General features: G+C 60.8%; 49 protein-coding genes (1 of these 49 running past the window's edge). 28 read left to right on the forward strand and 21 right to left on the reverse strand.

What is annotated here, in order from left to right; all coding sequences use genetic code 11:
• Positions 1-278: 278 nt before the first annotated feature.
• From fecA to AC07V4_RS14375, 3 genes are all read right to left on the reverse strand, one after another.
• Positions 279-2615 carry a TonB-dependent Fe(3+) dicitrate receptor FecA gene (gene fecA / locus AC07V4_RS14365; protein ID WP_492637185.1) on the reverse strand — a complete coding sequence of 779 codons (2337 nt, stop codon included), beginning with the start codon at positions 2613-2615 and terminating at the stop codon, positions 279-281.
• A 90-nt stretch (positions 2616-2705) separates the two neighbouring features.
• Complete coding sequence (locus AC07V4_RS14370; protein ID WP_492637184.1) at positions 2706-3647, reverse strand: FecR domain-containing protein; 942 nt, start codon at positions 3645-3647, stop codon at positions 2706-2708.
• On the reverse strand, positions 3644-4132 hold the full coding sequence (locus AC07V4_RS14375; RefSeq protein ID WP_492637183.1) for a sigma-70 family RNA polymerase sigma factor: 489 nt from the start codon (positions 4130-4132) through the stop codon (positions 3644-3646). Before AC07V4_RS14375 ends, AC07V4_RS14370 begins: the two co-directional genes overlap by 4 nt.
• Before the next feature lie 183 nt (positions 4133-4315).
• Between AC07V4_RS14375 and AC07V4_RS14380 the strand changes: the two genes are divergently transcribed.
• The 6 genes from AC07V4_RS14380 (at position 4316) to AC07V4_RS14405 (ending at position 10566) form a co-directional block, all read left to right on the forward strand.
• Positions 4316-4618: a DUF3649 domain-containing protein gene (locus tag AC07V4_RS14380; protein ID WP_431750651.1), complete on the forward strand. Its 303-nt coding sequence runs from the start codon at positions 4316-4318 to the stop codon at positions 4616-4618.
• Positions 4615-6189 carry a PepSY-associated TM helix domain-containing protein gene (locus tag AC07V4_RS14385; protein WP_492637182.1) on the forward strand — a complete coding sequence of 525 codons (1575 nt, stop codon included), beginning with the start codon at positions 4615-4617 and terminating at the stop codon, positions 6187-6189. Before AC07V4_RS14380 ends, AC07V4_RS14385 begins: the two co-directional genes overlap by 4 nt.
• Positions 6190-6516 (forward strand): DUF3325 domain-containing protein, encoded by a 327-nt coding sequence (locus AC07V4_RS14390; RefSeq protein WP_492637181.1) that lies wholly within the window; start codon positions 6190-6192, stop codon positions 6514-6516.
• Between the two features lie 7 nt (positions 6517-6523).
• Complete coding sequence (locus AC07V4_RS14395) at positions 6524-7102, forward strand: RNA polymerase sigma factor (RefSeq protein WP_492637180.1); 579 nt, start codon at positions 6524-6526, stop codon at positions 7100-7102.
• Positions 7099-8076: a FecR family protein gene (locus AC07V4_RS14400; RefSeq protein ID WP_492637179.1), complete on the forward strand. Its 978-nt coding sequence runs from the start codon at positions 7099-7101 to the stop codon at positions 8074-8076. Before AC07V4_RS14395 ends, AC07V4_RS14400 begins: the two co-directional genes overlap by 4 nt.
• Positions 8077-8325: 249 nt before the next feature.
• Complete coding sequence (locus AC07V4_RS14405) at positions 8326-10566, forward strand: TonB-dependent receptor (protein WP_492637178.1); 2241 nt, start codon at positions 8326-8328, stop codon at positions 10564-10566.
• A gap of 79 nt (positions 10567-10645) precedes the next feature.
• Here AC07V4_RS14405 and AC07V4_RS14410 read toward each other — a convergent pair whose 3' ends face one another.
• Together AC07V4_RS14410 and yejK are read right to left on the reverse strand one after the other, a co-directional pair.
• Complete coding sequence (locus AC07V4_RS14410) at positions 10646-10996, reverse strand: glutaredoxin family protein (protein WP_492637177.1); 351 nt, start codon at positions 10994-10996, stop codon at positions 10646-10648.
• Positions 10996-12000, reverse strand: coding sequence for a nucleoid-associated protein YejK (gene yejK / locus AC07V4_RS14415; protein WP_431750658.1), 1005 nt, complete (start codon positions 11998-12000; stop codon positions 10996-10998). Before yejK ends, AC07V4_RS14410 begins: the two co-directional genes overlap by 1 nt.
• Positions 12001-12396: 396 nt before the next feature.
• Here yejK and AC07V4_RS14420 point away from each other — a divergent pair, with 396 nt between their 5' ends.
• Positions 12397-12678: an HU family DNA-binding protein gene (locus tag AC07V4_RS14420; RefSeq protein ID WP_005785131.1), complete on the forward strand. Its 282-nt coding sequence runs from the start codon at positions 12397-12399 to the stop codon at positions 12676-12678.
• Between the two features lie 64 nt (positions 12679-12742).
• On the opposite strand, the gene rlmF is transcribed toward AC07V4_RS14420, so the two are convergent.
• The 5 genes from rlmF to AC07V4_RS14445 form a co-directional block, all read right to left on the reverse strand.
• Positions 12743-13762: a 23S rRNA (adenine(1618)-N(6))-methyltransferase RlmF gene (gene rlmF / locus AC07V4_RS14425; RefSeq protein ID WP_492637176.1), complete on the reverse strand. Its 1020-nt coding sequence runs from the start codon at positions 13760-13762 to the stop codon at positions 12743-12745.
• 238 nt (positions 13763-14000) lie between these two features.
• Complete coding sequence (locus AC07V4_RS14430; RefSeq protein WP_492637175.1) at positions 14001-16847, reverse strand: valine--tRNA ligase; 2847 nt, start codon at positions 16845-16847, stop codon at positions 14001-14003.
• A 212-nt stretch (positions 16848-17059) separates the two neighbouring features.
• Complete coding sequence (locus AC07V4_RS14435; protein ID WP_492637174.1) at positions 17060-17443, reverse strand: DNA polymerase III subunit chi; 384 nt, start codon at positions 17441-17443, stop codon at positions 17060-17062.
• Between the two features lie 7 nt (positions 17444-17450).
• Positions 17451-17879: a DNA polymerase III subunit chi gene (locus AC07V4_RS14440; RefSeq protein WP_049709834.1), complete on the reverse strand. Its 429-nt coding sequence runs from the start codon at positions 17877-17879 to the stop codon at positions 17451-17453.
• A gap of 51 nt (positions 17880-17930) precedes the next feature.
• Positions 17931-19421, reverse strand: a complete 1491-nt coding sequence (locus tag AC07V4_RS14445; RefSeq protein ID WP_431751833.1) for a leucyl aminopeptidase — start codon at positions 19419-19421, stop codon at positions 17931-17933.
• Positions 19422-19704: 283 nt separating this feature from the next.
• Between AC07V4_RS14445 and lptF the strand changes: the two genes are divergently transcribed.
• From lptF to tadA, 10 genes are all read left to right on the forward strand, one after another.
• Positions 19705-20823 (forward strand): LPS export ABC transporter permease LptF, encoded by a 1119-nt coding sequence (gene lptF / locus AC07V4_RS14450; protein ID WP_492637173.1) that lies wholly within the window; start codon positions 19705-19707, stop codon positions 20821-20823.
• Complete coding sequence (gene lptG / locus AC07V4_RS14455) at positions 20816-21895, forward strand: LPS export ABC transporter permease LptG (protein WP_431751831.1); 1080 nt, start codon at positions 20816-20818, stop codon at positions 21893-21895. The genes lptF and lptG overlap by 8 nt, the downstream gene beginning before the upstream one ends.
• A gap of 151 nt (positions 21896-22046) precedes the next feature.
• Positions 22047-23846: a translation elongation factor 4 gene (gene lepA, locus AC07V4_RS14460; RefSeq protein WP_034096053.1), complete on the forward strand. Its 1800-nt coding sequence runs from the start codon at positions 22047-22049 to the stop codon at positions 23844-23846.
• 5 nt (positions 23847-23851) lie between these two features.
• On the forward strand, positions 23852-24706 hold the full coding sequence (lepB, locus tag AC07V4_RS14465) for a signal peptidase I (RefSeq protein ID WP_431751829.1): 855 nt from the start codon (positions 23852-23854) through the stop codon (positions 24704-24706).
• A gap of 152 nt (positions 24707-24858) precedes the next feature.
• The gene (gene rnc, locus AC07V4_RS14470) at positions 24859-25548 is read left to right on the forward strand and encodes a ribonuclease III (RefSeq protein ID WP_431751828.1); all 690 of its coding nucleotides are present in this window, start codon (positions 24859-24861) and stop codon (positions 25546-25548) included.
• Entirely contained in the window at positions 25541-26443 is a 903-nt protein-coding gene (gene era, locus AC07V4_RS14475; RefSeq protein WP_016978271.1) for a GTPase Era, read from the forward strand. Before rnc ends, era begins: the two co-directional genes overlap by 8 nt.
• A gap of 149 nt (positions 26444-26592) precedes the next feature.
• Positions 26593-27276, forward strand: coding sequence for a DNA repair protein RecO (recO, locus tag AC07V4_RS14480; protein WP_492637172.1), 684 nt, complete (start codon positions 26593-26595; stop codon positions 27274-27276).
• 51 nt (positions 27277-27327) lie between these two features.
• Positions 27328-28071, forward strand: a complete 744-nt coding sequence (gene pdxJ / locus AC07V4_RS14485) for a pyridoxine 5'-phosphate synthase (protein WP_492637171.1) — start codon at positions 27328-27330, stop codon at positions 28069-28071.
• Positions 28072-28308: 237 nt separating this feature from the next.
• Positions 28309-29685: a multicopper oxidase family protein gene (locus AC07V4_RS14490; protein WP_431751164.1), complete on the forward strand. Its 1377-nt coding sequence runs from the start codon at positions 28309-28311 to the stop codon at positions 29683-29685.
• Complete coding sequence (gene tadA / locus AC07V4_RS14495; protein ID WP_492637170.1) at positions 29685-30182, forward strand: tRNA adenosine(34) deaminase TadA; 498 nt, start codon at positions 29685-29687, stop codon at positions 30180-30182. The genes AC07V4_RS14490 and tadA overlap by 1 nt, the downstream gene beginning before the upstream one ends.
• A gap of 142 nt (positions 30183-30324) precedes the next feature.
• On the opposite strand, the gene cmoB is transcribed toward tadA, so the two are convergent.
• The 6 genes from cmoB to AC07V4_RS14525 all read right to left on the reverse strand — a co-directional run bounded on the left by cmoB (position 30325) and on the right by AC07V4_RS14525 (position 36841).
• Entirely contained in the window at positions 30325-31281 is a 957-nt protein-coding gene (gene cmoB / locus AC07V4_RS14500) for a tRNA 5-methoxyuridine(34)/uridine 5-oxyacetic acid(34) synthase CmoB (RefSeq protein WP_492637169.1), read from the reverse strand.
• A complete protein-coding gene (cmoA, locus tag AC07V4_RS14505; protein ID WP_492637168.1) occupies positions 31278-32021 on the reverse strand; it encodes a carboxy-S-adenosyl-L-methionine synthase CmoA in 744 nt (247 codons plus the stop codon). The genes cmoB and cmoA overlap by 4 nt, the downstream gene beginning before the upstream one ends.
• Before the next feature lie 36 nt (positions 32022-32057).
• Complete coding sequence (locus AC07V4_RS14510; protein WP_492637167.1) at positions 32058-32714, reverse strand: lysoplasmalogenase; 657 nt, start codon at positions 32712-32714, stop codon at positions 32058-32060.
• Position 32715: 1 nt separating this feature from the next.
• Positions 32716-33105, reverse strand: coding sequence for a protease inhibitor I42 family protein (locus AC07V4_RS14515; protein WP_492637166.1), 390 nt, complete (start codon positions 33103-33105; stop codon positions 32716-32718).
• 191 nt (positions 33106-33296) lie between these two features.
• On the reverse strand, positions 33297-35720 hold the full coding sequence (gene lon / locus AC07V4_RS14520; RefSeq protein ID WP_492637165.1) for an endopeptidase La: 2424 nt from the start codon (positions 35718-35720) through the stop codon (positions 33297-33299).
• Between the two features lie 131 nt (positions 35721-35851).
• Positions 35852-36841, reverse strand: coding sequence for a GntR family transcriptional regulator (locus AC07V4_RS14525; protein ID WP_492637164.1), 990 nt, complete (start codon positions 36839-36841; stop codon positions 35852-35854).
• Positions 36842-37175: 334 nt separating this feature from the next.
• On the opposite strand from AC07V4_RS14525, the gene AC07V4_RS14530 reads away from it, so the two are divergent.
• The 9 genes from AC07V4_RS14530 to AC07V4_RS14570 all read left to right on the forward strand — a co-directional run bounded on the left by AC07V4_RS14530 (position 37176) and on the right by AC07V4_RS14570 (position 47422).
• Positions 37176-38507 carry an amidase gene (locus AC07V4_RS14530; protein WP_492637163.1) on the forward strand — a complete coding sequence of 444 codons (1332 nt, stop codon included), beginning with the start codon at positions 37176-37178 and terminating at the stop codon, positions 38505-38507.
• An 11-nt stretch (positions 38508-38518) separates the two neighbouring features.
• A complete protein-coding gene (locus AC07V4_RS14535) occupies positions 38519-39397 on the forward strand; it encodes a polysaccharide deacetylase family protein (protein WP_010212857.1) in 879 nt (292 codons plus the stop codon).
• A 25-nt stretch (positions 39398-39422) separates the two neighbouring features.
• Positions 39423-40763 carry an MFS transporter gene (locus AC07V4_RS14540; RefSeq protein ID WP_492637162.1) on the forward strand — a complete coding sequence of 447 codons (1341 nt, stop codon included), beginning with the start codon at positions 39423-39425 and terminating at the stop codon, positions 40761-40763.
• 10 nt (positions 40764-40773) lie between these two features.
• Positions 40774-41535, forward strand: coding sequence for an SDR family NAD(P)-dependent oxidoreductase (locus AC07V4_RS14545; RefSeq protein ID WP_492637161.1), 762 nt, complete (start codon positions 40774-40776; stop codon positions 41533-41535).
• Positions 41536-41675: 140 nt separating this feature from the next.
• Positions 41676-42425, forward strand: a complete 750-nt coding sequence (locus AC07V4_RS14550; protein WP_492637160.1) for an SDR family NAD(P)-dependent oxidoreductase — start codon at positions 41676-41678, stop codon at positions 42423-42425.
• A gap of 13 nt (positions 42426-42438) precedes the next feature.
• Entirely contained in the window at positions 42439-42735 is a 297-nt protein-coding gene (locus tag AC07V4_RS14555) for a hypothetical protein (RefSeq protein ID WP_492637159.1), read from the forward strand.
• Entirely contained in the window at positions 42732-43706 is a 975-nt protein-coding gene (locus AC07V4_RS14560) for a CobW family GTP-binding protein (protein ID WP_492637158.1), read from the forward strand. Before AC07V4_RS14555 ends, AC07V4_RS14560 begins: the two co-directional genes overlap by 4 nt.
• On the forward strand, positions 43703-44878 hold the full coding sequence (locus tag AC07V4_RS14565; RefSeq protein ID WP_492637157.1) for an ABC transporter substrate-binding protein: 1176 nt from the start codon (positions 43703-43705) through the stop codon (positions 44876-44878). Before AC07V4_RS14560 ends, AC07V4_RS14565 begins: the two co-directional genes overlap by 4 nt.
• 207 nt (positions 44879-45085) lie before the next feature.
• Positions 45086-47422, forward strand: coding sequence for a putative bifunctional diguanylate cyclase/phosphodiesterase (locus AC07V4_RS14570; RefSeq protein WP_492637156.1), 2337 nt, complete (start codon positions 45086-45088; stop codon positions 47420-47422).
• A 183-nt stretch (positions 47423-47605) separates the two neighbouring features.
• Here AC07V4_RS14570 and AC07V4_RS14575 read toward each other — a convergent pair whose 3' ends face one another.
• Both AC07V4_RS14575 and AC07V4_RS14580 read right to left on the reverse strand, forming a co-directional pair.
• Entirely contained in the window at positions 47606-50023 is a 2418-nt protein-coding gene (locus tag AC07V4_RS14575) for a glucose/quinate/shikimate family membrane-bound PQQ-dependent dehydrogenase (RefSeq protein WP_492637155.1), read from the reverse strand.
• Between the two features lie 457 nt (positions 50024-50480).
• Entirely contained in the window at positions 50481-52499 is a 2019-nt protein-coding gene (locus AC07V4_RS14580; protein WP_492637154.1) for a TonB-dependent receptor, read from the reverse strand.
• A gap of 214 nt (positions 52500-52713) precedes the next feature.
• Here AC07V4_RS14580 and AC07V4_RS14585 point away from each other — a divergent pair, with 214 nt between their 5' ends.
• A complete protein-coding gene (locus tag AC07V4_RS14585; RefSeq protein ID WP_024073644.1) occupies positions 52714-52947 on the forward strand; it encodes a VF530 family protein in 234 nt (77 codons plus the stop codon).
• Positions 52948-52951: 4 nt separating this feature from the next.
• Positions 52952-53578, forward strand: a complete 627-nt coding sequence (locus AC07V4_RS14590; protein WP_492637153.1) for a Pr6Pr family membrane protein — start codon at positions 52952-52954, stop codon at positions 53576-53578.
• 110 nt (positions 53579-53688) lie between these two features.
• Here AC07V4_RS14590 and AC07V4_RS14595 read toward each other — a convergent pair whose 3' ends face one another.
• The 3 genes from AC07V4_RS14595 to AC07V4_RS14605 form a co-directional block, all read right to left on the reverse strand.
• Complete coding sequence (locus tag AC07V4_RS14595; RefSeq protein WP_492637152.1) at positions 53689-54456, reverse strand: siderophore-interacting protein; 768 nt, start codon at positions 54454-54456, stop codon at positions 53689-53691.
• Positions 54453-54983 (reverse strand): PadR family transcriptional regulator, encoded by a 531-nt coding sequence (locus AC07V4_RS14600; protein ID WP_431751244.1) that lies wholly within the window; start codon positions 54981-54983, stop codon positions 54453-54455. The genes AC07V4_RS14595 and AC07V4_RS14600 overlap by 4 nt, the downstream gene beginning before the upstream one ends.
• A gap of 236 nt (positions 54984-55219) precedes the next feature.
• Positions 55220-57671, reverse strand: the 3' portion of a protein-coding gene (locus AC07V4_RS14605; RefSeq protein WP_492637151.1) for a biosynthetic peptidoglycan transglycosylase. The gene runs 638 nt beyond the window's last position; 2452 of the gene's 3090 nt are visible here — the last part of the coding sequence; the start codon falls outside the window, past its right edge; the stop codon is at positions 55220-55222.

Below are 57671 nucleotides of genomic sequence, written 5' to 3' on the forward strand. Positions count from 1 at the left end.
TTTAGCGAGGCTGCGAAGGCGGCGGCACAGGCGACCTAATCATCGGCAGTACCACCGCTTTCGCAGGCAAGCCAGCTCCCACCTTTGATCTCTATCGCTGGTGAACACGCGCCAGACGCGATGGCCCTGTCGGCAGTGTTTCCCCAAACACCGCCAATCTCCTGTGGGAGCTGTCGAGCTTTAGCGAGGCTGCGAAGGCGACGGCACAGGCGAACTATTCATCGGCCGTACCGCCGCTTTCGCAGGCAAGCCAGCTCCCACAGGGGTTTGCATCGTTTTTAAAACGCGATGGAGGTTTGCACGTAGACCGTGCGCGGTTCACCGACGTATTTGCCCTTGTTGTTGTCGTCGAACGAGCGGGTGTAGTACTGCTTGTTGAAGATGTTTTTCACACCGACCGCTACGTTCAAATCCGACAGTTGCGGGCCGAAGTCATAGGCCGCGCGGCTGCTGAACAGCATGTAGCCGGGGATACGTCCGTTGCTGCCGTCGGCACTTTCCGCCTGGGTGTTGGCGTTGTCGGCAAATTGGCTGCTCTGGTAGCTGCTGTCCAGATTGAGCTTCCAGCGGCCTTCGGTGTAACCCACGCCCAAGGTGCCTTTGTGCTTGGACGAGAAGGGCACGCGATTGCCTTTGTTCGGGCCGTCTTCGCGGATGGTCGCGTCGACGTAGGCGTAGGTGGCGTACACATCGAAGCCTGCGAGTGCTGGACTCAAACCGTCGAGGGCGTAGTTGATGCTCGACTCGATGCCCTGATGGCGGGTTTCACCGCGGGCGATCACGGTGTCGTTGGTCTGGTTGCTGTCGTACTGGTTATCGAAGTTGATCAGGAACGCACCGATTTCCGCGCGCAGGTTGCCGTTGTCATAACGTGTGCCGAGTTCCCAGGTACGGGCTTTTTCCGGTTTCACTTCGCCGCTGGTGACGCGGTTGGGCATCTGGCTGTACTGCACGCTGCCGAACGAGCCTTCGGTGTTGGCGTAGAGGTTCCAGTCTTCGGTGAGGTGGTAGAGCACGTTCAACGCCGGTAGCGCGGTGTTGTAGTCGCCCTTGTATTTGACGTTGGTCAGGTTGTTGGTCTGCTGGGACTCGATCATTTCGTAGCGTATGCCCGGGGTGATGGTCCACTTACCGATGTCGATGCGGTCGTCGACGAAGAACGCATTGGCCTCGGTGGCGCCACGGGTGTCGCGGTCGTTGCGGCTGTTAGTGGTGGGCATTTGCTGGTTGGCGGTGATCGGCGTGCGATAGCGCATTTCGTGGCCGGCTTCGCTGATGTAGCGGTAGCCGATGCCGACTTCATGGCTGGTGGGGCCGAGGTCGAAGCCTTGGGCGAAGCGGGTTTCGAGGCCGCGTACCCAATATTCGCGAGGCGACAGCGAAAGGAAGCTGCCTTGGTCCAGGTAGCCGCTACGCAAGGTGGTGGTGAAGAAGGTGTTGGCGGTGAACTCGCGGCGGTCTTCCTGGTAACGGTAGCCGGCATTGAACATCGTACGGCGGCCCCAGAATTTGTCGTAGGGGCGGGTGGACTGGTACGGATCAGCCTTGTAGTCCTTCACGTTCAAGCCGCCGGGCATATCGGCCTGGCCTTCGTAGTACTGCGCCATCGCGTTGAAGCTGTTGGCGTCGTCGAACTGGTATTTACCCTTGAGGATCAGGTCGTCGATGCGTGTGTTGCTGTTTTCGCGCCAGTCGCCGCCACGGGTGCCGGAGTACAGGATCGCGCCGCCCAGGCCGTTATCGGCGGTGCCGCCAGCCAGCAGGTTGCCGGTGGTCTTGAAGCCGTCGTGGCTGGAAGACGGGCTGGTTTCAGTCTGCAAGCCGCCTTTGACCGTCGGCGCATCCGGGATGGCGCGGGTCACGAAGTTGACGATGCCGCCGACGTTCTGCGGGCCGTAGCGCACGGCGCCGCCACCGCGCACCACGTCCACCGCGTCCATGTTGCCCATGCTGATGGGCGCAAACGAAAGTTGCGGCTGGCCGTAGGGCGCAAAGGGCACCGGAATACCGTCCATCAATACGGTGGAGCGCGAGGCCAGGCGTGGGTTGAGGCCGCGAATGCCGAAGTTCAGCGCCATGTCGTGGCTGCCGGTGCCGTTGTTTTCCGGCGCGTTGACGCCGGGGATGCGGTTGAGCACATCGCGGGCCTGGGTCGCGCCCTGGCGCTCGAATTCTTCGCGGCGGATTACGTCACGGGCGCCGGGGTGTTCGAACACGTTGGTTTGTTCGGCATCGCCGAGCCAGTCGCCGACGACGTTGGAGGTTTGCAGTTCGACGGTGACGGGCGCGTTGGCCGGTTGCAGGCTATAGGCGTTGTTACCCTCGGCGCGGGCTTGCAGGCCGGTGCCTTCCAGCAGTTTCTGCAACCCTTCTGCTGCGCTGTAGCTGCCGGACAAACCCCGGCTCTGCATCCCGGCCGTCACTTCGGAACCAAAGGAAATCAGCACGCCCGCTTCACGACCAAACTGGTTCAGGGCCGCTTCCAGCGACGCCGGGGCGATGTGATAGGGCTTGGCGTCGGCTGCCATCACTTGGGGCAGCGCGGTGAAACTCAGGCTGGCGCCGAGCAGGAGCTGGCGCAGGGTGCGGGCGAGAAGGGTCGGTTGCTGGGGCATGAAGGGCGGTCCTGAGAAGGAAGGATCAAGGTGGCTTTCCTTCTCTGTCACGCGAGGGCTGGAAAACGGCTCACAGTTGTCGAAAATATTTCAGGCGCGTGCCTGCACGGTCACCCAGTAACGCGTGAAGCGTCGAACCTTGACCGGCAAACTCACCTCCAGCAGGTCGAGAATACGTTCGCTGTCATCCAGCGGATAACTGCCGGACAACAGCAGGTTGGCCACCTGTGGGTCGCAATTGAGCTGACCTCGGCGGTAGCGGCCCAGCTCGCTGAGGAAATCTTCCAGGCGCATGTGCGCGGCCATCAGCATGCCGTCGGCCCAGGCGCCACTATTGGCGTCGGTAGGGCGCGGGGTATCCCAGCCTTTGCGGGTGAAATTCACCTGGCGCGCAGCTTCGACGGTCAGCGGCAGGCCGTTGTAGTGGTTGGGCATGACCTCGACGTGACCGTCGAGCACCGCCAGTTGGGTGTGGTCGTTGAACTGGCGCACATTCAAGCGCGCTGCCTGGCTGCTGAGCAGACCCTGGCCGGTCAGCACGCGCAGGGGCGATTGACCTGCTTGGGTCGTCAGCAGGATTTCGCCTTCGAGCAGGCGGATCAAACGCTGTTGCCCATCAAAGTGCACATCCACCGCACTGCCGGTGTTTAGTTGCAGTTGGCTCCCATCGGCCAATTGCAGCTTGCGGCGCTGGCCCACGGGGCTGCGGTAGTCTGCGCTCAGCGGCGGCAGAATATGTTGCTGGCGCAGGCCCCAGGTTGCGGCCGAGCCGGCGCCGAGGATCAGCAGCAACTTCAGCGCCTGACGACGGCTGCGGGATGTCGGTGCATTCAACGCCGCGTGGGCCAGGGGCGAGGGCACGCCACGCAGACGCTGGTTGACGCGTTGGATCTGGTCCCAGGCGCGCTGATGTTCACTGTGGGCCGCCAGCCATTGCTGCCAGGCCGCTTGCTGGCGCGGGTTGAGCGCGCCTTGCTGCATTTCCATCAGCCAACGCACGGCTTGCTCGGCGACTTGGGTCGAGACGTTCATAGGGCGAAGTAGCAGCGCATCGCCGCTTTATTCAGGTGGCGTTTGACGGTGGCGATGGAGATCCCCAGTTCAGTGCCGATTTGTGCATAAGTCAGACCGTCGAGTTGGGCCAACAGAAACGCTCGTTTGACTTGGATGGGCAAGCCGTCCAGCAGTTGATCCAGCTCGACCAGGGTTTGCAGGATGATCGCGCGTTCTTCTTCCGAGGGCACCACGTGTTCGGGCAGTTGCGCCAAGGCATCGAGGTAGGCGCGCTCCAGGTCCTGGCGGCGGTAGTAGTTGAACAGCACACGCTTGGCCACAGTGGTGAGGAAGGCGCGGGGTTCGATCAGCGTCGGGGTTTCCCGTGCGGTGAGCACGCGGATGAAGGTGTCTTGTGCCAGATCCGCCGCGCTTTCCGGGCAGCCGAGCTTGCGTCGCAACCAGCCGGTGAGCCAGTGGTGATGGTCGTGGTACAGGACTTCGACGGTGTTGGACGGCTGCAACGCGATCACTCCACGAACATTGGTGTGCGTCAGAGAACAAGAATTGTTCGCATTGTAGGTTGCGTCACACACTTGGGCAATCCTGCATCTCGATAAAGGGTGGCAGGTGATTCATCCGTTCTCTTTTGCTTATGAGAATATTTATCATTAATATTGCGCGCTGATGAACCTGGCGCTTCCCGCATGAAAAGCAAACCCTCATTGCCTGTTTCCTACCGCCTAGCCGTGACCTCGCGCGTATTGGCAGCCGTGGTGGGCGGCTACTTGATGGCTTCCCTGGCCAGCATCTGCCTGGCGTTGTGGCTACCCACCTCCCGCGCCGATGCGGTCGTCACCGGGATGATGAGTTCGTTTGTGTTCTACCTGCTGGCGGTGCTCTGGTGCTTTGCCTGCCGCACAGCGTGGCGTGCCTGGGCGGGTGTGATGGTGCCGAGTGCGCTGTTTGCCACCCTGGCCGGTGTGGGTTTCTGGATGGCGCGCCCATGAAGGAGGGCTTCCGCCAGGCCATGGCCTGGTTGCACACCTGGGCCGGGTTGATTTTTGGCTGGTTGCTGTTTGCGATTTTCCTGACCGGCACCTTGTCCTATTTCAAGGACGAGATAACCCATTGGATGCAGCCCGAAGTACAGGCCCATCCGCTAGACGACGCCCGCAGCCTGGCCGCCGCCCAGTCCTATCTGCAGCAACAGGCGCCGAATGCTTCCCGCTGGTTCATCTCCCTGCCGGACAAGCGTGACCCCGGCCTGTCAGTGATGTGGCAGGACAAGGTCGAGCCGGGCAAACGCGGCAACTTCATCCAGAAAGTCCTCGACCCCGTCACCGCTCAGCCGGTCCTGGCTCGGGAAAGTCGGGGCGGCGAGTTCTTCTATCGGTTCCACTTCCAATTGCAAATGCCTCATCCCTGGGGCCGCTGGCTGTCGACCACTGCCGCGATGGTGATGTTCGTCGCGCTGATCACCGGCATCATCACCCACAAGAAAGTCTTCAAGGATTTCTTCACCTTCCGCCCGCGCAAAGGCCAGCGTTCCTGGCTCGACGGGCATAACGCAGTGGGCGTGCTGGTGTTGCCGTTTCACTTGATGATCACCTATAGCAGCCTGGTGATCTTCATGAGCATGGTGATGCCGGCCCCCATCGTGGCCTCCTATGGCAACGACTCCCGTGCGTTCTTCAATGAAGTGTTCCCCAATACCGAGATTGCCCCGGCACTCGGCCAGCCCGGGCACTTGCTGCCGTTGCTGCCGATGTACCAGCAGGCACGCGAGCAATGGCCGGGCGGCCACGTGGGGCGATTGGTGGTGAACAACCCGAGTGATGTGAATGCCTCGGTCAATGTGTTTCGCGCAGGCTCCGACCGTGTGGTACACGATTTTGGCAGCAGTGTGTCGTTCAACGGCACCACGGGCCAAATGTTGCGGGTGAGCGGCGAGCCGTCTTTGCCATCGGTGATCGGCGGCAGTTTCTATGGCCTGCACATGGGGCACTTCGCGGGGCCGGTGCTGCGCTGGTTGTACTTTATCTGCGGGTTGGCGGGCACGGCGATGATCGGCACCGGGCTGGTGATCTGGCTCGGCAAGCGCCAGCTCAAGCATGCCAAAACCGGCGTGATGCCGTTTGAACTGCACTTGGTGGAAGTGCTGAATATCGCCAGCATGTCCGGACTGGTGATCGCCATTGCGGCATTCTTCTGGGCCAATCGCCTGCTGCCGGTGGGCCTGGCTGAGCGTTCCGACTGGGAAGTGCAGAGCTTCTTCATCGCCTGGGGGCTGAGCCTGTTGCACGCGGTGTTGCGCCGGGGGCGCCAGGGTTGGGTCGAGCAATTGAGTTTCGGCGCGCTGCTGTTTGTGGCGATTCCACTGCTCAATGCACTGACCACCTCGCAGCCTCTCGGCGTGACACTGGCCAAGGGCGACTGGGCCATGGCCGGTTTCGACCTGACCTGCCTGGCCAGCGGCCTTTTCCTCACTTGGGCCGCGTGGAAGATGCAGCACCGCACGGCGCCGCAAGCCAATATCGAGCGCATGCGGCCATTGCCCCTGAAGCAGGAGGCGCACTGAATGCTGCTGGCCTTGATGATGTGTTATGCCGGTTTCACCGCACTGTGCCTGTCCACCGATCGTCATCACGGCGAGTTGCTGCACAGCAAGCCATCGTCCGCTCGGCGCCTGAGCCTGCGCGTGGCCGGTTGGCTGTTGCTCGTACTGTCGATCTGGCCCGCCGTGACGGTCACTGGTTGGAGTCAGGGCTTGGTGGAGTGGTGCGCCGTGTTGATGCTCAGCGCGCTGTTGCTGGTGTTGCTGTTGCCGTATCGGCCAAGGCTGGCCTTGATCCTGGCAGGCGTCGGACTGCTGACCAGCCCTGTTGCGGCCTTCGCCTTATTCTGAGCCAGCCATGATGATCACCACCCCACCGGAATCCCAAGACAGCCCGCACACCGATGCGGCCGGTGGGCGTGCGCATTTCCTGCAGGTGTTCTTGTCCCAACGTTCGCAGATGGAAGCCTTGGTCAGCCGCCGCGTAGGTTGCCGCGCCACAGCGGCCGACCTGGTGCAGGACCTGTTCCTGCGCTTCTGGCGCCGGCCCCTGGTGCAGGTCGAAGAACTCAGTACTTACCTGTTGCGTTGCGCCGGCAACATCGCCATCGACCATCTGCGCAGCGAAGGTGCACGGGTGCGTTGTAGTGAAGGTTGGCTGCCCGATCAGCAAGACAACCAAGGCTCCGAGCCCCAGGCGGCACTCGAAGCCGGCAACGATTTGCGCCATGTCGAAGCCGCCTTGCGCAGCTTGCCCGAGCGCACGCGGCAGATTTTCCTGCTCAATCGCATTCATGGACGCAAGTACGCGCAAATCGCCCAGGCCATGGGCCTGTCCCAAAGTGCCGTGGAAAAACATATGATGCGTGCCCTCGAAGCCTGCAAGGCCAGCCTTCGCGAACCACCGCCTCTACGCACGCCAGGGAAAGCACCGTGAACGTCACCCCCACTCCCGCCCAGGAGCAGGCCGCGCTTGACTGGCTGAGCCTGTTGCATGACCAGCCCAGCAGCGGCGACCAAGCCACCTTCAGCCGCTGGTTGCGCGCCGACCCGGCGCACGTCGAGGCCTATTCCCAAGCGCAGGTGCTGTGGGAGTTGAGTGAAGTACCGGCACGCAAACTGGCGGACGAGGAGGCACTGGCTTTACAGGGCTACCTAAATGCGATGAATACCCCCAAACGTTCTCGGGTGGTGCGTTGGTCCGGCGCGCTGGCCGTGGCCGCATGCCTGTTGTTGATGGTGTCCGTGGGCGCCGGTTGGGAGCCGTCGCGCTGGGTCGATGATTTCGGCGCCGACTACGTGACGGCGCCCGGGGAGGTGAGGACTGTCACCCTGGCCGATCAATCCCAAGTCACCCTGGACGCCGACAGCGCCATCGCCGTGGATTTCAGTCATGGCGAGCGCCACATTCAATTGCGTCGCGGTGCAGGGTTTTTCAGCGTGACTCACACCGGCCAATCCTTTGTGGTGGGGGCGGGCAGCGGTGAGGCGCGGGTGCTGGGCACACAGTTCGAGGTTCGCCTGCAACCGGCCGGCGCCCAGGTCACGGTGCTTTCCGGGCGGGTTGGCGTGACGCCTTCCAAGCAGGGCCAGCAACAGATTCTGACGGCAGGCCAGCAAGTGGCCTACGCCGACGGTGTCGCCGAACCCATGCACCCGGTCGACAGCGAATCCCGCCTGGCCTGGCGCGACGGTTGGCTCAACTACTACAAGGCGCCGTTGGCCGATGTGGTTAAGGACCTGGGGCGTTACTACCCCGGGCGCATTCTGTTGCTCAACGACGAGATGGCTGGCAAACGTGTGAGCGGCAGCTTCCCGAGCAAGGATCCGCAGGCCGTGTTGAATGCCTTGCAAGCGGTGCTTGGGTTTGAGCAGCACCATGTTCTTGGCCGGATGATTGTGTTGCGTTAGGTACACCACGCAGCGCATTTACCGCATTCCCTTTCCTGCTCGGTCCCTGCAGGCCACGTGTTGCGCTGCCTGTAGACCCTTCACCGAACCTTCATCGCAATCACCCAAACCTGTCACCAAACCGTTACACGCGGCGTGGATCATCCCCGGGTTCCTGAGCGAGTGGTCAGGAAGACAAGCGTCGTCTGCCAGTCCAGCCTCGGCGCAACTGCCCCATACAACAGATCAATGTAAGTAAGGGATCTACACGTGAACTACAACAAACTTTATGCCCTGCTTCTGGCAACGGGCCTGGGTGGCTTTGCGCCGCTGGTTTTGGCGGACGACGCGCAGGACGTAGGTTCGGTGAATATCGCCGGCAAACAAACCCTGGGCAACGGCCACATGATTCGCGAAGAAAGTGCCAAGGCGCGGTCCACGGTGACCAAGGAAGCCATGGACGAAATGTCGGCGACCGCCAACGCCATCGACAAGCTCAAATACACGCCGGGCATCAACGTTTCCAGCGATGACGCCAGCGGCACCAGTGGCACCAACTTCACCATGCGCGGCATGAACTCCGACCAGATCGGGGTATCCGTGGACGGTGTGCCGATCAACGACTCGGGCAACTACAGCGTTTACTCCAATCAGTTGGGCGACCCGGAAAACCTCGCGGAAGTCTTCGCCACCCAGGGCTCGTCCGAAGCGGACGGCCCGCACATCGGTTCCAGCGGTGGCAACATCGGCATGATCACCATTCGGCCGACTAAAGAGTCCGGCGTGTTCGCCAAGCAGATCGTCGGTGCCAATGCCCTGCGCAAGACCTTCGTACGAGTGAACACAGGTGACTTCGGCGGCCTCAAGACCTGGGTATCGGCGTCTCACCTGGAAGGTGACAAGTGGCGCGGCAAAGGCACACTGCGCAGTGACAAGGTCGAGTGGAGCAGTCTGTTTGAAGACGGCAACGGCAACTCCACACTGGCCACGGTGAAGTACAACAACCAGGAAAACTACAACTACAACAGCCTGAGCAAAACGCAGTTCGAGCAGGAAGGGCGACGCAAGGATTACTCTGAAACGCCAATTTATAAGAGCGGGCTGCTGTCCTCGTCTTATAAGCTCAACCGCAATCCCTTTGAAAGCGTCAACGCCACGCTCACCCAGCGCTGGCAGTTGCGAGACAACTTGGCATTGACCGTCACTCCGTATTACTACTGGGCCAACGGTGGCAGTTTCAGTGGCCAGACCGCTTCGAACCTGGGGCCGAAGTCCGACAAGGCCGGCAACTACGACCTGAGCAACCTGAAATCGGCCAACTACTACCGTCCATCCTGGACCGAGACCTGGCGCCCTGGTGTCACCGCCAAAATGAAATGGGACATCAACGAAGAACACAGCCTGGACTACGGCTACTGGTATGAACGTGCTCGCCAGCGCCAGACCCAGCCGTTTATCGGGATCAACGGCGAAGGCGCGCCTGACGATGTGTGGGGCGATTACAACAGTGGTGGCCAGGTAGTCGACAAGAATGGCGCGACGGTACAAGGCCGTCATTACTACACCGTCACCCCGGCCCAGAAACTCTGGGTTCAGGACAGCTGGCAAGCCACGCCGGACCTGAGCTTTGTCGGCGGCGTGGCGTACCAATATGTCGAGCGTGACGGCAACAACCTGGGCAGCCTGTACGACAAACCGGAAAAACGTAACACCCGTTACCACCAGTTCCTGCCGAACTTCAGCGCCAAGTACCAGGTCGACGAAAGCAACCAGGCGTTCTACAACGTCACCCGCAACATGCGTACGCCACCGAACTACGTGCTGTACAACAAGGGCGACTCGGTGAGCCTCAAGCCGGAGTTGAGCTGGAACCAGGAACTGGGCTGGCGCTACACCGAAGATGCCATGGCGTTGAGCGCGACCCTGTTCTACATCAGCTTCAAGGACCGCCAACTGTCGACCACCGACCTGAACGGCGACTACGCGGTGATCAACGTCGGACAGGTCGACAACAAGGGCCTGGAACTGGAGTGGAGCGGCCTGTTGCCGCATAACTTCAACTACTACGCGTCCTACACCTACACCCAGTCCGAGCAGAAAGACAATTTGCTCAGCAAGAATGTGCTGCTGCCGACGGCGGGCAAGCAACTGGCCAACGTGCCGGAAAACATGTTCAACCTGGTGTTCGGTTATGACGACTCGCGCTTCTACGGCAACATCGCGGGCAAGTACGTCGGTAGCTTCTACGGCGACTTGACCAACGACGAGAAAATCTCCGGGCGTACCGTGGTCGACCTGAACGCCGGTATCTACTTGCCGGTGGACAAGAAAGTCATCAAATCCGCGACCCTGCGCTTGTCGATGCTTAACGTGTTCGACAAGGAGTACCTGAGCTCAGCGCGTACCGTGTCGTTCAACTCGGCCCCGGTGAATGGGCTGGCGCCGAGCACGGCGTATTACAACGTGGGGGAAGAGCGTACGGCGATGGTGTCGCTCGAGGCCAACTTCTAAGATAAGAGCACCGCAGAAACCAATGTGGGAGGAGGCAAGCCCCCTCCCACATTTGAATTGCTGTGAACGATAGATTGGTTTATTTCAAGGCGGCCATGATTGCTTCAGGGTTGTAGTCGCGGATCAATGTTCCATTCACGTCCACAAATGGAATTCCGCCACCGCCCAACGCTTCATACGCCTTGCGCGCCTGGGCGTCCTTCTCGATGTCGAACGCCTGGTACGGAATGCCTTTCTGATCCAGGAACCGGCGGATCTGCTTGCAGTAACCACACCATTCGGTGGCGTAGAGCACCACGTGCGCGGAAGCGCGTACCTGCTCCGATACCACCTGCGACGGGTTGAACACCCGCTCGATCTTGCCCCAGTTCTGGATCACCACCACGACCAGCAAGACCAGCAGGACTTTCTTGAAAACCCCACCGAGCATCAGTTGCGACGCTTGAGCTGGTCAGTCAGTTGGGTCGGCAGGCCCTTGATGATCAAGGTGCCGGCGGCTTCGTCGTATTCGATCTTGTCGCCCAGCAGGTGTGCTTCGAAGCTGATGGACAAGCCTTCAGCGCGGCCGGTGAAGCGGCGGAACTGGTTGAGCGTGCGCTTATCCGCCGGGATCTCCGGCGAGAGGCCGTAGTCCTTGTTGCGGATATGGTCGTAGAACGCCTTTGGCCGGTCTTCATCGATCAGTCCCGAGAGTTCTTCCAGGCCCATGGGCTCGCCAAGCTTGGCCTGGCTGCTGGCGTAATCCACCAAAGTCTTGGTTTTCTCGCGGGCGGATTCGTCCGGCAAGTCTTCGCTTTCCACGAAGTCACTGAAGGCCTTGAGCAGGGTGCGGGTCTCACCCGGGCCGTCGACGCCTTCCTGGCAGCCGATGAAGTCGCGGAAGTACTCCGAGACCTTCTTGCCGTTCTTGCCCTTGATAAAGGAGATGTACTGCTTGGACTGCTTGTTGTTCTGCCACTCGGACACATTGATCCGTGCTGCCAGGTGCAGTTGGCCCAGGTCGAGGTGGCGCGACGGGGTCACGTCCAGCTCGTCGGTCACCGCCACGCCTTCGCTGTGGTGCAGCAGGGCGATGGCCAGGTAATCGGTCATGCCTTGCTGGTAGTGCGCAAACAGCACGTGGCCGCCGGTGGAGAGGTTGGACTCCTCCATCAGCTTTTGCAGGTGCTCGACCGCCGTACGACTGAAGGTGGTGAAATCCTGGCCTCCGTCGAAATATTCCTTCAACCAGCCACTGAACGGGTGCGCGCCGGACTCGGCATGGAAGAAACCCCAGGCCTTGCCCTGTTTGGCGTTGTAGCTCTCGTTTAGGTCGGCAAGCATGTTCTCGATGGCGGCCGATTCGGACAGCTCCGTATCGCGGGCGTGGAGAACTGCGGGTGTGCCGTCGGGTTTTTTGTCGATCAGGTGGACGATGCAATGACGGATCGGCATAGGCTTCTCGGCTGGTTGAAGGGGAGCCGGTGGCCTCCCCGAAAAGTTGCCAAGTGTACCGCACCCATTGGCCAAGACACTCGTCGGCGGCTGTTTTGGGTGACCTCCGACAGCCTATATGCCTTTTTTTCACGGTTTAGAGCGATAAAGCTGACCAAATGGCTAGGTAGAAGCGGATATTTCCCCGTCTCTGTGCTAGTTTTGCCCCGTCTTACGCCAAGTCTCGGCGTTAAGCGTGCATTCAGCATCTGTCAGGTCGAACCAATCCCCGTTTCAAGTATCTATAACCCCGATCTCTGTGGTTATAGCCGGGGGTGCCAGGCCATGACGGTCGGGCTCGACGGCTGACACTGCACTCTGCAATCCATATGAATTTGATAGGGAAGGAACACCACAATGGCTTTGACTAAAGACCAACTGATCGCTGATATCGCTGAAGCTATCGACGCGCCAAAAACCACCGCGCGCGCAGCTCTGGACCAACTGGGCCAGATCGTTGCTGATCAGCTGGAAAACGGCGGCGAAATCACTCTGCCAGGTATCGGCAAGCTGAAAGTGACCGAGCGTCCTGCCCGTACTGGCCGTAACCCTTCGACTGGCGCTGCCATCGAAATCGCTGCCAAGAAAGTTATCAAGCTGGTTGTGGCCAAAGGCCTGACCGACGCTGTTAACAAGTAAGACGCAGTAAAAAAAACCGTGCTCCGGAGTGATCCGGGCACGGTTTTTTGTTGCCTGCGATTTGTCAGTCGCGAACCCAGCGCTGGCGCCAGATCTGCTGCTCGTTCTTGGTCTGGAAGGTCCAGGCCACAAATCGGCTTTGCTTCTGGCCCTGGGACATTTCCACGACCTGGCTTTCCAGGACACCGGCCTTTTTCAGGGCGGTCTCGATTGCGGGCAAGTTCGATGCTTTTGACACAAGGGTGCTGAACCACAACACCTTGTGGGCAAAGTGCGCGCTCTCGGCGATCAGTTGCGTTACAAAACGCGCTTCACCGCCTTCACACCACAGCTCGGCCGATTGGCCACCGAAGTTCAGTACCGGCAACTTACGTTTGGGATCGGCCTTGCCCAGGGCGCGCCACTTGCGTTCGCTACCTTTGGTCGCCTCTGCCATGGACGCGTGGAATGGCGGGTTGCACATCGTCAGGTCAAAGCGCTCGCCCGGCTCCATCAAGCCCAGCAGGATCTGCTTGGGATTGGTTTGCTGGCGCAGTTGAATGACCTTGCTCAGGTCGTTGGACTGCACGATGGCCTTGGCGGCGGCCACGGCGATAGGGTCGACTTCCGAGCCCAGGAAGTTCCAGCGGTATTCCATGTAGCCAATCAGTGGGTAGACGCAGTTGGCGCCCATGCCGATGTCCAGCACCTTGACGATCGAGCCACGAGGAATCTTGCCGTCGTTGGCGCTGGCCAGCAGGTCGGCGAGGAAGTGCACGTAGTCGGCACGCCCCGGCACCGGTGGGCACAGGTAGTCGGCGGGGATATCCCAGTGCTGGATGCCGTAGAAGGCTTTCAGCAACGCCCGGTTGAACACCCGCACCGCATCCGGGCTGGCGAAGTCGATGCTCTCTTTGCCATAAGGATTGATGATCACGAATTTCGCCAGTTCCGGCGTGGTCTTGATCAGCGCCGGGAAGTCGTAACGGCCTGTGTGGCGGTTGCGCGGGTGCAGGGAGGCCTCTTTACGCGGCGTGACGGGTTTGGCCGTGGCTGCGGTTTTAGGCTTCTTGCGCGGAGGTTTTGGCGTGCTGGGGGTGGTCATGATGATTCTGGTGTTGGCTCAATGTGGCGGGCATTGTCACACATCCTGAGGTGATCTCGGTCAAATGTGGGAGGGGGCTTGCCCCCGATGGCGGTGTATCAGCTAAATATGAAGTGGCTGAACCAGCACTATCGGGGGCAAGCCCCCTCCCACATTGATTGTATTGCCAGCCTGGAATTGGGGAATTCCAGGCAAAAAAAAGAGGCCCGAAGGCCTCTTTATCTACATAGGTTCCACCTTACAGGCTGGAAATCCGCGCATGCTGCTCCGCCAGCTTGCCCAGGGCCTGTTCAGCCTCGGCCAGTTTGGCGCGTTCTTTGTCGATCACTTCAGCCGGTGCCTTGTCGACGAATGCCGCGTTGGACAGCTTACCGCCCACCCGCTGCACTTCGCCTTGCAGGCGTGCGATTTCCTTATCGAGGCGGGCCAGTTCGGCGCCCTTGTCGATCAAGCCGGCCATCGGCACCAACACTTCCATGTCGCCAACCAGTGCGGTGGCGGACAGCGGAGCTTCGGCGCCGTCAGCCAATACGGTGATCGACTCCAGCTTCGCCAGCTTCTTGAGCAGTGCGTCGTTCTCGGCGAGACGACGCTGGTCTTCGGCACTGGCGTTCTTCACGAACACTGCCAATGGCTTGCCCGGGCCGATGTTCATCTCGGCGCGGATGTTGCGCGTGCCGAGCATCAGGGTCTTGAGCCATTCGATATCGCTTTCGGCCGCCTCATCGATGCGTGCTTCGTTGGCTACTGGCCAAGGTTGCAGCATGATGGTCTTGCCTTCGATACCGGCCAGCGGCGCGAGGCGCTGCCAGATTTCTTCGGTGATGAACGGCATGAACGGATGCGCCAGGCGCAGGGCCACTTCCAGCACGCGTACCAGGGTGCGACGGGTGCCACGCTGACGTTCGATCGGCGCGTTCTCGTCCCACAGCACTGGCTTGGACAGTTCCAGGTACCAGTCGCAGTATTGGTTCCAGATGAACTCGTACAAGGCTTGTGCCGCCAGGTCGAAACGGAACTGGTCGAGCTGGCGGGTCACTTCGGTTTCGGTGCGTTGCAGCTGCGAGATGATCCAGCGATCCGCCAGCGACAGCTCATAGGCTTCGCCGTTCTGGCCGCAGTCTTCGCCTTTATCCAGCACGTAGCGCGCCGCGTTCCAGATTTTGTTGCAGAAGTTGCGATAGCCTTCGACGCGGCCCATGTCGAACTTGATGTCGCGACCGGTGGACGCCAGCGAACAGAAGGTGAAGCGCAGGGCGTCGGTGCCGTAGCTGGCGATGCCGTCGGCGAACTCGTCGCGGGTCTGCTTCTCGATCTTCTTCGCCAGTTTCGGCTGCATCAGGCCCGAGGTGCGCTTTTGCACCAGGGTTTCCAGGTCGATGCCGTCGATGATGTCCAGCGGGTCCAGGACGTTGCCCTTGGACTTGGACATCTTCTGGCCCTGGCCATCTCGCACCAGGCCGTGCACGTACACGGTCTTGAACGGTACCTGCGGCGTGCCGTCCTCGTTCTTCACCAAGTGCATGGTCAGCATGATCATCCGGGCAACCCAGAAGAAAATGATGTCGAAACCGGTGACCAGCACGTCGGTGGAGTGGAACTTCTTCAGGAATTCGGTCTGCTGCGGCCAGCCCAGTGTGGAGAAAGTCCACAGGCCCGAGCTGAACCAGGTGTCCAGTACGTCGTTGTCCTGCTGCAGCGCAACGTCGGCACCGAGGTTGTGCTTGGCACGCACTTCGGCTTCGTCGCGGCCTACATAGACCTTGCCCGATTCGTCGTACCAGGCCGGAATGCGGTGGCCCCACCACAGCTGACGGCTGATGCACCAATCCTGGATGTCGCGCATCCACGAGAAGTACATGTTTTCGTACTGCTTGGGCACGAACTGGATGCGGCCATCTTCAACGGCCGCGATGGCAGGTTCTGCCAACGGTTTGGTGGACACGTACCACTGGTCGGTCAGCCACGGCTCGATCACGGTGCCGGAACGGTCGCCTTTCGGCACTTTCAGGCCGTGGTCGTCAACGCTCACCAGCAGGCCGGCAGCGTCGAAGGCGGCCACGATCTGCTTGCGTGCTTCGAAACGATCCAGGCCAACGTATTCGGCCGGGATCTTGCCGTCGATGCTTTCGTTCAGCGTGCCGTCCAGGTTGAACACCTGGCAGGCCGGCAGTACGGCGGCGTTTTTGTCGAAGATGTTCAGCAGCGGCAGGTTGTGGCGCTTGCCGACTTCGTAGTCGTTGAAATCGTGGGCCGGGGTGATTTTCACGCAGCCGGTGCCGAATTCAGGGTCGCAGTAGTCGTCCGCGATGATCGGGATACGACGGCCAACCAGCGGCAGTTCGACGAATTTGCCGATCAGCGCCTGGTAGCGCTCGTCGTTCGGGTTAACCGCGACGGCGGCGTCGCCAAGCATGGTTTCCGGACGGGTGGTGGCGACGATCAGGTAATCGTTGCCTTCAGCGGTCTTGGCGCCATCGGCCAGTGGGTACTTGAGGTTCCACAGGAAGCCTTTTTCGTCGTGGTTTTCCACTTCGAGGTCGGAAATTGCCGTGTGCAACTTGGTGTCCCAATTGACCAGGCGCTTGCCGCGGTAGATCAGGCCGTCTTCGTGCAAGCGTACAAAAGCTTCTTTCACCGATTCCGACAGGCCGTCGTCCATGGTGAAGCGTTCGCGGCTCCAGTCTACGGACGAGCCCAGACGACGGATCTGACGGCTGATGTTGCCGCCGGACTGGTCTTTCCATTCCCAGATTTTTTCCAGGAATTTCTCGCGGCCCAGGTCATGGCGGTTCTGGCCAGTGGCTTCGAGTTGGCGTTCCACCAGCATCTGGGTGGCGATACCGGCGTGGTCGGTGCCCGGCTGCCACAGGGTGTTGCGGCCCTGCATGCGGCGGAAACGGATCAACGCATCCATGATCGCATTGTTGAAGCCATGGCCCATGTGCAGGCTGCCAGTGACATTCGGTGGCGGAATCATGATGGTGTAGGAATCGCCCGCGCCTTGCGGGGCGAAATAATTCTCGGATTCCCAGGTGTTGTACCAGGAAGTTTCGATGGCGTGCGGCTGGTAGGTCTTATCCATGCGCGGCGGGACCCTAGTTGGCATTAATTCAGGAAAGCCGGCAAGTATAACGGGGGATAAGGCGCAGGGCGAGGCGAAGACAGGCTTAAGACAGATGCAAAATCAAGGTGGGAGCCGGCTTGCCTGCGATAGCGGTTTCTCAGTCGATATCTTCAGTGACTGTTACACCGCTATCGCAGGCAAGCCAGCTCCCACAGAAATGTGTGAAAGCGTCAGGACTGGTACTGGCTCAGCAACCGCTCCATCCGCGCATCCAGCCGACGCTTGATCTCGGTTTCGATGTGCGGGGCAAAGTCGTCGATCACGTCTTGCATGATCAGTTGCGCAGCGGCGCGTAGTTCATTGTCCAGGTGCAGCAGCAGGGCATCTGGCCCTTTTTCAGCGGGGGCAGGTTCGACGGCAGGCACCTCGGCAACCGGCTCCGGCGCGGCGGGCTTGCCGCCGACCATGTCGAACAACAGCGGAATCTGTACCTCGCCATCGACCGACTCGGTCAACAGCGGCGGTTGCAAGTCATCATCACCCAGCAACTGGCGGATAGACTCAAGGTCATCCAGCAGGTGGTCGTCTTTTTTCAGCGGGTTGGGAGTGTCCATCGTGTACTCAAAGTCGTTGTAGCCGGTGATCTTGCAGAGGATAGCCCTGTTCACGGTAGAAACGGAAACTCTCCCGCGCGGCCTGACGAATAGCCGGGTCTTCCACCACCACTTCCGCCACGCGGGCAAATGCCTTGGCAAAGGGCGGTACTTTCAGGTCCAGGTTGACCAGTAGGTCATGGTGATCGCCGCAGCTGTCGCCCAAACCCAGGACAACCAGGCCTTCGGGTTCCGACTCGGCGGGGCCGTGGGGCACGAAGCTTTCGCCCTTGAAGCGCCACAGGCGGGCGTCCAGTTCGTCGCGCTGGGTGGCATCGCTGCAATGCAGGTAGATGCGGTGGCCCATGCGCCAGGCTTTTTCGGTGAGTTTGCAGGCAAAGTCCAGGCGCGCGAGCGGGTCGGCGCTGGGCAATATATAGAAGTCGACTTGGGTCATTGCGGTTCCTGAGACCGAGGCGACGCAAAGGTCGCCCCGGAATCTTCAGTTTCAGGCCTTGGCGCGATCCAGCAGGTACTGGGTCAGCAATGGAACCGGACGGCCAGTGGCGCCCTTGTCCTTGCCGCCGCTGGTCCAGGCCGTGCCGGCGATGTCCAGGTGCGCCCAGTTGAAGTTCTTGGCGAAGCGCGACAGGAAGCAGGCCGCCGTGATGGTGCCGGCTTTCGGGCCGCCGATGTTGGCGATGTCGGCGAACGGGCTGTCCAACTGTTCCTGGTACTCATCGAACAGCGGCAGTTGCCAGGCGCGGTCGTCGGCGGCCTTGCCGGCGCTGAGCAGTTGCTCGATCAGTTCGTCGTTGTTGCCCAGCAGGCCCGAGGTGTGGGAACCCAGGGCGACGATGCAGGCACCGGTCAGGGTGGCGATGTCGATCACGGCTTGCGGTTTGAAGCGCTCGGCGTAGGTGAGGGCATCGCACAGCACCAGGCGGCCTTCGGCGTCGGTGTTGAGGATTTCGACGGTCTGGCCGCTCATGGTGGTGACGATGTCGCCCGGACGGGACGCGCCGCCGCTTGGCATGTTCTCGGCGCAGGCCAGGATGCACACCAGGTTGATCGGCAGCTTGAGTTCCAGCACGGCACGCAGGGTGCCGAATACGCTGGCGGCACCGCCCATGTCGTACTTCATCTCATCCATGCCGGCGCCCGGCTTGAGGCTGATGCCACCGGTGTCGAAGGTGATGCCTTTACCCACCAGGGCGTAAGGTTTCTCGGACTTCTTGCCGCCGTTGTATTGCATCACGATCAGGCGTGGTGGCTGGTCGCTGCCTTGGCCCACGGCATAGAACGAGCCCATGCCCAGTTCCTTGATCTTCTTCTCGTCGAGCACTTCGACTTTCAGGCTCTTGAACTCTTTGCCCAGTGCCTTGGCCTGCTCGCCGAGGAAAGTCGGGTGGCAGATGTTTGGCGGCAGGTTGCCCAGGTCGCGGGTGAACGACATGCCATTGGCGATGGCCTGGGCGTGGGACACGGCGCGCTCGACTTCAGCCTGGGCGGCCTTGATGGTCAGCAGGGTGATTTTCTTCAGGGCGCGGGGTTCGGCTTTCTGGCTCTTGAACTGGTCGAAAATGTAGCCGCCGTCGACCAGGGTTTCGGCCAGCAGGCGGGTCTTGCCGTAACTGTCACGACCTTTGACGACGATTTCATCGAGGGCCAGTGCCGCGTCGCTGCCGCCCAGGCCCTTGAGGGTGGTGAGGATGCCACTCACGATCTTGCGGAATGGGCGGTCGCCCAGCTCGGCATCCTTACCTACGCCGACCAGCAAGACGCGCTCGGCCTTGAGGTTGGGCAGGCTTTGCAGCAACAGGCTCTGGCCGACCTTGCCGGCCAGGTCGCCGCGCTTGAGCACGGCGCTGATGGCGCCACCGCTCAATTCGTCCAGTTGCTTGGCGGCGACGCCGAGTTTGCGGCCTTCGCCGACAGCGACCACGAGGGTGGCGGTTTTCAACGTTTCGGGGCTAACGCTTTTTACAACCAATTCCATTTTCGGGTCCCTTATCAAGGTCTGTGAGCCTGAGGTTTGTACACAGGCTTTAAAGCCTGGCGGCTTTGTAAACCGCCAGCGGCAAAGGCCGCAGTTTGAACCTCGCCGACGGAACCTGACAACCCTTGCCACGCGCTTTGTGCACGCGCATGAGTAAGCTCCGTGACAGGCGCGGTCAATCACAGGATAATGCGCCATCTTTTTAGCCGGCCCGTGCAAACGGATCGACTCGTTATGCTTGCTTGTTTGGCCGCCTTAGCCTGACAACCCTGGAGTGTCTGGTTTGATTGTCTTCCGTTATCTGTCCCGCGAAGTCCTGTTGACCCTGAGTGCCGTGAGTGCGGTATTGCTGGTCATCACCATGAGTGGTCGTTTCGTCAAATTCCTGGCCCAGGCCGCTTCGGGGGCTTTGGACCCTGGCTCGTTGTTCCTGATCATGGGCTTCCGCCTGCCGGGCTTCCTGCAGCTGATCCTGCCGCTTGGCCTGTTTCTGGGCATTCTGCTGGCCTATGGCCGGTTGTACCTCGAAAGTGAAATGACCGTGCTCTCGGCCACCGGCATGAGCCAGCAGCGCCTGTTGGCGATGACCATGGTGCCCGCCGCAGGCGTTGCCCTGGTGGTGGCGTGGTTGAGCATGAGCCTGGCGCCCCAGGGGGCCATGCAGTTCCAGCTGTTGCTGAACAAACAGGATGCAATGACCGAGTTTGACACCCTGGAGCCCGGGCGATTCCAGGCGCTCAACGACGGCACGCGGGTGACCTACACCGAAACCATGACCGATGACCGCTCCAATCTCGGTGGTGTGTTCATTTCCCAGAAAAACCTCGGTGAAAACCAGAAAGACCGTGGTATTTCGATTTTGGTGGCCGACAGCGGACGCCAGGAAGTCCGCCCCGATGGCAGCCGCTACCTGATCCTGGAGAATGGCTATCGTTATGACGGCAGCCCTGGCCTCGCGGAATATCGGGCGATCAAGTACGACACTTATGGTGTGATGCTGGCCAAGCCTGAAATCAGTGAGGAAGTGACCGACCGCGATGCCTTGCCAACGTCGGCGCTGTGGGGCAGCCAGGAACTGCGTTCCATCGCCGAGTTGCAATGGCGGATTTCCCTGCCGTTGCTGGTGTTCATCGTGACGTTGATGGCCGTGCCGCTGTCCCGGGTCAACCCGCGCCAGGGCCGCTTCCTCAAGCTATTGCCGGCGATCCTGCTGTACATGGCCTACTTGACCATCCTGATTTCCGCCCGCGGTTCCCTGGAGAAGGGCAAGTTGTCGCCGGTCCTCGGCCTGTGGTGGGTGCACGGGATCTTCCTGGCGATCGGCCTGGGGCTGCTCTACTGGGAACCTATCCGTTTGAAAATGAAGAGCCGTCGTGGCCTGAAGGAGTTGGCCCGTGGCTAAGCTTGATCGCTACATCGGTAGCAGCGTACTGATCGCCATCCTGGCGGTATTGGGCATCATCCTTGGCCTGGCCTCGTTGTTTGCCTTTATTGATGAAGTAGGCAACGTCACCGAAACCTATACGGTCACGGATGTGTTGAGCTATGTGGCTCTGACAGCACCTCGCCGTCTCTACGACATGATGCCGATGGCCGCGCTGATCGGTTGCCTGATCGGCCTGGGCAGCCTGGCCAGCAGCAGCGAGCTGACCATCATGCGCGCCGCCGGTGTGTCCATCGGTCGTATTGTCTGGGCGGTGATGAAGCCCATGCTCCTGCTGATGGCCTGCAGCGTGTTGATCGGCGAATACGTGGCGCCACCGGCCGAAGCCACGGCCCAGGCCAATCGCGCCCTGGCCCAGGGGTCGGGCGACGCGCAAAGCGCCAAGCATGGCCTGTGGCACCGCCAGGGTGATGAGTTCATCCACATCAACGCCGTGCAGCCGGACGGCCTGTTGATCGGTGTGACGCGCTATACCTTCGATAAAGAGCGGCACATGCTGACCTCCAGCTTTGCCAAGCGCGCCCAGTACAGCGCCGAGAAGTGGGAATTGAGTGATGTGACCACCACTTATTTCCGCAATGTTGGGCAGGGCACCAAGGCCTATACCGAAGTGATCAATAAGCCGACCGAGGCCTGGGACATCGCCCTGAAGCCTGAACTGCTCAACACCGTAGTGATGATCCCGGAAGCCCTGCCAATCTCCGGTCTGTGGAGCTATATCCACTACCTCAAGGACCAGGGCCTGAATAACGGCCGCTACTGGCTGGCGTTCTGGGTCAAGGTGCTGCAACCGGTGGTGACCGCCGCGCTGGTGCTGATGGCTATCTCGTTCATCTTCGGTCCGCTGCGTTCCGTGACCCTTGGTCAGCGCGTATTTACCGGCGTGCTGGTGGGCTTCACCTTCCGGATTGCCCAGGATCTGCTGGGCCCATCGAGCCTGGTGTTCGGCTTCTCACCGCTGTTTGCGGTGCTGGTGCCGACGACGATCTGCGCCGTGGCCGGGTTCTGGCTGCTGCGTCGAGCCGGTTGATACCGCGCTTATGAACAAAAAATGCCCCGTTCGAGAGATCGGGGCATTTTTGTTCTGGTCAGCAAAGATGACGTCCGGCCCGGGCATCAGGTACAATTCCCGGCTATTTTTCAGCGGGCAATCTGCCTGCAGCCTTTTTGAGTGTTGATCCGTGAGTGATTTGAGTCATATCCGCAATTTCTCCATCATCGCCCACATTGACCATGGCAAGTCGACGCTGGCCGATCGATTCATCCAGATGTGCGGTGGCCTTGCCGAGCGTGAAATGGAAGCCCAGGTCCTGGACTCCATGGACCTCGAACGCGAGCGCGGGATCACCATCAAGGCCCACAGCGTTACTCTGTACTACAAGGCCAAAGACGGTATCACCTACCAGTTGAACTTCATTGACACCCCGGGCCACGTCGACTTCACCTACGAAGTCAGCCGTTCCCTGGCGGCCTGTGAAGGTGCCTTGCTGGTGGTTGACGCAGGACAAGGCGTTGAAGCGCAGTCGGTTGCCAACTGCTACACCGCGATCGAGCAGGGCCTGGAAGTCATGCCCGTGCTGAACAAGATCGACTTGCCCCAGGCCGAGCCTGAGCGCGTCAAGGAAGAGATCGAGAAGATCATCGGCATCGATGCCACCGACGCCGTCACCTGCAGCGCCAAGACCGGCCTGGGTGTCGACGAGGTGCTCGAGCGCCTGGTACACACCATTCCCGCCCCGACCGGTAACATCGAAGATCCGCTGCAAGCGTTGATCATCGACTCCTGGTTCGACAACTACCTGGGCGTTGTCTCCCTGGTCCGCGTGCGCCACGGCCGCGTGAAGAAGGGCGACAAGATCCTGGTCAAATCCACCGGCAAGATCCACCTGGTGGACAGCGTCGGTGTATTCAACCCCAAGCACACCGCGACCGTTGATCTGAAAGCCGGTGAAGTAGGCTTCATCATCGCCGGTATCAAGGACATCCATGGTGCGCCGGTCGGTGACACCCTGACCTTGAGCAGCACGCCGGATGTCGACGTACTGCCGGGCTTCAAGCGCATTCAGCCGCAGGTGTATGCCGGCCTGTTCCCGGTCAGCTCCGATGACTTCGAAGATTTCCGCGAGGCCCTGCAAAAGCTGACCCTCAACGACTCTTCGTTGCAGTACACCCCGGAAAGCTCCGACGCCCTGGGCTTCGGCTTCCGTTGCGGCTTCCTGGGCATGCTGCACATGGAAATCATCCAGGAGCGCCTCGAGCGCGAGTACGACCTGGACCTGATCACCACCGCACCCACGGTTATTTTTGAGCTGTTGCTGAAAACCGGTGAAACGATTTACGTCGACAACCCGTCCAAGCTCCCGGATCTGTCGGCGATCGAAGACATGCGCGAGCCAATCGTGCGGGCCAATATCCTGGTTCCGCAGGAGCACTTGGGCAACGTCATCACCCTGTGCATCGAGAAACGTGGCGTCCAGCGCGACATGCTGTTCCTCGGTACCCAGGTGCAAGTGACCTACGACATGCCGATGAACGAAGTGGTACTGGACTTCTTCGACCGTCTCAAATCCACCAGTCGCGGCTATGCTTCGCTGGATTACCATTTCGATCGTTACCAATCGGCTAATCTGGTGAAACTGGATGTGCTGATCAACGGCGACAAGGTAGATGCACTGGCGTTGATCGTGCACAAGGACAACGCGCACTACAAAGGTCGCCAGTTGACCGAGAAGATGAAAGAACTGATTCCGCGCCAGATGTTCGACGTCGCGATCCAGGCCGCCATCGGCGGTCAGATCATTGCACGGACCTCCGTCAAGGCTCTCAGAAAGAACGTACTGGCCAAATGCTACGGCGGTGACGTAAGCCGTAAGCGCAAGCTGCTTGAGAAGCAAAAGGCCGGTAAAAAACGCATGAAGCAAGTAGGTAATGTGGAAGTTCCACAAGAAGCCTTCCTTGCGGTGCTCAGGTTGGATAGTTAGGTCCTATGTCACTAAATTTCCCGCTGTTGCTGGTCATCGCCGTTGCCGTTTGCGGTCTCCTGGCGTTGCTCGATCTGGTGTTCTTCGCCCCGCGTCGGCGGGCGGCTATTGCCTCCTATCAGGGCAGCGTCAGCCAGCCCGATGCGGTGGTGGTCGAGAAGCTGAACAAAGAACCTTTGCTGGTTGAATACGGCAAATCGTTCTTCCCGGTGTTGTTCATCGTGCTGGTGTTGCGTTCGTTCCTGGTGGAGCCGTTTCAGATCCCATCGGGGTCGATGAAGCCTACCTTGGACGTGGGCGACTTCATCCTGGTGAACAAGTTTTCCTACGGAATTCGCCTGCCGGTGATCGACAAGAAAGTCATCCAGGTGGGTGACCCGCAGCGCGGCGATGTGATGGTGTTCCGCTACCCAAGCGACCCGAACGTCAACTACATCAAGCGTGTAGTGGGCCTGCCGGGCGACGTGATTCGCTACACCAGCGACAAGCGTCTGTTCGTCAACGGTGAGTCGGTGGCCGAGAAGTTGATCGGTACCGAGCCGAACACCTTGGGCAGCGCCGAGCTGTACCAGGAAAAACTCGGTACGGTAGAGCACGAAATCCGCAAGGAAATGAGCCGCTACCGTGCAATGCCTGATGGCGAGTGGAAAGTGCCTGCCGGGCACTATTTCATGATGGGCGACAACCGGGACAACTCCAACGACAGCCGCTACTGGGATGACCCCAACATTCCCAAGGACCTGTTGGGCATGGTTCCCGACGAGAACATTGTCGGCAAGGCCTTCGCGGTCTGGATGAGTTGGCCGGAACCCAAGCTCAGCCACCTGCCGAACTTCTCGCGGGTCGGGCTGATCAAGTAATACAGGCGGCGCTGTTCACACAGCGCCGAATGCTTTTCTGGGGTGGGGACAATCTTTGGCCCGACCTCATGCAGCACCAATCAGGATTTGAATTTGAACACTGCGTCAATCGTCGATGGCCGCCGGTGCCACCAACTAGATATGGATAAACCGTGACCGTTTCTCTAAGTCGTCTCGAGCGCCAGCTCGGCTACACCTTCAAGGACCAGGAATTGATGGTCCTTGCCCTCACACACCGCAGCTTTGCAGGGCGTAATAACGAGCGCCTGGAATTCCTCGGTGATGCCATCCTCAATTTCGTTGCCGGTGAGGCGCTGTTCGAGCGTTTCCCGCAAGCCCGTGAAGGCCAGCTGTCGCGCCTGCGTGCACGCCTGGTGAAGGGCGAGACCCTGGCCGTGCTGGCCCGTGGTTTCGGCCTGGGCGAGTACCTGCGCCTGGGTTCCGGTGAATTGAAAAGTGGCGGTTTCCGCCGCGAGTCGATCCTGGCCGATGCCCTTGAGGCGTTGATCGGTGCGATCTACCTCGATGCCGGGATGGAAGCGGCCAAGGAACGGGTCACGGCCTGGCTGACCTCCGAGATCGAAAGCCTCACGCTGGTCGACACCAACAAAGATCCCAAGACCCGTCTGCAGGAATACCTGCAATCCCGAGGTTGCGAACTGCCACGTTACGAAGTGGTGGATATCCAGGGTGAGCCCCATTGCCGCGTATTCTTCGTGGAATGTGAAATCACCTTACTGAATGAAAAAAGCCGAGGTCAGGGTGTGAGCCGTCGTATTGCCGAACAGGTAGCGGCCGCAGCAGCACTGATTGCCCTGGGCGTGGAGAATGGCCATGACTGATTCAACTGCAACACGCTGTGGCTATGTTGCCATCGTCGGCCGCCCGAACGTGGGCAAGTCCACGTTGCTGAACCACATCCTGGGCCAAAAGCTCGCGATCACTTCGCGCAAGCCGCAGACCACCCGTCACAACATGCTGGGCATCAAGACTGAAGGCAACGTGCAAGCGGTCTATGTCGACACCCCGGGCATGCACAAAGGCGGTGAAAAAGCCCTCAACCGCTACATGAACAAGACCGCTTCGGCAGCGTTGAAAGACGTCGACGTGGTGATCTTCGTGGTCGACCGCACCAAGTGGACCGACGAAGACCAGATGGTTCTTGAACGTGTGCAGTACGTCACCGGCCCGTTGATCGTCGCGCTGAACAAGACTGATCGCATCGAAGATAAAGCCGAGCTGATGCCACACCTGAGCTGGTTGCAGGAACAACTGCCGAACGCCCAGATCATTCCGATTTCGGCCCAGCATGGCCACAACCTCGATGCCCTGGAGCGTGTGATCGCCGAGCACCTGCCGGAGAACGAGCACTTCTTCCCGGAAGACCAGATCACCGACCGCAGCAGCCGCTTCCTGGCCGCTGAACTGGTGCGCGAGAAAATCATGCGCCAGATGGGCGCCGAGCTGCCGTACCAGATCACCGTGGAAATCGAAGAGTTCAAGCAGCAGGGCAAGACCCTGCATATTCATGCGCTGATCCTCGTCGAACGTGACGGCCAGAAGAAAATCATCATTGGCGACAAGGGCGAGCGCATCAAGCGCATCGGCACCGAAGCGCGCAAGGACATGGAGTTGCTGTTCGACTCCAAGATCATGCTCAACCTGTGGGTGAAGGTGAAGGGCGGCTGGTCCGATGATGAGCGTGCACTGCGCTCCCTGGGCTACGGCGACCTGTAACAAGCCCTGAGCACACCGCAGGACAAATGTGGGAGGGGGCCTGCCCCCGATAGCGGTGGGTCAGTTGACAAATAAGTGACTGACACACTGCAATCGGGGGCAAGCCCCCTCCCACATTAGGTTTATGTTGTTTTCAATATCGAGAACCCATGTCCAACCCCCCTAGCCAACCCGCCTACGTCCTGCACAGCCGCGCCTACCGCGAGACCAGCGCCCTGGTGGATTTCCTCACGCCCCAAGGTCGCCTGCGTGCAGTATTGCGCAGCGCACGGGGCAAGGCGGGGACGTTGGCGCGGCCGTTCGTGGCGTTGGACGTGGAGTTCCGTGGCAAGGGCGAGCTGAAAAACGTCGGTCGCATGGAAAGCGTCGGCACCTCTGCCTGGCTCAATGGCGAAGCGCTGTTCAGCGGCCTTTACCTCAATGAACTGCTGATCCGCCTGCTGCCCGCCGAAGACCCGCACCCGGCGGTCTTCGATCACTACGCCGCGACCTTGCTCGCCCTGGCCGAAGGCCGTCCATTGGAGCCTTTGCTGCGCGCCTTCGAGTGGCGCCTGCTCGACGACCTCGGCTACGGCTTCGAACTGACCAATGACCTGCACGGCGAGCCGATCGCCGCCGACGGCATGTACCGCCTGCAAGTGGATGCTGGCCTTGAGCGTGTGTACCTGCTGCAACCCGGCCTGTTTCAGGGCACCGAGTTGTTGGCCATGAGCGAAGCCGACTGGAGCGCCCCCGGTGCTTTGTCCGCCGCCAAGCGCCTGATGCGCCAGGCCCTGGCCGTGCATCTGGGCGGACGACCACTGGTCAGTCGCGAGTTGTTTCGAAAGCCCTGACAACCCCGTGTATGCTGTGCGGCGTTTCTTTCCCTTTTCAGGAGCGCTTCCGTGACCACCAGCAATCGCATTCTTCTTGGCGTCAACATCGACCACGTCGCCACCCTGCGCCAGGCCCGGGGCACCCGTTACCCTGATCCGGTCAAGGCTGCACTGGACGCCGAAGAAGCGGGCGCCGACGGCATCACCGTGCACTTGCGCGAAGACCGCCGCCACATCCAGGAGCGCGACGTGCTGGTGCTCAAGGATGTGCTGCAAACCCGCATGAACTTCGAAATGGGTGTCACCGAGGAAATGATGCAGTTCGCCGAGCGCATTCGTCCGGCGCACATCTGCCTGGTACCGGAAACCCGCCAGGAACTGACCACCGAAGGCGGCCTCGATGTGGCCGGCCAGGAAGCGCGGATCAAGGCTGCGGTGGAGCGGCTGTCGAAGATTGGTAGCGAAGTGTCGCTGTTTATCGATGCCGATGAGCGTCAGATCGAAGCTTCGCGCCGTGTTGGCGCACCGGCTATCGAGTTGCACACCGGCCGTTACGCCGATGCCACCACGCCCACCGAAGTGGCTGACGAACTGCAACGCATTATTGAGGGTGTGAGCTGCGGTCTAAAGGAAGGTCTGATCGTCAACGCCGGCCATGGCCTGCATTACCACAACGTTGAAGCCGTGGCCGCGATCAAGGGCATCAACGAGCTGAACATCGGCCATGCGCTGGTGGCCCATGCGCTGTTCGTCGGTTTCAAAGGTGCGGTTGCCGAGATGAAGGCCCTGATCCTGGCTGCCGCCAAGGCCTGAGATAACACAGCAGTACCCTTGTGGGAGCTGGCTTGCCCGCGATGGTGGGGGGCAGTCAGCGCAGTATCAACTGACCCACCGCTATCGCAGGCAAGCCAGCTCCCACATTTGGATCTCCAGTGCTTTCATCAGTGTTTCTGTCATGCGGCAATGCGAAGCCTTACTGTTTAGCCAGGTCAGGTGTATCGTATCTGCCCTTTGCGGGCCCCTGGCCTGCGGCAGATACGTGAGGTTGTTGTGTCCCGATCCTTTTCCCGTCGACAAATCCTGGGTGGCCTTGCAGGCCTGGCCGTAGTGGGCGTCGGTGCCGGTGGCGCCTATCGCTACTGGCTGGGGAAAGTCGCCGACGCCGAGGCGGGGCACGATTACGAGTTGATCGCCGCGCCGTTGGACGTGGAACTGGTGCCGGGGTACAAGACTCAAGCCTGGGCGTTCGGCCCCTCGGCGCCGGGCACCGAGTTGCGGGTGCGCCAGGGTGAATGGCTGCGGGTGCGCTTTATCAACCACCTGCCGGTCGCCACTACCATTCATTGGCATGGCATCCGCTTACCATTGGAAATGGACGGCGTGCCCTACGTCTCCCAACTGCCGGTATTGCCCGGTGAATACTTCGACTACAAATTCCGCGTGCCCGATGCCGGCAGCTACTGGTACCACCCCCACGTGAACAGCAGCGAGGAGCTTGGCCGCGGCCTGGTCGGTCCGCTGATCATCGAAGAGCGCGAGCCGACCGGTTTCAAGCACGAACGCACCCTCAGCCTGAAAAGCTGGCATGTGGATGAAGAGGGCGCTTTTGTTGCCTTCAGCGTGCCCCGGGAAGCAGCTCGTGGTGGTACTGCCGGGCGCTTGTCGACCATCAATGGTGTGTCACAGGCCGTGATCGATTTACCGGCCGGGCAGATCACCCGTGTGCGCCTGCTCAACCTCGACAACACCCTGACCTATCGCCTCAATATTCCTGACGTCGAAGCGCAGATCTACGCATTGGACGGCAACCCCATCGAGCCGCGCCCACTGGGCAAGGAATACTGGCTGGGCCCGGGCATGCGCATCTGCCTGGCGATCAAGGCGCCGCCTGCCGGTGAAGAACTGTCGATCCGCAACGGCCCTGTGCGCCTGGGCACCTTCCGTTCGGTGGCTAACACAGACGCACCGACTGAATGGCCACCGGCATTGCCCGCCAACCCGATTGCCGAGCCCGACCTGGCCAATGCCGAGAAACTCAACTTCAATTTCGAGTGGGTCGGCACGGTGTCCGTGGATGACGGGAAACCACCGAGCCTGTGGCAGATCAACGGCAAGGCCTGGGACATCACCGACAAGACCTGCGCCGACCGCCCGATTGCCAAGCTTGAGAAGGGCAAAAGCTACATTTTCGAATTGAAGAACATGACCCAGTACCAACACCCGATTCACCTGCATGGCATGAGCTTCAAGGTGATTGCCTCGAACCGTCACAAGGTGATTCCGTACTTCACCGACACCTACCTGCTGGGCAAGAACGAGCGCGCCCGCGTGGCATTGGTGGCAGATAACCCTGGGGTGTGGATGTTCCACTGCCACGTCATCGACCACATGGAAACCGGCCTGATGGCCGCCATCGAGGTGGCGTGATGCGCCAGATTCGCCCCACCGCGATCATCGATCGCAGTCGCGACCAGGATTTCATGCGCGAAGCCCTGGCCCTCGCCGCACAAGGCGCTGCATTGGGTGAAGTGCCTGTCGGTGCGGTGCTGGTGCAAGACGGCGAAATTATCGGCCGTGGCTTCAACTGCCCCATCAGCGGCAACGACCCCAGTGCCCATGCCGAAATGGTCGCCATCCGTGCGGCCGCGCAAGCCATCAGCAATTACCGCCTGGTGGGCAGCACGTTGTATGTGACGTTGGAGCCATGCAGCATGTGCGCCGGGCTGATCGTGCATTCGCGTATTGCGCGGGTGGTATACGGTGCGCTGGAGCCCAAGGCCGGGATTGTGCAAAGCCAGGGGCAGTTTTTTACCCAGGGTTTTCTCAACCACAAGGTGCTATTTGAAGGGGGCGTGCTGGCCGAGGAGTGCGGGACAGTGCTGAGCGAGTTCTTCAAGGCCAGACGAGCCAAGCCGCCGCTCTAAATAACACTGGATATCAAATGTGGGAGCTGGCTTGCCTGCGATAGCGGTGTGCCAGTCAACTGATCGGTCACTGACCCACCGCTATCGCAGGCAAGCCAGCTCCCACAGTTTTGATCTCTATTTATTCAGTGAACCCGCACGGTTATTTGCGAGCGATGATCACTGCCCGCATCGGCGCCGGCAGGCCTTCGATGGTCTTGCTGTGATCATCGGGGTCGAGAAAGTCACTCAACGACTGATACTTCATCCACTCGGTCCCACGCTGTTCCTCGACCGTGGTCACGCTCACATCCACGCAGCGCACATCACTGAAGCCGGCGCGGCGTAGCCACAGCATCAACGCCGGCACCGATGGCAGGAACCATACGTTGCGCATCTGCGCATAGCGGTCTTCCGGCACCAGCACTTGCTGCTGGTCGCCTTCCACCACCAATGTTTCCAAGACCAGTTCGCCGCCCTTGACCAAGGTGTCCTTCAGCGTCAGCAAATGCTCGATGGGCGAACGACGGTGGTAGAACACGCCCATGGAAAACACCGTGTCGAAGCCTTCCAGGTTGGCCGGCAGGTCTTCAAACGGGAAGGGCAGGTGCCACGCCTTGGGTTCTGACAGGTAGCGCTGCACCGCCTGGAACTGGCAGAAGAACAGCCAGTTGGGGTCCACGCCAATCACACTGTCGGCTCCGGCGCCGAGCATGCGCCACATGTAGTAACCGTTGCCGCAGCCGACATCGAGGATGCGCTTGCCCTTCAGATTCAAATGCGGTGCGACGCGGGACCATTTCCAGTCCGAGCGCCATTCGGTGTCCACATGCACGCCGAACAGATGGAATGGCCCTTTGCGCCATGGGCTCAGGCCCATCAATGCGGTGCGCATTTGTGCACGGGTTTCATCGTCACATTCGGTGTCGAGCGTCAGTCCATTCAGCAAATCGACTTCGCTGGGCTGGATCTGCGGCAGCGCGTCCAACGCACTCTGCCAGCGCTCCAGGTCGCCATGACCCTTCTCCATCTTGTTATCGAGTTGCGCTTGCAGGCCCTGGGCCCACACAGCCAAAGGAGTGCCGACCAGATGGCGGGCGAGGGGAGACAGATCAATCATGGCAAGGCAATCAACGAGGCAAAGTTAAGACACTGGAACCACGGCACGACTTTCGAGAACCCGGCGGCCAGCAGGCGTTCGCGGTGTTCTTCGAGGCTGTCGGGCTTCATGACGTTTTCGATGGCGCTGCGCTTCTGGGCAATTTCCAGTTCGCTGTAGCCGTTGGAGCGTTTGAACGCGATGTGCAGGTCGGTGAGCAATGCATGTTCTTCAGGGTCATTGAAGCGCAGCTTTTCCGAGAGGATCAGCGCACCGCCCGGCAGCAGCGATTGGTGGATGCGCGAGAGCAGGGCCAGGCGTTCGGCGGGGGCGATAAATTGCAGGGTGAAGTTCAGTGCCACCACCGAGGCCGGTTGAAACTGCAGAGCGAGGATATCGCCCTCGATCACTTCAACCGGCAGCAACTCCTGGAACATCGAGTCCTGGCCGTTGAGGTATTCGCGGCAACGCTCAACCATCGCGGCCGAGTTATCCACTGCGATTACCCGGCAGCCGTCGGTGCGCACATGCCGGCGCAGGGCTTGGGTCACGGCGCCAAGGGACGCGCCCAGGTCATACAGCACGCTATTGGGTTGGGCAAACTGTGCCGCGAGCACACCGAGGTTTTCGACGATGGTCGGGTAGCCCGGCACCGAGCGCTTGATCATGTCCGGGAACACCCGCACCACGTCCTCGTTAAAGGCGAAGTCCGGCACCTGGGGCAGGGGCTGGGCGAATAGGCGATCGGGTTCTTTGCTCACGGTTGTTCCGGCGACGATAGGGGAAAGGCCGGCATTTTAGCCAACTTGGCCCTCGTGTGCGCGGGTTGTCTGATGGAAAGCCGAGGCGGTGATGCCCCACTGGCCTAGCCAGTACGTGACGATCAATAGATACGGCGCCGCCTCAAACGACACGACGAACCGGTTGATACCAATCAACGTGTCGGAAAACACAAATGACACCGCACCCGCAGCCGCCAGCAGTGCCGAGCGTTTCGGCACGTCGCTGCCCAGGCGCGCCAGCGCACGCCAGAGCATGGCGGTGATCACGGTTGCGTAAACCACCACCGGTATCAGCAAATCCCCCAGGCCGTGGGAAATCAGCACGCTCAACAGCACAGCCCCCACGCCGAGCGCCAATACCAGCGGCAACAGCGCCAAGCGGCGACAGTCGCTGAAATAGGCTTTCAGATACGCCAGGTGCGCGAACAGAAATGCGCCGAGCCCAAAGATAAACAGGTCACCCGGCCAAGCGAGCAACACATCGCCCACCAGGGAAAAAATCAGCCCCAGGCTGATCCAGCGTCGATAGTAGGTGGGCGGCGCATCATGCAGCCAGCCCAGCAACGCGAGTACCGGCAGGGGTTTGACCAGCAGGCACAGCAAGGTGGCATGGGTGGTCAGACCGTAGATAAAGGTACCGGCGCCCATCAACGCAAGAATCAACCATGGCATATCAGTTCACCGTAATGGCGCAGTCGAAGGTTTCAGTGGGGTCGGCTTCCGGTTCCCAAGGTCGCTGGGAGGTCAGGCGCAAACGGCCCTGGCCTGCAGCAAAGGCCTGGAAGCGCCAGGTGGACTGGCCACCGCCGCCGATCACGCCGGACTCAGTGCTGCTATAGACCTCAGGGCTCAACGCACGCAATACACCGCCAGCGGAATCCTGGATGGCCCAGCGGTAGCCGGTGGTGGGGTTGCTGGGCAGGGTAAGAATCAGGTTTTGCCCGGATTTAAGCTGGAGCGGGCAGGCGCCCTGATTGTCCACGGTGACGTTTTGCTTCGGCGCACTGGCACACGCGGCCAGCAGGGCAAGGCTCAAGGGGAGAAGCAGGCGGGCAGCGGTCATGGAGGCTCCGTTCATATACGACGAACGGCGAGCATAACCGAAGATGAGACAAGGTGTGACAGGAGGGGGCTGCGTTATGGCGGCTGACGCCATCGCGGGCAAGCCCGCTCCCACATTTTGATAGGTGAACACATTCAAATGTGGGAGCCGGGCTTGCCCGCGATGAGGCCAGGCCAGGCACTACATGACTATCAGAAGAGCACTTTGGCCACATCCGCAAAGCGCTTGGCAAAGTGCACGGTCATGCCTTCCTTGAGGTACTCCGGCAGTTCTTCAAAGCTGCCACGGTTGGGTTCCGGCAAGATCAGCTCATGGATCTTCTGGCGCCGCGCCGCAATCACCTTCTCGCGAACCCCGCCAATCGGCAGCACATGCCCGGTCAACGTCAACTCGCCCGTCATCGCCACGCCTTTTTTCGGCGGCTGGTTACGCGCCAGGGACAGCAATGCACTGGCCATGGTCACCCCGGCACTTGGGCCGTCTTTCGGTGTGGCACCTTCCGGTACGTGCAAGTGCACGAAGGCTTCGTCGAAGAACTTCGGATCACCGCCAAACGACTTCAGGTTCGAACTGATGTAGCTGTACGCAATCTCGGCAGACTCCTTCATCACTTCACCCAACTGCCCGGTGAGCTTGAAGCCGCGGTTGAGCGTGTGAATGCGCGTCGCCTCGATTGGCAAGGTCGCGCCGCCCATGCTGGTCCAGGCCAGCCCGGTGATCACGCCGGTGCCGGACAGCACTTGCTCGTTACGGAACACCGGCATGCCCAGGGAGCTTTCCAGGTCCTTGTTGCCGATCTTGATCACCGAGTCCGGCTCATCCAGCAGTTTGACTACCGCTTTGCGCACCAGTTTGCCCAGCTGTTTCTCCAGCTGGCGCACCCCGGCCTCCCGCGCATAACCGTCGATCAAGGCGCGCAGCGCGCCGTCGCTGATGGTCAGGCTGGTTTTCGCCACGCCGGCTTTTTCCAACTGCTTGGGCCACAGGTGGCGCTTGGCGATGGCGACTTTTTCTTCGGTGATATAGCCCGACAGGCGAATCACTTCCATCCGGTCCAGCAACGGGCCGGGGATCGAGTCCAAGGTGTTGGCGGTGCAGACGAACAGCACTTTGGACAGGTCCAGGCGCAGGTCCAGGTAATGATCGAGGAATTCGACATTCTGCTCAGGGTCGAGGGTTTCCAGGAGGGCCGAAGCCGGATCGCCCTGGAAGCTTTGGCCCATCTTGTCGATCTCGTCGAGCATGATCACTGGGTTCATCACTTCCACATCCTTGAGCGCCTGCACCAGCTTGCCGGGCAGGGCGCCGATGTAGGTGCGGCGGTGGCCCTTGATCTCGGCCTCGTCGCGCATACCGCCAACGCTGAAGCGATAGAACGGCCGACCGAGGGACTCGGCGATGGATTTACCCACGCTGGTCTTGCCCACGCCCGGCGGGCCGACCAGCAACACGATGGAGCCGGCGACTTCACCTTTATAGGCGCCCACCGCGAGGAACTCGAGGATGCGGCTCTTGATGTCATCCAAGCCGGCATGGTGCTTATCCAGCACCTTGCGGGCGTGTTTCAGGTCGAGTTTGTCCTCGCCGTACACACCCCACGGCACGGCCGTCGCCCAGTCCAGGTAGTTGCGCGTGACGGCGTACTCCGGCGAGCCGGTTTCCAGGATCGACAGCTTGTTCATTTCTTCGCTGATGCGTTTCTGGGCCTGGGCCGGCAACACCTTGCCGACCAGACGCTGCTCGAACTGCTCGACGTCCGCGCTGCGATCATCCTTGGTCAGCCCCAGCTCCTGCTGGATGACCTTGAGCTGCTCTTTCAGGAAGAACTCACGCTGATGTTCGCCGATCTTGCGGTTCACTTCGGCAGAGAGTTCTTTTTGCAGGCGCGCGACTTCCACTTCTTTACGCAACATCGGCAGCACTTTTTCCATGCGCTTGAGCATGGGCACGCAGTCCAGCACCTCCTGCAACTCATTTCCGGTGGCCGAGGTCAGCGCGGCGGCGAAGTCGGTCAGCGGCGATGGATCGTTGGGGCTGAAGCGGTTGAGGTAGTTCTTCAGTTCTTCGCTGTACAGCGGGTTGAGCGGTAGCAGCTCCTTGATCGCATTGATCAACGCCATGCCATACGCCTTGACCTCGTCGGTCGGATCGCTGGGCTGATGCGGGTATTCAACTTCCACCAGGTACGGTGGGCGGTGGTGCTTGAGCCAGGTCTTGATGCGCACGCGGGTCAGGCCCTGGGCGACGAACTGCAGCTTGCCGTTCTCGCGGCTGGCGTGGTGCACCTTCACCAGGGTGCCGTACAGCGGCAGGCTGGAAGTATCGAAATGGCGTGGGTCTTCGGGCGGCGTGTCCATGAAAAACAGGGCAAGGGAGTGGTGGTCGGATTTGCTCACCAGCTCCAGGGTCTCGGCCCACGGCTCTTCATTGACGATCACCGGCAACACTTGCGCCGGAAAGAACGGGCGGTTGTGGATCGGGATGATGTAGACCTTGTCCGGCAGGTTTTGCCCAGGCAGGGCCAGGCCGGTGTTGGATGACGCTTCGTGTTCAGCGTTTTCGGGGTCGGCGTAGTCGTTGATGTCGTAATCAGGGAATGCTTGCTGGTCGCTCATGGGGCACCTGCATCAGGAAGTATGCAGGTTAGATGGGGCGGGGTTGGGGTGGTTTCAATGGGCAGGGGCAGTTCGCAACAAATTGCATGATTTTTTCAGCGCGCCGCTCCCACAGGTTGAATGGTGTTTAGTCAGCTGATTTTGTGCAGGTAGCTGGGCAGGGGTTGTTCAGGTAGCACCGACAGCACTTTGAGGCGCTGCAACATCCTCTGCCTGGCCCGCTGCAAATGCTCGCGCAGATTCAACGCCGCCGCATCAAACGCCCCATGCAGCAACAATTCTAGAATCAGTCGATGTTCGGCCAGCATCGCCGGATCGGCACCGATCCCCAGCAATCGGTAAAAAATTCGGCTGATGATCATGGGGCTCTGGCCTTGGCGGATCAGCGCGGCGATCTTGCGGTTTTGCAAGCCGGCCAGGCAGTGCTGATGCAAGTCCTCTTCGATCTGCTCGATGGCTTCCAGGCTGCACTGGGGGCTGTCCTGGGCGTCCAGCACGCGCTGTAGCATCGCTTCAAGCTGCTCGCGGTCGAGGTTCGGCGCGCTCTGGCGCAGGGCCTCGGGCTCCAGGCAGGCGCGCAGTTCGTAGTCTTCGGTGACTTCACGTGCGGTCAGAGGCCCTGCGAGCCATTGAGAGTAGGGCTCCTTTTCCACCAAGCCGCGGTCGCGCAGGCGCATCAATGCTTCCCGCACCACGGCACGGCTGACGCCGTAATGGTCAGCGGCGGCTTGTTCATCCAGGCGGTAATGGCCGAAGGCGATGCACGTGGACAGCGCCGCACCGATCTCTTCGACAATGCGCTCTCCCAACGGCCGTGTATCCACTAGCTCAACCTCACCATTGAGCCCCAGGTGCGCATGGCTCAAGGGCAGGCGCAGCGGCTCCATCGCCACACCATCGGGATTGATCAGGTAACCACGGCCATTGAAGCGGCAGATCAAGCCTTCGGCATGTAGCAGGTCCAGCGCCCTGCGCACCGGCACGCGACTGGTGCCGAACAATTCGGCCAGTGGCGCTTCCAGCAGAACCAGCCCATGGCGGGCGGTGCCGCTGGTGATCGCGTCACGCAACACTTGGTGAATCATCGCGTAGCGGGAGGCCGAGGCGGACACTGCTTTCATCGCGTTCTCTGGTCAGGTAGGGCGGTGGCCGAGGATTCTCTCATAAGTTGCGCCTGTCACTCTGTGCTACGACGGTGGCACTTTTCTGGGGCCGTGATGGCAGGCCTGTTACTTTTTTGCACTAAAATGTACTTATTAGTAAAAGATACATTATTTCAATCCGGCATTGCCCAAGAAGCTTTATCGGATTTTTTGTCGCCTCCCAGCCTCTCTATTCCGTGGTTATGGGAATTAAGCTGAGTCTGGCACAAAAGGTCTCGACTGAGACTGGCATGAAATCTGCCTTTGTAAAACGTACATTTTATTAATAAGTACGTTTTTAGAGGTCGTCACCATGTCAGACGCCACTTCAATGGCCGATGCTTTCGCCAGCGGTTGCAGCGATCCGGTACAGGTGCTCGAACAGGCACTGGTCCACGCGAACATGGCCCCTAGTGTGTTTATCTCCCTGACCTCCGAACGTGCCCGTCGTGAGGCCGAAGCTTCCGCCGCTCGTTGGCGCGCCGGCCAGCCGTTGAGTGTGTTCGATGGTGTGCCCCTGGCCTGGAAGGATTTGTTCGACGTGGCCGGCAGCATCACTACCGCTGGCGCCGCCTACCGTCGCAGTGCACCGGCCGCTGTGCTCGATGCGCCGAGTGTGGGCCTGTTGAGTCGCGCCGGGATGGTCAGCGTCGGCAAGACCAACCTCAGCGAACTGGCGTACTCCGGCCTGGGCCTGAACCCGCATTTCGGCACGCCGTGCAATCCCCATGGCACCGATCAGCCACGTATTCCTGGCGGTTCGTCTTCCGGTTCGGCGGTGGCCGTCGCCGCCGGGATTGTGCCGATTGCCATGGGCACCGACACCGCCGGCTCGATCCGTATCCCCGCCGCCCTCAATGGTCTGGTGGGCTACCGCAGCAGCAGCCGACGCTACAGCCGCGACGGTGTATTTCCCCTGGCCCACACCCTTGACAGCCTCGGCCCGTTGACCCGTAGCGTGCGCGATGCGCTGGCCATTGACGATCTGCTCAACGGCCGCACCCAGCAGCACATCCCCGGCAGCCTCAAAGGCCAGTGCTTTGTGCTGGAGCAAGGCGCACTGGAAGGCATCGAGCCGGCCGTACGCAGCAACCTGCTGCATGCGGTGGATCAATTGAACGCTGCCGGGGCGTTGATCACCGTGCGTCGGTCCGCCACGTTTGAGGCCACGCTGGAGCTAATCAAACACCACGGCTGGCTCGGCTCATTCGAAGCGTTCGCCCTGCATGAAACGTTGCTCGACAGCGCCGATGCCGAACAACTCGACCCCCGCGTGCGCAGCCGACTTGAAGCCGCACGCACCTTGCCCGCCAGCCAACTGGTTCACTTGCTCGATGCGCGTCGGCGCCTGCAACAGCAACTGATCGACGACCTCGATGGCGCGATCCTGATCACGCCCACCGTTGCCCATGTCGCCCCCGCCCTGGCACCACTGGAGGCCGACGACGAGCTGTTTGTCCAAACCAACCTCGCCACCCTGCGCCTGACCATGCCCGGCAGTTTGCTGGATATGCCGGGCGTGACCCTGCCCAGCGGGCGCGACGCCCTGGGGCTGCCCACCGGGCTGCTGCTCAGCGCCCCGACGGGGGAGGACGCTCGCGTGTTGCGCGCGGCGTTGTCCGTCGAATCCGTACTTAACGTTTAAGGAGACACACCATGGCTAAAGACATCCTTTGTGCATTTGGCGTCGACGTTGACGCCGTCGCCGGCTGGCTCGGTTCCTACGGCGGAGAAGACTCGCCGGACGATATTTCTCGCGGCCTGTTTGCGGGTGAAGTCGGTGCGCCACGCCTGCTCAAGTTGTTCGAGCGCTACGGCTTGCGTACCACCTGGTTTATCCCCGGCCACTCGATGGAAACCTTCCCCGAGCAGATGAAGGCGGTGGCCGACGCCGGCCATGAAATCGGCGTGCACGGCTACAGCCATGAAAATCCCATCGCGATGACCGCCGAGCAGGAAGAAATCGTGCTCGACAAGTCCATCGAACTGATCACCCAGGTCACCGGCAAACGCCCCACTGGCTACGTCGCACCCTGGTGGGAGTTCAGCAAGGTCACCAACGAACTGCTGCTGAAAAAAGGCATCAAGTACGACCACAGCCTGATGCACAACGACTTTCACCCCTACTACGTACGCAAGGGCGACAGCTGGACCAAGATCGACTACAGCCAGCACCCCGACACCTGGATGAAACCCCTGGTGCGCGGTGAAGAAACCGACCTGGTGGAGATCCCGGCCAACTGGTACCTCGATGACCTGCCGCCGATGATGTTCATCAAGAAAGCCCCTAACAGCCACGGCTTCGTCAACCCGCGTCACCTGGAGGAGATGTGGCGCGATCAGTTCGATTGGGTCTATCGCGAGCACGAGCATGCGGTGTTCACCATGACCATCCACCCCGACGTGTCCGGTCGCCCGCAAGTGTTGCTGATGCTTGAACGTCTGATCGAACACATCCAGAGCCATGCCGGCGTGCGCTTCGTCACGTTCGATGAAATCGCCGATGACTTCATTCGCCGCCAACCCCGTACCTGACTCCTTAATCCCCGAGGCGCGCCCCATGTCCATTTACAACAAGCTTGACCTGACTGGCTGGAAACCCCGGCAACTGACGTCCCAGGAAGTGCGCTTCGCCACCTGGATCGCGTTTTTCGCCTGGGTGTTTGCGGTGTATGACTTCATTCTGTTCGGCACGTTGCTGCCGGAGATCGGCCGGCATTTTGGCTGGGGTGAAGTGGAGCAAGCCGAGATCGCGACATGGGTGGCGGTGGGCACGGCGGTGGTCGCCTTTGCCATTGGGCCCGTGGTCGATAAGTTGGGGAGGCGCAAAGGCATTATCTTTACCGTCGCAGGTTCCGCGTTGTGTTCGGCGCTGACGGCGATTGGTGGGGCGTGGGGTAAGTCGCCACTGATCCTGATCCGTTCGTTGGGTGGTCTGGGTTATGCCGAGGAAACCGTCAACGCCACGTATTTGAGCGAGCTGTATGGCGCTTCGCAAGATCCGCGTCTGACCAAGCGTCGTGGCTTCATCTACAGCCTGGTGCAGGGCGGTTGGCCGGTCGGTGCGTTGATCGCCGCCGGGCTGACCGCGTTGTTGCTGCCGATCATCGGCTGGCAGGGCTGCTTCATTTTCGCCGCGATCCCGGCCATCGTGATCGCGATCATGGCGCGCAAGCTCAAGGAAAGCCCGCAGTTCCAAATCCACCAACGCATCAGCGAACTGCGAAAAAACGGCGCGGTGAAAGAAGCACAAAACGTCGCCGTGACCTACGGCGTGGACTACGACGAACACAGCAAGGCCGGTCTCAAAGCCGCGTTCCGTGGCCCGGCCCGTCGCGCCACCTTGGTGATCGGTGCGGCGCTGTTGCTCAACTGGGCGGCAATCCAGGTGTTCAGCGTGCTCGGTACTTCGGTGATCGTCAGCGTGCACCACATCTCGTTCGAAAACTCGCTGATCATCCTGGTGCTGTCCAACCTGGTGGGTTACTGCGGTTACCTCAGTCACGGCTGGATGGGCGACAAGATCGGCCGCCGCAACGTGATCGGCCTGGGCTGGATGCTCGGTGGGTTGTCGTTTGCCGGGATGCTATTTGGCCCGAGCAGCATGCCGATGGTGGTCGGGCTGTACAGCCTGGGCCTGTTCTTCCTGATCGGGCCGTACTCGGCGGCGCTGTTTTTCATCAGTGAAAGTTTCCCCACCAGCATCCGCGCGACAGGTGGCGCGATCATCCATGCCATGGGGCCGATTGGTGCCGTGGTCGCAGGCTTTGGCGCGACCCAGGTGTTGTCCGCCGGCAGTGACTGGCAAACCGCCGCGCTGTGGTTCGGTGCATTGCCATGTTTCTTGTCCGGAGCCCTGATGTTTGCCGCGCGTCATGTGCGCCCGGAAACTGTCCAGTAAGGAGTGTTCGATGAGTCATAAAGTTGCCTTGATTACCGGTGCCGCCAGCGGTATCGGCCAAGCCCTTGCCGTGGCCTATGCACGCAGCGGCGTGGCGATGGTTGGCGGGTACTACCCGGCCGACCCCCATGATCCGCAGACCACGATTTCTCTGGTGGAAGAGGCGGGCGGTAAGTGCCTGATGTTGCCGCTCGACGTGGGTGACACGGCTTCGGTGGACGCGCTGGCGGCCCAGGCCGTGGAGCATTTCGGGCGCCTGGATTACGCCGTGGCCAATGCCGGCCTGCTACGCCGCGCACCGCTGCTGGAGATGACCGATGAGCTGTGGGACGAGATGCTCAATGTCGACCTCACGGGGGTGATGCGCACCTTCCGCGCGGCGGCTCGATACATGGGCGAGGGCGGTGCGCTGGTGGCGATTTCATCGATTGCCGGTGGTGTGTATGGCTGGCAGGAGCACAGTCACTATGCCGCAGCGAAGGCTGGCGTGCCGGGGTTGTGTCGGTCGCTGGCGGTGGAATTGGCGCCTAAGGGCATCCGTTGCAACGCGGTGATTCCGGGGTTGATCGAGACGCCGCAGTCTCTCGATGCGAAGAACTCGCTGGGGCCGGAAGGCTTGGCCAAAGCGGCGCGCGCGATTCCATTGGGTCGGGTAGGGCGGGCGGATGAAGTGGCGTCGTTGGTGCAGTTTTTGACCAGTGATGCCTCCAGCTACCTGACCGGCCAGAGCATCATCATTGACGGTGGCCTGACCGTACGCTGGCCTGACTAAGGGGTGTACTGAATCCAAATGTGGGAGGGGGCTTGCCCCCGATGGCAGTGGTTCAGACAAAGCAACTGTGACTGATACACCGCTATCGGGGGCAAGCCCCCTCCCACAGTGGAACTGTGTTTGTTTCGGGAGAATTTTGTATGAACCAACTGACCAACCGCCGCGCGGTGATCACCGGCGCCGGCAGCGGCATCGGTGCCGCCATCGCCCGTGCCTACGCCGCTGAAGGCGCGCGCCTGGTGCTGGCCGACCGCAACGCCGCCAGCCTCGCGGAAACGGCGATCACCTGCCGTAACCTCGGCTCCGAGGTGTTCGAATGCCTGGCCGATGTCGGCAGCGTCGAAGGCGCCCAGGCCAGTGTCGACCGTTGCGTGGAGCACTTCGGCGGCATCGATATCCTGGTCAACAACGCAGGCATGCTCACCCAGGCACGCTGCGTCGACCTGTCCATCGAGATGTGGAACGACATGCTGCGCATCGACCTCACCAGTGTATTCGTCGCCAGCCAGCGCGCCTTGCCCCATATGCTCGCGCAGCGCTGGGGACGGATCATCAATGTGGCCTCGCAACTGGGCATCAAGGGCGGTGCCGAACTGACCCATTACGCGGCGGCCAAGGCTGGGGTCATCGGCTTTACCAAGTCCCTGGCGCTGGAAGTGGCCAAGGATAATGTGCTGGTCAATGCCATTGCCCCAGGGCCGATCGAGACGCCATTGGTGGGTGGTATCAGCGAGGAATGGAAACGCGCCAAGGCGGCGGAATTGCCTCTGGGGCGCTTCGGCCTGGCCGATGAAGTGGCGCCTACCGCCGTGCTGCTCGCCAGCGAGCCAGGTGGCAACCTGTTCGTCGGCCAGACCCTGGGCCCTAACTCCGGCGATGTCATGCCATGAGCGGGGTGTAGTCATGTGCGGACTTTGTGGCTTGCTCGGCGAAGACCTGCACTGGAGCGACCCCTTGGGCGATGAGCTGCCCAGGCGCCGCGAGCGTCTGCGTCGGATCGCGGCGATCAATCAGGTGCTCGCGGTGTTCCGACTCAAGGTCGAGGATTTTCAGGGTGCTTCTTATCTGCTGCTTGGCGCCACCGGCAAACAGGCGTTGGCGAGTGGCCTGGATCAGCTGTGGCAGGCGGCCGAAAGCATGCTTGGGCGACCGCTGGACCCGCTTGATCCACGTTTGCTTGATCACTTGGAGTCAGCATGAGCATCGCCCTCAACGTCATAACCGGCTTCCTCGGCAGCGGCAAAACCACTTTGCTCAAGCGCTTGCTGCGGGACGAAAGCCTCGGCGACACGGCGTTGCTGATCAACGAGTTCGGCGATGTCGGCATCGATCATCTGCTGGTGGAAGAAGTTGCACCGGACACCGTGCTGCTGCCCAGCGGCTGCGTGTGCTGCTCGATTCGTGGCGAGTTGAAAGAGGCGCTGCTTGGCCTGCTGCAGCGTCGCGAGCGCGGTGAAATCCCGGCCTTCAAACGGGTGATCCTGGAAACCACCGGTCTGGCCGACCCGGCGCCGATCCTCGCCACCTTGAACAACGATGTGCAACTGCGCGGGCGTTTTCATATCGGTCTGGTGATTACCTTGGTTGACGCCAGCCACGCCGAACTGCAAGAGCGCTTGCACCCGGAGTGGCTGGCCCAGGTTGCCGCGGCTGATCGGCTGCTGTTGAGCAAGACGGATCTGGCGGGCGACTGCGAGCCATTGCGTGCGCACCTGCGGGCGCTCAACGCCGGTACGCCGATCCTTGATACTCATGAGGTTCACAGCGGTGATCAATTATTGCTCGGCGAAGGTTTGCGCAGCACCGAACCTGCTGCTGAAGTGAGCCGCTGGCAACTGCATCACGCCACAACGGCTTCCCACGGTACGGCGCAGGTGTGTTGCCTGACCTTCGACCAGCCGTTGGACTGGATCGGCTTCGGGGTGTGGTTATCGATGCTGTTAAGATGCCATGGCGAACGAATCCTTCGTGTCAAAGGACTGCTCAACGTGAATGCAAGCTCGGCCCCCATCGTCATTCATGGCGTGCAGCATTGCCTGCATGCCCCGGTTCACTTGCCCGCATGGCCTGGCAGTGACCGGCAATCACGCCTGGTATTTATCCTGCGTGGCCTTGAGCCGGCGCTGTTGCGTCGCTCCTTTGAGGTGTTTTCACGGCGGTTCGCGGCATGATCACCTTACGTGTTCTGGGCACTTCGGTGACCCTGCTCGAATGCTTGCGCGTGCGTGCCGAACAGGAACTGGGCATTCGCCTGGTGTACCAGGTGCATGATGTCGAGCAAGCCCAACGTATCGCCGTCATGCAGCCTGACAGCTACGACCTGTACGACCAGTGGTTCCACAACGTCGACTTCGTGTGGCCGGCGCGGGCGATCCAGCCCATCGACACCCGGCGTATTGCGCTGTGGCATGAGATCAACGACTTGCCCAAGCGCGGTCGTCTGTCGGCCCATGATCGCCTGGGCAGCGGCAGTGTGCCCAGCGAGCGCTTGTTCGTGCAGCACGACGGCAGCCTAGGCAGCACAGTGACTGAACGCATCAGCATGCTGCCGCTGACCCATAACGCCGACAGCTTCGCCTACCGTCCCGAGCGCTTGCCTGAGGGGTTCAGCCATGGCAATGAAAGCTGGGGCTGGCTGCTGGACCCGGCCTGGCGCGCGCGCACCGCACTGCAAAGCGACGCCGCCATCGGTGCCCTCGATGCTGCTTTGGCGGTGCAGGGCGCGGGCCTGGCGCAGTTCAAGGATATCGGCAACATGAGCATCGAAGAAATCGATGTACTCGCCGATATCTTGGTGCGCAAGCAGAAGGAAGGGCACTTCGCTGCATTTTGGTCAGATGATGAAGAGGCCGCGCAATTGATGCTCAGCCCGAGTATCGATATCCAGAGCCTATGGTCGCCGACCTTGATGCGCTTGCATCGCGCCGGGGTGAAATACCGCCTGGCAGTGCCTCGCGAAGGCTATCGCGCCTGGTTTGGCGGCTTGTCGTTGTCGCGTCATGCTCAAGGCCCGGTGTTGGATGCGGCCTATGCCTACCTCAATTGGTGGCTGTCAGGCTGGCCCGGAGCGGTGATGGCCCGCCAGGGTTACTACATCGGCAACCCGGCGCGCAGCCGCGATCACTTGAGCAGCGCTGAATGGGATTACTGGTACGCCGGCAAGCCTGCGCGGGAGGAACTGCCAGGCAGTGATGGCTTGCCCCTGATCGATGTGGGCGAAGTGCGTGATGGCGGTTCTTATGAACAACGCATGGGGCATGTCGCGGTATGGAATTCGGTAATGGATGAGCATAACTACCTCGTACGGCGCTGGGGGGACTTTATGCGCGCGCGCAGCGCTTGATCCGGCTACGCCCTTGTCGCCAGAAAAATGACGCTAAAGTTCCAGGTTTTATTGGGTGTACTTATCCAATGTCCGAGCTAATCTGCTAAAACAGAATATTCAATCCAAATGAATGTTTTTTTGACGCCAGGTTAGCAGTCGTCAGGGATAGGTATGGCAAAGGGACGGATTGGCAGAGAGCGGCGAACACTGCCCGAGGGCACTGCGATGAGGTGGCGCCATACATTCCAAACCCGCATTGCAGGGGTGCTGGCGCTGTTGCTGCTGGTGGTGGTGGCGGCCACCTATTTTGCCGTCAAGGCTGCTACCACTCGCGCCGTGGAGAACCAGGCCGAGGTGCAGTTGGAAACCGGTCGCCAAGTGTTCGAACGCCTGCTGGACTTGCGCGGGCGTCGACTGCAATACGGGTTGGACTGGCTCACCGTCGATGGCCCTTTCAAGCAAGCCGTGGTCGATGGCGGCACCGAACCGATCCTGACCGTGCTGCGTCGCCACGGCACCGGTATCAGCTCCAGCGAGGTCTTTGTGCTGGGCCTGGATGGCCAGGTCATGGTCAGTACCCTGCCGTTACTCAGCCGTGGCCAGTTGTTTCCCTATGACGATGTATTGCGCCAGGCGCGGCGCAGTGGCCAACAAATGTTGATCGTGGCCATGGACGGGCAGCCTTATCTGCTGGTGCAGGATGAGGTCCTCTACCCGCAGCCCATTGCCCGAGTGGTCATGGGCTTTCCCATGGACACGAAGTTCGCCAATGAACTGCGTTCCATGAGCAACCTGGAGGTATCGTTTCTCAGTGTGCAGAACGGTCAAGTCGGCGATCTGTTCACCACTCAGCCCTACGAATATCAGGCCAGCATCATCGATAGCCTGCGTGACGTGCAGTTGAACCCCGAAGCGCAGTTCAGCGTGTTTTATGGGCAGCGTGTACTCAGCCAGGTGTTGTCGCTGGCCAATACCGGCGACGGCGACCAGGTGCGTGTGTTGCTGCAAAGCCCGCTGGACCACGCGTTGGAATCCTTTGCACCGCTGGACCGGCAATTTCTCGGGATTGCCTTGGCCGTGCTGTTGGTTTCGCTGGCGGCAGCGCTGCTGATGGCGCGTCGTGTATCGCGACCACTCAATGCGTTGGTGGTGGCGGCCGAGCGGATCGGTGCCGGTGACTACCGCACGGTGGTGCAGGTGCGCAGCCACGACGAATTTGGTTTGCTGGCCCGGGCTTTCAATGCGATGCAAAGTGGCATTGCCGTGCGTGAACGGCAGCTGGCCCATAACGCCTTGCATGATTCGCTCACCGGCCTGCCCAATCGTGCCCTGGCGATGGAGCGCCTGGGCAGTGCGATCAGCGCGCAACGCCCGGTGGTGTTGCTGTACATCGGCATCGAAAACTATCGGCTGATCAATGAAGGCTTTGGCCCTGAAGGTGTCGAAGACATGTTGCGCGAAGCCAGCCGCTGTCTGTCCATGAGCCTGCTCGCGAGCGACACCGCTGCACGTCTCGCGGGTAGCGAATTTCTGCTGTTGCTGGAAAACACCGAGATCGACCGCGCCGTGGCCCGTGCCGACCGGCTATATGGGCTGCTCACTGAGCCCCAACGCATCGGCCATGATGAAGTGCGTCATGAGGTCAGCATTGGTATTGCCGCGTATCCTGCCGACGGCCAGCAGGTGGAAGAGCTGATCAGCCGCGCCGCCATCGCCCGGCATGATGCGGCGACCTTGCCGGGCCATTTGCAAATCTACCAACAGGACCGCGATTTGGCCCACCAGCGCCAGATCACCCTGATCCGCGACTTGCGCCGCGCGGTGATCGAGGGCGAATTGTTCCTGTGTTACCAGCCCAAGCTCGACCTCAACCACGGCCACGTGCGCCAGGCCGAAGCACTGTTGCGCTGGCAGCATCCGACCCTGGGCCAGGTGTCGCCCACCGAATTCATCCCCCTGGCCGAGCGCACCGGCAGCATGAGGGCCCTGACCTTATGGGTCATCGAAGAAGCGATCCGGCAAATTGCCGAATGGGAGCAACGGGGCTTGCATATCCAGCTGTCGGTGAATATCTCAGTGGACGACTTGGCCGATGACGACCTGGCCATTCGCGTCACCGCTTTGCTGATGCAATACGAAGTGGCCGCCGAGCAACTGATCTTTGAGATCACCGAAAGCGCGATCATGCACAACCCGCAGCAGGCCCTCAGCGTGCTCGAACAACTGCGTGGCTGTGGCATCAGCCTGTCGGTGGACGATTTCGGCACAGGTTATTCGTCGCTGGCGCAATTGCAGCGCCTGCCGGTGCAGGAGTTGAAGATCGACCAGTCGTTTGTGCGCAATCTCGACAGCACCACGGGTGATGGCGTGATCGTGCGTTCGACTATCGAAATGAGCCACAACCTGGGGCTCAAGGTGGTGGCCGAGGGCGTGGAGTTCGAGCCCAGCCTGAAATTGCTCAAGCAGTGGAAGTGCGACACCGCCCAGGGCTACCTGATCAGCCGGCCCTTGAATGCCATGGCCTTCGAGATGTGGATGCGGCGTGAGCGGGTGTTGGTCTAGAGGCAGATGCCGTCCAATGTGGGAGGGGGCTTGCCCCCGATGACGGAGTGTCAGTCACAGCAGAGGTTGACTGAACCACTGCAATCGGGGGCAAGCCCCCCTCCCACATTTAGTCCAGAGCAGGGCATGAAAAAAGGCGGCTACCTGTAGAGGTAGCCGCCTTTGTTTTGCCGCCGGTATTGCTTAGTCCGGCAGTTTGAACGCCATCACGTAGTCACCCTGCTTGGTGCCCAGGGAGCCGTGACCGCCGGCCATGACCAGCACATATTGCTTGCCGTCCTTGCCGGTGTAGGTCATCGGGGTGGTTTGCGCGCCTGCTGGCAGGCGGCCTTCCCACAGTTGCTTGCCGTTTTTCACGTCATAGGCGCGCAGGTACTGGTCCAGGGTACCGCTGAGGAACGCTACGCCACCGGCAGTGGTGAACGTGCCGCCCAGGCTAGGTACGCCCATGGTCAGCGGGACCGGAACTGGTGAGCTGTCGCGCACGGTGCCGTTCTTGTGCATCCAGATGGTTTTGTGGGTGGTCAGGTCGACCGCCGCCACATAACCCCAGGCCGGCGCCTGGCACGGCAGGCCCATCGGCGACAGCAGCGCTTCGAGGATCACGCCGTAGGGCGCGCCTTTGTTCGGCTGTACGCCTTCGGTTTCGCTCACGCGAGGGCCTTGCTTGGCGATGTCGGCAGCCGGGATCAGTTTCGATTTGAACGCCATGTAGCTCGGGTTCACGAAGGCGATCTGGCGGACCGGGTCGACGGAGATACCACCCCAGTCGAACACGCCGAAGTTACCTGGGTACACGATCGAGCCTTGCAGCGATGGCGGCGTGAAGGGGCCGTCATAACGCATCGACTTGAAGTCGATCCGGCAGATCAGTTGGTCGAACGGTGTCACGCCCCACATGTCGCGCTCTTTGAGCGGCGGTGGCATGAAGTTCAGGTCGGACTTCGGTTGGGTCGGGGAGGTGTGATCGCCGGCCACTGCGCCTTGCGGTACAGGGATTTCGTTGATCGGCACGACCGGTTGACCATTGCTGCGGTCCAGTACGTAGATGCTGCCTTGCTTGGTCGATGCCATCACCGCTTGCTTGACGCCGTCAGCGGTCTTGATGTCGATCAGCGAAGGCTGGCCGCCCACGTCCATGTCCCACAGGTCATGGTGAGTGAACTGGAAGGTCCACTTCACGTGGCCGGTGTCGATGTCCAGCGCGGTCAGGCCAGCGCTGTACTTCTCGGAGGCCGGGGTACGGTCGCCGCCATACTGGTCGGGCATCTGGTTGCCCATCGGCAGGTACAGCATGCCGAGTTTTTCATCGACGCTGAACATGGACCACATGTTCGGCGAGTTGCGGGTGTAGGTCTTGCCTTCGGCCAACGGAGTAGTGTCGTCCGGATTGCCGCTGTCCCAGTTCCACACCAGCTTGCCGGTGTGCACGTCGAACGCGCGGATCACGCCGCTTGGCTCGTCGGTGGAGACGTTGTCGGTCACGTGACCGCCGATCACGACCAGGTTTTTGGTCACGGCCGGTGGCGAAGTGGAATAGTAACCGCCTGGGGCGAAGCTGCCGATGTTGGCACGCAGGTCGACCTGGCCTTTGTCACCGAAGTCTTCGCACATCTTGCCGGTGTCGGCGTTCAGGGCGATCAGACGGGTGTCGGCAGTCGGTACGAAAATGCGTTTCGGGCACACGGCGCTGACGGGCGCGGTGCTGGCGCTGCCGGTAGGGCTTTGCTCGGAGGCGTACACAGCGTCATCGTGATACGACACGCCACGGCAGGTCATGTGTGCCCAGCCCTTGAAGCTCGCCGCACCTTGGGTGCTGAGTTTCGGGTCGAAGCGCCAGATTTCCTTGCCGGTGTCCGGGTCCAGGGCAATTACCTGGCTGTGCGGCGTGCACACGTAGAGCATGCCGTTGACTTTCAGCGGGGTGTTTTCCGCGGTGGTTTCACCAGGATCGCCCGGGCCAGGGATGTCACCGGTACGGTAAGTCCAGGCCGGCACCAGCTTGTGAGCGTTTTCCGGGGTGATCTGCGCCAGTGGCGAGTAACGGTCACCGAAAGCCGAGCGGCCATAGGAGTTCCACTCACCGTCAGCCTGGCTCGGCGCTGCACTGGCCATGCCTGGTACGGCGTCGCGATCCAGTTGGCCGGTCTTGACCATCTCACCTGGGTTGGTGAATTGGCTGGCCAAGGCGGTAGCACCCGCCAGCACCACGGCTACGCTAAGCGCGCCAGTGCCCAGCGGAGCAGCTTGGCCACGCAGCAGCGGGCGGCGGAACCACGGGAGCAGCATGACGATGCCCAAGGCGAACAACAGGGCCAGGCGTGGCACCAACTGCCACCAGTCCAGGCCGACTTCCCACAGTGCCCACACGGTACTGGCGAACAGCACCAGTGCGTACAGGCCCAGCGCAGTGCGGCGGGTGGCCAGCAGCAAAACGCCGGTCAGGGCGATGCCGATACCGGCCAGCAGGTAATACAGCGACCCGCCGAGCATGCTCAGCTTGACGCCACCGGCCAACAAGGCCAGGCCCATGATCAGCAGCAAGACGCCTAGCAGCCTGGGCAGCAGGCGGCTTGGGCTTGAGGCACCATCAGTGCTCATAGTGTGTTTCTCCGTTACGTTGGAATTATGTAACCCCGTGCTTCACTGTAGATGACGATTCGGCGCGGGCTTGGTTCATCGTTGTTTTTGCTTTTTCTTGGGATCGCGGGGTTATCCACAGGCGGACGATTTATTCCCAGGCGCAGGTCGGGATAAGACAGCGCTGTCTTTGGCGAGAGAAAAATTCGGCAAGATGGGATCGACCGCAGGAGTGAAACGTTTCAGTTTATTGCCGGGAAGGATAAAGGGAGTGGGCGCGCAGAGAAAGGGTAAATCGCAAGATGCATCATTTCAGATTTGGTAACAGTGACTAAGTGTCGCTGCAAAAAACGGGTGTGGGCAGGCTTTTGTGGGAGCAGGCTTGCCTGCGATAGCATCACATGGGTGTCACTGAAACACCGAGGTGGCCGCATCGCAGGCAAGCCTGCTCCCACATAAACCGGAATTGCGGTGTTCTTTAGAAAGTGGTGCGGATGCCGAACTGCACACTGCGCCCCGGCGCCGGCGCAATGTCCCGCAGAATCGAGCTGGCATAGCGCACAGTCTGGTTGGTCAGGTTTTCACCGTTCACAAACGCCAGCCACTGGCTGCCACCCACGTTGAAGCGATAACCCGCGCTGGCGCCCAAGGTTGTGTAGCCATCGGTGCCGCTTTCGTTATCCGGCACACGGCCTTGGCCTGCGGCATGTTCCACATCGATGCGCGCCTGCCAGCGGTCCAGTTCCCACAGCAAACCACTGTTCAAACGCAGCGGCGCGATGCGTGGGAGCGCTTCGCCGGTGTCGAGATTGGTGGCACGGGTGTAGTCGCCCGACAGTTCCAGGGCGAACTTACCGTAGGCGCTTTCGCCGAGTTTCCAGTGATCCTGGGCTTCGAAGCCGGCGAAGCGCGCACGCACGCCGGAGTATTGGTACTCAGGGTGACCGCTTGTGCCTTCTTCACCTTCGTCGTTCAGTATGCGGCCGGTGCCGAGCAAGCCGATGTAGTTGGAGAAGCGGCTGTAGAACACGCCGAAGCTGCCCTTGTGGGTGCCATTGTCAAAGCGCAGGGCCAGGTCGCTGGACACGGCTTTTTCTTTTTTCAGGTTGGCATCGCCCCGTTCATAGGTGGCGGTGGCGACGTGGGCGCCGTTGGCGTACAGCTCGTAGAACGTCGGGGCGCGCTCGGTGTAACCCAGGGTCGCGGCCAGGGACCAGATGGGCGTGAGGGTATACACCGCTCCCGACGACAGGCTGCCGGCGGTGAAGTCATTGCTTTTGTCGGCCGCGGCGAAGCGCGCGTTGCCCTTGGCGTCGGGGTCGACGTTGGTGTGTTCCACACGCCCGCCGAGGCTGAGTTTCAGGCGTTCGGTAGCTTGCATCTCTTCGAGGATGAACAATGCGCCGGCGTTGGTATCGGTCTGCGGCACGAAGGCTTCTTCACCGAGGGCGGAGAACTCGTTGCGGGTCACCTGGGCGCCGACCACACCGTCGAACGGGCCGATGGGTTGGTGGCGGGCTTCGACCCGCGCTTCATATCCTTTGTTCTTGAAGGTGGTTCCAGTTTCGCCGCCTTCGATCTCCCGGTGCTGGTAGTCGGTATACCCCGCGTCGACTTTCACCGAGCTGAACGGGCCTTGCAGGTTGCGGAATTCGGACGCAAAGGCGTAATGATCCTGCTTCATGCGGATGCGCACGTCCTGCTCGGCGGGCGAGCCGTAGTTGCTGTCGTAGTTGCTGTAGGACAGCCCGGCATAACCGTCATCCCAAGTGTAGGAGCCACCCACTGCGCCGCCGTCCTGGCGCCCGCTGCTGTTACCCAGGCGGCCGTTTTTGCCAGGGCCGTTTTCACTTTCAGCGGCGTGACGGCTGCGGGCATAACCCGGGATTTTCAGGTCGTTGAATTCCCGTGCGTTGGCGTCCAAGTGCAAGGCGAAGGTGCCATTGCCGGCTTCCAGTTTGCCCGCGCTGCTGCGGGTGGTGTCGGCGCCGCCGTAGCGCAGTTCACCCGCACCGTGGATGCCTTCGATGGCTTCGGTGGGGATGCGATTATCGAAGGTGTTGACCACGCCACCAATGGCGCTGCCGCCGTACAGCAGCGCCGCTGGGCCGCGCACGATTTCGATACGGTCGACATTGATCGGGTCCAGCGGCACCGCGTGGTCGTAGGACAGCGACGACGCATCCAGTGCGCCCACGCCATTGCGCAGGATGCGAATGCGGTCGCCATCCTGGCCACGAATGATCGGCCGGCTGGCGCCAGGGCCAAAGTACGAAGATGACACGCCGGGTTGCTTGTTCAGGGTTTCGCCGAGGCTGCCTTTTTGTTGCAGGGTCAGTTCATCGCCTTCGAGCACGGTGGTCGGCGAGGCGAGTTGCTCACTGCCCAACGGGTTGGCGGTGATGACTTGCGGTTGCAGCTCCAGGGCGTGGGCTTCGGAGCAGATCAGCAGGGCGGCGGCGAGCGGGGTCAAGCGCCAGAGAGAGGAGAGGGACATCGGACATTCCTTGGCAAAACGGCACAAAAAAGAGAAGGCTTAAAACGGTATCGAGCCGGTTACAGTTGATATTTATAGTTACAATATAACATCTCTTTTTTCGCTGGAAAGGGGAACTTTTTCTCAAGGGCTATATTCAATGCAGTGCTTCCACCTGTACGCCCCGTCGGCTAAGGTGCGCGGCTGTGTTTCCTCTTTTTGCAAAAGGCCTGGCATGACCGCGACAAGCAACGACCCGCTCCATGGCGTGACCCTGCAACACGTCCTCACGACCCTGGTGGAGCATTACGAGTGGGCAGGCCTGGCCGAGCGCATCGACATCCGCTGCTTCAAGAGCGATCCAAGCATCAAGTCGAGCCTCACCTTCCTGCGTAAAACCCCTTGGGCGCGGGAAAAAGTCGAAGGGTTGTATGTGAAGCTGATGCGCACCAAACGCCCGCTGGATTGATTCCATGAAGCGCTTAGTGGCCACGGTGGCCTTGGCCGGTTGGGTCGGGCTGGCGACTCAGCAGTACCTGATCTTCTATTCGCGCTGGACCACCGGCGCCAGCCTATTGGGCGGGCTGATCAATTTTTTCAGCTTCTTCACGGTACTGACCAACACCTTGGTGGTGGTGGTGCTGAGCTACGCGTTGGTCAATCGAGATTCAGCCGCCAAGCGGTTTTTCCTGGCGCCTGCGGTCAGCAGTGGGATTGCCGCGAGCATCGTGGTGGTGAGCCTGGCCTACAACCTGCTGTTGCGGCATTTGTGGAGCCCCACAGGCTTTCAATTCATGGCCGATGAATTGCTGCACGACGTGATGCCCGTGCTGTTTTTGATCTATTGGTGGCGGTGTGTGCCCAAAGGCACTTTGCGCCTCAAGCACATCGGCGCCTGGGTGATCTACCCGTTGGTGTATTTCGGCTACGTGCTGCTACGCGGAGATTTGCTCGGGCAGTATCAGTACCCGTTCATCGATGTTGGCACCCTCGGTTATCCACAAGTGTTTGTGAATGCCGGGGGAATTCTGCTGGGTTTTGTTGCGATTGCGTTGGTGGTAGTGGGGCTGGATAAGTGCCTGAAATCTCCCCGAACCTGAAGTGAACACAGGCCCAAATGTGGGAGCGGGCTTGCCCGCGATAGCGTCGCGTCAGTCACAGCCTTTGTCACTGAACCACCGCTATCGCGGGCAAGCCCGCTCCCACAGTTTTATTCTTCGTCGCTGCCATCGGCCCGCCAGTAACCCACGGCCTTGAGGAACTCCTCGTTGACCTGGTGCGTGTCCAGCAGCACCCGCCGCACCTGACGCGACAATTTGGTTTCAGTCGCGACAAAGCTGTACAGCGAACCACTCGGCAGCGTCAGTGCCCGCACGGTCTCCAGCAGATCATCCTGGCCACGGATCACCCAGATTACTTCGACGCTGGCGGCGCTTTTCAGCGCCTGCTTCTCTGCCGCGTTGGCGATCTCAATGACTGCGAGCACCGTGCGTCCTGCCGGTAATTCTTCCAGGCGCCGCGCGATGGCGGGCAGGGCCGTTTCATCGCCGATCAGCAGGTAGCTGTCGAAGATATCCGGCACGATCATCGAGCCCCGTGGCCCACCGATGTACAGGTGCTGGCCGACCTGCACCTGATCGGCCCAGGTCGATGCAGGGCCATCGCCGTGCAGTACGAAGTCGATGTCCAACTCGCCGATGCTCAAGTCGAAACGGCGTGGCGTGTAGTCGCGCATGGCCGGCTGCGGGCCGTCGCCCTTGATGCTGAAGGTCGGGCTTTCCAGCGCGGCCTGTTCGGCGGCGTTCTGTGGGAACAGCAGCTTGATATGGTCGTCGCTGCCCAGGCTGATAAATCCTGCCAGCTCCGGACCTCCCAGGGTGATGCGGCGCATACGCGGGGTAATGTCGACGACCCGCAGCACTTCCAGGCGGCGGCGTTTTATTTCGTGGGTCACACGGTGGATGACTTGTGTATTCATTGGTCTTTCCCGTCGGCGATGGATTGAGCGGTGCGATTGAGCAGCGCCGCGACACGAACGATTTCTTCCGGGCTCCAGCGCCCGTGGTGCGAATGCAAGGCATGGCGCAGGTTGTGCACCGCCTCGTGGATTTCCGGTGGCCGGTCCTGGCCACGCAATGAGCGCTTGCTGACGTCAATGCGCATGCGCACGCCTTCCAGTGCAACCGCCTGCTCGCTTAAGAAGAGACGACCGGCGTCGGTGATTGTGTAGCGTTTTTTTCCCGCCTCGGCATCGCCGGTGATCAAGTCGCTTTCTTCCAGAAAGGTCAATGTGGGGTAGATCACGCCGGGGCTTGGGGTGTAGGCCCCGTCGAAAAGACCTTCGATCTGACGGATCAGGTCATAGCCATGGCAGGGTTGTTCGGCGATCAACGCGGGCAACAGCAGCTTCAAATCGCCGGGCGCAAAGACGCGGGGGCCGCGCCCGCCGCGCTCACGGCCGGGACGAGGGTCGAAGCCGTCGCGGGTATGAGGATGGTCTCTCATGGTCGGGTTCTCCGATGTGGATTTAGATATAACTTAAGATATATCTTAATGCATCGGCAAACCTGTCTGACCGACGGTCGTCAATCCTCGGCCTTTTACGGCAGATGCGGTTGAATGAATCCGAGTGGCGTCTTGGTTTTAGCCAGACGCCTTATTGAAATGCGATAACGATGCCGTTTGAGGTGGCTTGTAATATGTTTCTTACGGAGCGCACGGACGTGGATCTTCGACTCACATCAACGCAATACGGTTGGCAGGCAGAGGGTTGATGTCCCAGGTTGCAAGTACGGCATCAGGATCGGCGCCATGCCCTTGAGTACTTGTACCGGCAATGCCGAGGTGAAGGTGAAGTGCTCGGCCGATTGGCCAGGCACAAACGCGGTGAGCGTACCGAAGTGGTGCTCGCCCAGGTAAAACACAAAGGTGGCCGTACGGTTGATCGACTTGGAGCTGAGAATCCGCCCACCGGCGCCGATGGCTTCGATGCGGTTATCCCCGGTGCCGGTCTTGCCGCCCATGGCCAGCGGTGTACCGTCGGCCAGTTTGAAACTGCCGGCCACACGCTTGGCGGTACCGGCGTCCACCACTTGGGACAGCGCACCGCGCAACGCCTGGGCCACCTCTAGCGGTATCACTTGCTTGCCGGGTGCAGGGTCATTGACGACTTTGGTTTCGTACGGCGTATCAGCGGCAAAGTGCAGGGTATCGATACGCAGCACTTTGGGGCGTACACCGTCGTTGAGGATGATGCCCATCAGCTCGGCCAGGGCTGCCGGGCGGTCGCCGGAGCTGCCGATAGCGGTGGCCAGGGATGGCACCAGATGGTCGAAGGGGTAGCCCACCGCCTGCCAGCGTTGGTGAATATCCAGGAACGCCTCGATCTCCAGCATGGTGCGAATACGGCTGTCACGGGCACTTTGATGGCGGCTCTTGAACAGCCAGCTGTAGACCTCCTGGCGTTCGAACTGGCTGGCCTTGACCACCTCGCTGAAGGTCGCGTCGGGGTGGTTGAGCAGATAGCCCAGTAGCCAAAGATCCAGCGGGTGAACCTTGGCGATGTAACCCTGGTCGGGTAGGTCGTAGGTGCCGGGGCCGTAGTCCTTATAGAGTTTTTCCAGGCGTTCGTCGGTGAGCTTGATCGTGGATTTGACGCCGGTCATGTGCGCGCGCACAAACAGGTTGAAGCTCGCCTGACTGGCATTGGGTAACAGGTAGCGATGTACGGCGGCCAGGCGGATGGGCGTGGGGCGCAGGCTGTCGAGGAAGGTGTCGAGACGAGCCTGGGTGTCTTTCTTCTGATACTTCTTCCAGAACTTGCGCAGGAACGTAGTGCCTTCACGGTCAGCAAAACCAGCCAGGTATTCTTGGCGGCGCGGGTCGTTGTCGTCCTTGAGCAACTCGGCACTGTTGTTTTCGCCGGAGTAGGTTACGTAGCGCACCACATCACGCATCAGGCGAATGAAGGGCAGGTTGATCGACTCGCGCAAGGCATCACGCAGGCTGGGGCTGCGGCCATTGTCCTGGCTGCGGAAATTATGGAAATGATGCAGGCCGCCACCGGTGAAAAAACTCTCGGCAGGGCTGGCCGAATAGGTGCGGTCCAAGGCGGCATCAAGCATTTTCGGCAGCGATTTATCTGGGGCCTGGATCAAGTAGTCGAGGGCCCAGCGGCTGAGACGGTCCTGGTCGTCCACCGCGACTTTTTTCAGTTCGGCCGGCGCTTTGCCGGCGTATTTGTCGTGCAGTTCGGTGATGATCTGCAGGTAGGTGGTGAGCACCCGCAGCTTGGCGGTGGAGCCCAGTTCCAGTTTGCTGCCTTCGTTGATATCAAAAGGCTGGTCGGTGTTGTCGGTTTGCACACGTACGCGTGAACCATCCGGCGTCAACTCGAACAGGGTGAAGCTGTAGCGTACTTGTGCGGTACTGGCGGGGGTCAGCAGGCGTTCACCGAGCAGGCCGAGTTGGCGGGCGTAGTCGGGGTCGGCGAGGTGCTTGAGGTAGTCGCTGACTTGGCCCTGCAACTGCGCTTGCAGGGTCGTGGTGGCGGACAGGTCCAGGCGGTCGAGGTCGTACAGCGGCCGGTCAAGCAATGTCGCCAAACGACTGCGGGCCACACTGATGCCTTTATTGGTTTCTATCGGTTGAAGCGTGGGTTGTTGTGCCCAGTCGCGGTAAGTGACCTTGCTCGCCAGGGCGACCTTGAGCAAGTCAGGTCCGATCACGCCATTCTGGGCCAGTAGGCGCAAATGGCTGTCGGTGAGGTCGGCGAGTTCGTCCCGCCCTTTGGCGAGGTAATGGGAAGGGCGGCGCTGCGCGATGATCAACGACAGCACCTGACGCAACGCCAGGCCTTGCTGCGCGTTCACCGGGCCGCGCAAGGCTTGGTTGACTTGGTTGAAGTCGGCGCCGTACCACACCCGCAAACCCTCGGCCATGCCATGCACTTCACCATGCCCGGGGACTGCCGACAGAGGCACGCTGTTGAGGTAGTCGCGCAGGATGTTCTTGCGTGCCGCCAGGGTCTCAGGGCCATCGTGGTAGGCACGCACGGCGGCGGAAAACATCTGCCGCAATTTTTCGCCACCTGACACCGTCAGGCCGTCCGGTGAGTGACGGTATTTTTCCAACTGAGTCGCCAGGGTGCTGCCACCGGCACTTTGGCCTGGCAGGTGCAGCAGTTTGGCGACT

Source organism: Pseudomonas sp. GW821-FHT03A09, assembly GCF_059421065.1.

Coding starts and splice junctions, on each gene's coding strand:
- fecA (WP_492637185.1), bottom strand. CDS start 2,615: ATGCCCCAGCAACCGACCCTTCTCGCCCGCACCCTGCGCCAGCTCCTG.
- AC07V4_RS14370 (WP_492637184.1), bottom strand. CDS start 3,647: ATGAACGTCTCGACCCAAGTCGCCGAGCAAGCCGTGCGTTGGCTGATG.
- AC07V4_RS14380 (WP_431750651.1), top strand. CDS start 4,316: ATGAAAAGCAAACCCTCATTGCCTGTTTCCTACCGCCTAGCCGTGACC.
- AC07V4_RS14385 (WP_492637182.1), top strand. CDS start 4,615: ATGAAGGAGGGCTTCCGCCAGGCCATGGCCTGGTTGCACACCTGGGCC.
- AC07V4_RS14390 (WP_492637181.1), top strand. CDS start 6,190: ATGCTGCTGGCCTTGATGATGTGTTATGCCGGTTTCACCGCACTGTGC.
- AC07V4_RS14395 (WP_492637180.1), top strand. CDS start 6,524: ATGATGATCACCACCCCACCGGAATCCCAAGACAGCCCGCACACCGAT.
- AC07V4_RS14410 (WP_492637177.1), bottom strand. CDS start 10,996: ATGCTCGGTGGGGTTTTCAAGAAAGTCCTGCTGGTCTTGCTGGTCGTG.
- yejK (WP_431750658.1), bottom strand. CDS start 12,000: ATGCCGATCCGTCATTGCATCGTCCACCTGATCGACAAAAAACCCGAC.
- AC07V4_RS14420 (WP_005785131.1), top strand. CDS start 12,397: ATGGCTTTGACTAAAGACCAACTGATCGCTGATATCGCTGAAGCTATC.
- rlmF (WP_492637176.1), bottom strand. CDS start 13,762: ATGACCACCCCCAGCACGCCAAAACCTCCGCGCAAGAAGCCTAAAACC.
- AC07V4_RS14430 (WP_492637175.1), bottom strand. CDS start 16,847: ATGGATAAGACCTACCAGCCGCACGCCATCGAAACTTCCTGGTACAAC.
- AC07V4_RS14435 (WP_492637174.1), bottom strand. CDS start 17,443: ATGGACACTCCCAACCCGCTGAAAAAAGACGACCACCTGCTGGATGAC.
- AC07V4_RS14440 (WP_049709834.1), bottom strand. CDS start 17,879: ATGACCCAAGTCGACTTCTATATATTGCCCAGCGCCGACCCGCTCGCG.
- AC07V4_RS14445 (WP_431751833.1), bottom strand. CDS start 19,421: ATGGAATTGGTTGTAAAAAGCGTTAGCCCCGAAACGTTGAAAACCGCC.
- lepB (WP_431751829.1), top strand. CDS start 23,852: ATGTCACTAAATTTCCCGCTGTTGCTGGTCATCGCCGTTGCCGTTTGC.
- era (WP_016978271.1), top strand. CDS start 25,541: ATGACTGATTCAACTGCAACACGCTGTGGCTATGTTGCCATCGTCGGC.
- recO (WP_492637172.1), top strand. CDS start 26,593: ATGTCCAACCCCCCTAGCCAACCCGCCTACGTCCTGCACAGCCGCGCC.
- tadA (WP_492637170.1), top strand. CDS start 29,685: ATGCGCCAGATTCGCCCCACCGCGATCATCGATCGCAGTCGCGACCAG.
- cmoB (WP_492637169.1), bottom strand. CDS start 31,281: ATGATTGATCTGTCTCCCCTCGCCCGCCATCTGGTCGGCACTCCTTTG.
- AC07V4_RS14510 (WP_492637167.1), bottom strand. CDS start 32,714: ATGCCATGGTTGATTCTTGCGTTGATGGGCGCCGGTACCTTTATCTAC.
- AC07V4_RS14515 (WP_492637166.1), bottom strand. CDS start 33,105: ATGACCGCTGCCCGCCTGCTTCTCCCCTTGAGCCTTGCCCTGCTGGCC.
- lon (WP_492637165.1), bottom strand. CDS start 35,720: ATGAGCGACCAGCAAGCATTCCCTGATTACGACATCAACGACTACGCC.
- AC07V4_RS14525 (WP_492637164.1), bottom strand. CDS start 36,841: ATGAAAGCAGTGTCCGCCTCGGCCTCCCGCTACGCGATGATTCACCAA.
- AC07V4_RS14530 (WP_492637163.1), top strand. CDS start 37,176: ATGTCAGACGCCACTTCAATGGCCGATGCTTTCGCCAGCGGTTGCAGC.
- AC07V4_RS14535 (WP_010212857.1), top strand. CDS start 38,519: ATGGCTAAAGACATCCTTTGTGCATTTGGCGTCGACGTTGACGCCGTC.
- AC07V4_RS14540 (WP_492637162.1), top strand. CDS start 39,423: ATGTCCATTTACAACAAGCTTGACCTGACTGGCTGGAAACCCCGGCAA.
- AC07V4_RS14545 (WP_492637161.1), top strand. CDS start 40,774: ATGAGTCATAAAGTTGCCTTGATTACCGGTGCCGCCAGCGGTATCGGC.
- AC07V4_RS14550 (WP_492637160.1), top strand. CDS start 41,676: ATGAACCAACTGACCAACCGCCGCGCGGTGATCACCGGCGCCGGCAGC.
- AC07V4_RS14555 (WP_492637159.1), top strand. CDS start 42,439: ATGTGCGGACTTTGTGGCTTGCTCGGCGAAGACCTGCACTGGAGCGAC.
- AC07V4_RS14560 (WP_492637158.1), top strand. CDS start 42,732: ATGAGCATCGCCCTCAACGTCATAACCGGCTTCCTCGGCAGCGGCAAA.
- AC07V4_RS14565 (WP_492637157.1), top strand. CDS start 43,703: ATGATCACCTTACGTGTTCTGGGCACTTCGGTGACCCTGCTCGAATGC.
- AC07V4_RS14570 (WP_492637156.1), top strand. CDS start 45,086: ATGAGGTGGCGCCATACATTCCAAACCCGCATTGCAGGGGTGCTGGCG.
- AC07V4_RS14575 (WP_492637155.1), bottom strand. CDS start 50,023: ATGAGCACTGATGGTGCCTCAAGCCCAAGCCGCCTGCTGCCCAGGCTG.
- AC07V4_RS14580 (WP_492637154.1), bottom strand. CDS start 52,499: ATGTCCCTCTCCTCTCTCTGGCGCTTGACCCCGCTCGCCGCCGCCCTG.
- AC07V4_RS14585 (WP_024073644.1), top strand. CDS start 52,714: ATGACCGCGACAAGCAACGACCCGCTCCATGGCGTGACCCTGCAACAC.
- AC07V4_RS14590 (WP_492637153.1), top strand. CDS start 52,952: ATGAAGCGCTTAGTGGCCACGGTGGCCTTGGCCGGTTGGGTCGGGCTG.
- AC07V4_RS14595 (WP_492637152.1), bottom strand. CDS start 54,456: ATGAATACACAAGTCATCCACCGTGTGACCCACGAAATAAAACGCCGC.
- AC07V4_RS14600 (WP_431751244.1), bottom strand. CDS start 54,983: ATGAGAGACCATCCTCATACCCGCGACGGCTTCGACCCTCGTCCCGGC.